Genomic DNA, 40,611 nt, shown 5'->3' on the forward strand with positions numbered 1-40,611 from the left:
GGTTCAAGTCCCGTTACTCACCCTCGAATAACCCGCGGAAACACGCGGAAGTTGGCGGAAGCGAAGGCCACGTGCCAACACTTCCGCCAACATCGGGCTCGAACCTCCAAGAAAGAGAGCCCGCATGGCATCCCTCCACCCCCGCCGACGCGCCAACGGCGACGTGTCTTGGCGTGTGCTGTTCCGCATCGGCGGCAAGCAAGCGCAAGAAACGTTCAACCACGAGAAGGGCGCGCTCGAGTTCATCGCCCTCGTCGACCGCGTCGGTGGTGACGCTGCACGCCGCACACTCGAAGCTCGCCGCGAGAACGCTGGCGTGCCAACACTCCGCGAGTGGACCGCCCGCTACCTCGACCCGACGTCCGGGCTCCTCACCGGCATCGAACCCGGCACGCGCCGCGACTATCAGCGCATCGCCGAACGCTCCTTCCTCCCCATCCTCGGAGACATGCCCGTCAACGCGATCGAGAAGCCAGACATCGGCAGGTGGATCGAATGGCAGGAGCGGCAGCCGTCCGGGCGCGTCAAGGGCGCGACGATGGCAGCGAAGACCGTCCGCAACTACCACGGGCTTCTCTCGTCGATCCTCACCGCAGCCGTCGAAGCGAAATACTCGGACTCGAACGCCGCGCACCGTACGCGGCTCTCTAAGGGCGGCAAACGTGAAGGCGTGTTCCTGTCCCGCCCAGAGTTCCAGACACTCCTAGAGCGCGTCCCAGACCGCTACAGAGGGTTCGTGCTATTCCTCGCCGGAACCGGTGTGCGCTGGGGTGAAGCGACCGCCCTCACATGGGGCGACATCAACCTGCACACCACTCCCCCGACCGTCCGCATCGACAAGGCGTGGAAGAAGACCGCCGGCGGGCCAGCCGTGCTCGGCATCCCCAAGTCGTCCAAGTCTCGACGTACCGTGTCCCTATGGCCCGAGCTCGTCGATGCGCTCGGCACACCTGGCCCAGCCAAGTCGCTCGTGTTCGCCGCCGACAAGGGCGGGAAGCTCTGGCCTGGACGGTTCCACGACTCGACGTGGCGGCCCACAGTGAAGGCCGCGAACGATGCCGGGATGGAGAAGACGCCCACGATCCACGACCTGCGACACACGCACGCGTCGTGGCTGATCGCTGCGGGCGCTCCCCTGCCGTTTGTGCAGGCACGGCTCGGTCACGAGAAGATCACGACGACCGTGGACACGTACGGGCACCTGCTACCCGACGCTCATGTGCAGATGTCGGCGATCATGCAGGACACGCTCGCGGGTGCGCTGTCGTCGCCGCTCGCTCTCGAGGCGTAGACGCACAAAGACAGCCCCTCACGCATCGTCGCGTGAGGGGCTGTCTCGTCTATCGTGTGCGCTTGGAGTAACGCGCGTGTGCTGATTGCCGGGTGACCCCGAGCGCGTCGGCGACCTGTTGCCAGGTCAGCCCGTCTGCCTCGCGGTTGTCGACGGCCCAGCCGATCTGTTCTTCGACGGCGGCGCGGAGTGCGGCGAGATCCTTGATGCGGTTGATGGCGGGTTGCTCGTCGGTGTCGCCGGCGTGCCACGCGAAGTCGCGAACGACCTGGTAGGCGTTGCTGTCGGCGCTCATGCGTGGGCCGGGATGAGTGCGTCGATGTAGGTGGTGATGGGGCGGGACTCGCCGCGGGGGCCGATGTCGTAGCGGGTGATGGTGGGGAAGGTGGTGGGGCTGCTCATGGTGTCAGTCTGTCCTGACAGGCGCGCCCTTGTCAAGCAATCCTGACGCGGCGTGTCGTGGCACTCCCCCGGCATAGAGTCACACGCATGCCCCACCTCACCCTCGGCCCCAGTGGCGTCACCTTCAGGCTGCCCGACGACTTCAATGCGGAGACGCTGAGGCAATCAGTGATGACCGCCCGACTCGTGCGTATCCCGATGCACGAGGACGAGGCGACGACTGAGCTGTGGCTGAATGCGGGTACTGCGCCGTGGTGGACGATCAGCGAGTAGGCCACACGTTAGGCCCGTATCGTGTGGCGTCGGCTGACTGGGTCACCACTTAGGGGCCGTGGTGGACGATCTCGGAGTAGACGTCTGTGGGAGGTGCCGTCACGTCATGCGTGATGGTGTGTGTCCGTCGTGTGGTTGGGTGCCGGCGCTGGTTGAGGGGCCGCTCGAGCCGAAGCCGGGGGATGATGGGGCGGGGATCCGCGGGTGGTGAGCGTCCCAGATGTAGCACATTTAGGCCACATATGGCCACATTCGCGGTAGACTAGGGGCACACGTAGGCCGGGAGGCACCGCATGAGCGAACCGATGAGCGCAGGCAAGTACGCCATGACGATGCATCTGAGCGAGGAGATGTGGCTCGACTCGCTCGCGATGAAGTACGGCGGCGACTTCGCGCGCAAGGTCAAGTCGCGCACCGAGACGCCACCGACCGAGGCGGAATGGGCGCTGTACCGGGAGGCCGTCGACCTGCTCAAGAAGCTCGAAGCGAACCCGTACTTCCAGGTTCACGGCTACGACTACGAACTGTTCGTCGAGGAGCCGCGCCCCACCGTGCACGTCGAGTACGCGGAGACGGAGGCTGAGTACGCCGCTCGTGTCCGCACCCTCAACACGGACGACTACGAGCCGCTGATGAGTCGTCTGCTGCGCCAGTCGATGTCGGCATTCGCGCGGGAGAGCGCGCGTTGAGCGAACCGATGGTCGACGGGCTGACCGATTCCCAGCGGGACTACTTCAGCATCCTCGAGAGCCTGGACCCCAGTCCCGAGATGCAGAAGTCGATCGAGCAGGCGAAGGCCGACCTCGCGTACCGCGCGCGCCGCGGCGAATACGAGCGGCTTGCGCGGGACAAGCCGCAACGCCGCCTCATGCGCCGGTTCCGTGCCTGGCTGGCACGCTAGCGTCTGTGGCCGCCGCTACGGTCGCCCTCATGGACATCCTTGACGCATACGCTCGTGCCCGTGACCTTGGCGGCGATGTCGCGGAGGCCGAACACAAGGGCGAACCGTTGCCGATCCCGCGTGCCCCGTCCGCAGATGAGCTGTGGCGCGCCGTGATGGGTGATGTGTCGCGTGCCGACTACCCGACGAACACGTTGAGGCAGATCCGGGCCGAGTTCGAACGCGGGTACTCGATGTACTGGTAGCCACATCCGGCTAGCTTTGTCCCATAAGTGGCACAAACACTACCCATATGGGCACAAGTGCGGTACGCTTGACACATGACCACCTCCCCAAGAGTCGACCTGAGCAGGGTCGCAGAGATCGCCTTCGCTTCCATAGCCGAAGGCAGAGGGCATGTCGCCGCTGTCCGCGACGAACTTGGCGTCTCTGGCTCGACGGCCACCCGCTACATCGCCGCCGCCCGGGCCGAGGGGCTGCTGCCGAGCAAGGAAGCCACGGCATCAGCGACACGGAACCCGAAGGCCGCGGCCGTTGCCGAAGCGCTGGGGGTCACCTACGAGGCGCTAGTGGCCGCGGTGATCGAGCACGCGGACAGCGACCTCCGTATCCTCGGAGCGCGCCACCGCCGGCAGGAGGACTGACATGACCGAGCCGATTAGTGACGAGCGACTTGCTGAGATCCGCCACTGGGTTGGTGAGCACCGAGTGTTCACCAGCGACGCCGAGGAACTGCTGGCCGAGGTGGACCGGCTCCGCGGTGCACTCGCTCGCGTGGAAGCGATTCACGAACGGGCCGAGGTATACGACGGCGAGTTGGGCTTCTGCAAGAAATGCGTGGATCTCGAAGGTGCCTGGTGGCCGTGCGCCACGATCCGCGCCGTAATCGGTGGAGAGAACTGACGTGGAAACACGAGTGAGCACAGCGCAGATCGATGAGGTCGCGTCGCGCATGGGACTGCCACCGCTGATCAGGCGTGCCGACCCGCCAGCCGGATTCCCCGGATTCGCGCCGGTCGAGGCGGCCGAGTGGACGAAGCCGTTCGTCTACCTGCACTCCGACGCGTACGACAGGGCCTGCGACTGCGGGGAACGGGAGTGGGAGATCGAACTTGCTCGCGGCTGGTACTGGGTGAGGCATCGCACCTTCTTCACGCAGGCCGAGGCACTGTCGGTCGCCGCCCGGCTCGGCCCTGACCACCCCGACATTTCCAGCGACCGACGCCATGCGCTGACGCCCAGGCACGGGCTATGAGCGAGCCGATGAGTGTCGGTGGCCTAGCAGAGAAGCTGGATGAGTCCGTCTTCAAGCACACCAGCACGAGCCTCGGAGACCTCGCCGCGCACCGTGTCGCGGCTGACCTGCAGAGCGTGCTGGCGGATGTGTGGGACGAGGGGCACGCCGCCGGATACTGGCGGAAGAACCCCTACCGACCCGAAGCCACCCCGTGACTCGATAGGCACAGGCTTTGCCTATCGTTGCGCCATAACGACGAAACCGCCCCACCGCTCTAGGCGATGGGGCGGTGCTTCGTTCAGTGCCGGTGCATGTGCTTCCAGACGCGTCCTGCTGCGTCTTCGATCGTGTCGGACAGCCAGTTCGACCCGATGATCGCGAGCGCCACCGTCACCTCGCAGATGCGATACCAGAGCGGGTCACGTCGGCGCACATCAGCGAGGAACTGATACGACGCCATTATCAGGTGCCTGCGGGCGGGTCGGGACGGTACGACGTCGGCTGCTGAGCCAGGCCCAGGAGCCAGCCGAACTTGGGACTGACGTAACGCTCGAGGAGCCGGAACAGCAGGTAGTACGCGCCAGTGAACGCGGCCGTGATGAGGATCGTGAGCGTCGCCTCGAACTCCGCATCGAGGGCGATGTTCGCGGTCGTCAGCCACGAGATGAGCGCGCCGGCCACGATGGGGACGAACGTGCGGGTGACGCTGGCGAAGAATGCGTCGAGTGCGGTCTTCATGGTGCCTCCTACGGCTGGGTGTCGAACAGGTCGGAGATGTCTTTCGGGCGCACCCGGAACAGGTAGCGCGGTTCCATGCCGAGCTGGTGGCGGAGTGAGAAGTAGAGGTTCCAGCACGCCCAAGCCATCGGCGTGTAGACGACGACCTCGGCAACCCACCGCCACTCTCCGAAGTGGATGAAGCCGGTGAGGATGAGGAGGGTGATCGTCGCTGCGAGGCCGCGGGCGAGGTACATGATCGCCCTGCCCGGGCGGGTCGACTTCCAGTCGGCGTTCGCCTGGTATGTCGCAGCGAACAGGACGACCGCGATGAGCGCGGACAGTCCGATGAGCTCGCCGACCCATGCTGTCCACGGCGCGATGGCGATGGTGAAGCCTCCCATCACGCCCTCCTCTGCGCCCACGCGTGGACGATCGCTTCCCCGAAGTGGTTACGGATCACGCGGCCCTCGATGTGGTCGTTCTCGCGCATGATGTGAGCGCGCTGCTCGACGGCCCGGTCGCGTGCGATCTCGGCGTCAGCGATCGCGTCGAGCGCGTCGGTGTCTGCCGGTGGCCGGCGGAACCAGTCACGTAGCCTCATGCCGTCCCTCCTTTGGAGGGGTCATCGAGTCGAGCGCGCGCTTCACGAGGTCCAAGGAGCGGATCAGTTCGGAGGTGTTCTTCTCGTGCTCCATGCGCGCCTCGTGCTCTTTCTCATGAGCGGCCCGCCAGTTGTCGCGGTCGATGCGTGCTTCGTCTAGCCGGAACTTGGGGACGATTCGGCCGGTGAGGATGAGTGCGACTGCGAGCCCGAGTAGTACTCGCTCCCAGTTCTCGCCGACTGCTGCGAGCGGTGCGAGCCATTCGGGCATGCGCGGCTCCTCTTAGTCGGCGGAGCGGCGGTGCGCTTCGTCGTTGACGGCTACGGCGATGCGTTGCACGTCGTCGTCGGACAGGGACTGCATGATGTCGGCGAGCGCGGATGCGAGTGCGCCTGCGTCGACCGTGCCGCCGCCTGTGCGTCCGTAGAGTCCCTGGACGAGCGAGAGGATCGCCTGGTCGTACGTGTACCCGTCCGACGTGACCTGGGATGCGCGGATCGCGCGCGCTAGTGCGAGCAGCTCTTCCTGCTCGTTCGAGTCGAGTGCCATGAGGAACTGCCTTCCTGTCGATCCGCTGTCACCGACCGCGACTGTGGGGTTGCCTGTCTGCCATGACGACGTGTTGCCGTCGATGTCGCGGGCGTCTTTGATGTGCGGCCACGGATCGGTTTCGATGTCGATGCGGGGCCAGTGGCGTTCGAGGTGGAGGTGTACGCCGGTGGTGTTGCCGGTTGCTCCGATGAGGCCGATCTGTTGGCCGTCGCGGACACGGTCGCCGCGCTTCACGTCCACGCGGGAGAGGTGCCCGTACCACCAGAGCGACCCGTCACTGTCGAGGCGGAGCATGACGTTGAGTCCTGCAGCGCCACCGCCGAGGTTGATGCCGGTGATGGTGCCCGCGCCGACCGCGTAGGCGGGGATGCGTGATCCCTTGACGATGGGCGTGAAGTCGACGCCACCGTGGAACGCCGGCGACCACCGCCCGTTGCCGAGGGGGATCGGTGTGCGCGGCCCGAACATGCCCGATTGGCGGGTGAGTTTACGGCTGACTGGATAGGCCATGTCCGCCTCCGATCCGTTGTTGCTGGTCGATGTATCGGGTGACGCAGTCGACGCACACGCACGGGCCAGGGAAGGTGCAGGTCATCGGCGGTGGACAGGGCAGTGAGGGTCGGGGACGGCGATCTCTCGCACGTCCCCAACCTCACGAATGCAATGACAGACCATCGCTAGACCGTCGCCCCCGCAGCGTCCTTCCACACCGACCCCGACGACCAGATCGGCTTACCCAACGTCGTGTCGAACCACTGAGCACCAGCCGGCACCGACGAGGCCACGGGCCGCTCCGCCGTCGTCCCAGCGCCCGTCCGCACCGTGTTCGGCTTCCCGATCACCAGATTGCGTCCGAAGTACTCGCGACGGCCGTGCTCCACCAGCTCCTTCGGCTGCCGGACGTGCAGGTTCGCGACACCAGCACCACCCCAGTTGTTGACCTGGTCCATGTAGTTGCCCTTGAGGACTTCGCCCCAGGAGTCGCCCGAGATGTCCCCGTCAATGGTCGTGCCGTTGCCGACGACGTACGCGGTCGGTGTCGTCGTGGATTCGACCGGGCAGATGTACTTGTTGCCCTGCGCGTTGAACGTCGCGTTGACCGAGCTCGAGAGGTTCACGAACCGGAAGTGCTCGTTGAGGTACACCATCGCGCCGAACAGGTTGATGGAGAAGCCGGTACGCCCGGACGCTTCGATGCCGATGCAGTTCGCGGACGCGGGCATCGACGACTCGAAGTAGGTGCCGAAGATGTTGAGGCCCTGGTTGTCGCCCACGCCGATCCCGACCGAGTACTTCTCGATCGACCCGCCGTAGATGTTCAGTGACCGTGCGGCACCCTGGATCGCCCTGCCCAGGACCGTCCCGTCGCTGTTGGACATGTTGAAGCGCGGCGTGACGAGGGAGATGTTGTAGCAGTTCGTGTTCCGCAGCCCGACCGCGCAATACGACCACTCGCAGTTGATGAACGTGGAGTAGTAGGCGCGCGTGAGGTGCACGGCGGTCGCCCACTGGTAGAAGCCGACGTTCTCGAAGCGGGGGTGGCTGCTCGACTCCGACGTGCCCGTCTGGACGCCCACGCACGTTCCGGTACTGAATCCCGGACCCCACACGAGCAGGTTGCGGAGGGTGACGTTCACGCCGAGCGCGAGCCCCACCTGCGCACCGGTGAGGCCGGTGAAGTTGAGGCGGACGCGGGGCGTGCCGCCCGTGCCCAGCATCTGCGTCGGCCCCTCGATCGTCTGGTGATCGAGGGTGGTGAGCGGGCCGAGCTTGTAGTTGCCGAGGCCGAACGCATCCCCGAGGGAGACGCGCCCGCCGACACCGGCCGCGTTGATCGCCGCCTGGAACGCGGCCGTATCGTCCGTGACGCCGTCGCCCTTCGCGCCGTACTGCTTCACGTTGACGCTGTTGGAACGGGCGGCGAGCTCCGCTGTGAGCGCGGTGCGTGCAGGCCCTGGGAGGGTGAGGTTCTGTGCGATTGCTTCGGCTGTGGGGACGCCGTTCGTGCCCGGAAGCCCCTGCGGCCCGCGCACGTTACCGACCGTCTTCGTCGTCGTCGCGGTCCCACTGTCGGTGCGGGTGATCTCGTCGAGCAGCAGGTTGTCGCCGACGACCCGCGGGTTGACGACGTCGTTGCCCTTGATGCCCTTCGGCCCCAGCAGCGATCCGAGCCGCTTGCGAACTCCAGCCATTACGCGCTCCATTCCACGAGCTCACCGTGCTCGACTGTTGTGCCATCGGGGGCGGTGTAGACGGGCAGTGGTGCGCCGCTGTCGGGGTCGAACGTGGGTTCTGTGTAGAGCCACAGCATCGTCGAGGCTGGGGGTGTCGGACCCTGCCATGCGAGTCCCCATGCCGTGTCGACTACGGCGATGTCGCCGATGCTCCCGCCGTCTGCGGGGACGAACACCTTGACGGTGAACGCGTCATGCCGGGTGTGACCCGTCGACCCGTAGCCGGTGGGGGTCAGGTAGTAGCCGGTGATGATGTAGTGGAAGCCGCGTTGCAGGACGTCGGTGGTGGGGATGACGTCGAACGTGAACGCGCCGGTGGTAGCGTCGGGCGTGACGGTTTGCGGTTCCTGCGATATTGCGGATCCGGTCAAAGTCGTCGCCGACGTCGAGGGGTGGATCTGTACCCGTGGTTGTGCGCCTGCGGGGACGGGTGCGCCCGAGATCGTGACGTAGTTACCAGTGACGAGCGCCACGTTGTACCCCCTTGGGTCTAGACAGGACGGCCCATAAGGGGCACAATATGGACACATCAGGCCATGAAAGACCCAGATCGGGCACAATCTGGCCACTAGTCGGGAGACACGGGACCATGAGGAAGTACGCGGCAGCCGCGCTAGTCGCAGCACTCGCGCTCACCGGATGCGCGAGCGCCAACGCCGCCAGCGTCTCCATCGCGAAAGCCAGCCCCGCCCCGACGCACTCGAACATCTACGAGGCCGTCTGGCAGAACTGGGACGGCACCGACCGGCCCGACGAACGCTGGATCGACACCGCCGCGATGCTCACCTGCAAACAGATCATCGGCGGCATCGACCCGCGCGTCGTCCGCGACCACGCACACAACAACGAGGTCGTCGTGGCCGCCGCGGAAGCCCACGTCTGCGAGATCGACCGCTAGGCGGAATCCTCGACGGGGGTCGTCGTGACCGCCTGATCCGTGTGCACCACCCGTAACAGGTACGGGCTGAGATTGAACGACAACGTCGTGTCCGGGTTCAGGCCCAGAGCTTCCGCCGCCGCGACGAACTGTGCAGTCGTGACCTGCATGACCATCCCCTATCAGCCACCCGGCATTTGCGGCGGGTGCGTTGTGTGGTTGTAGAACGCCGTACGCAGCGCGTAGAACTGCGACGTGAACGCCGACCACTCACTCGCAGTCGGCCCACCCGAACCCTCAAGCGCAGCAATCCGTGGCGCGTGGTTATCGACAGCGTTCTTCGCCGCCCAACCCACAGCAAGCGCCGACGTCGCATCCGACTGCGCCGAAGACGCGACACCCTCGACCGACGACATGCGCGGCCACAGGTTGTCCGTAGCCGACTTCGCAGCGTTCGCTACACCCTCGGTCGCGGCCATGCGCGGCTCGAGCCTGCCGACACGTCCCGTCACGTCGTCAATGCGGTTCGACGCGTACGCGAGCCGCTCCTCAGTACCCGCGAGCTTCGTGTCGACGTCCTCCTGCACCGTCACCCACGAGCCGCCGCTACGGATCAGAAGCCCCGACTTACCACCCGACACGCCAATGCCGGCGATCGGGTTCCCGGACCCATCCACAACCTCAAGCGTCCCCGCAGAGATCGACGAGTTAGCCAACCCGTTCGACGTCTCCAGGTCGTAGATGCGTCGCTTCAGGTCACGGATCTCCTGCATCGGATCAGCGAGGTTGTCGATCTTCACCGAACACCTACCCTCATCACCTCAGAAGGACCACCCGACACGGACGTCACATACTCGTCACGCCAACCAGCCGCGACCCGCTCATCCCCGTCATGCCAGATGCGCACCGTCGAACCAGGACGCAGCTCGTGAGGAGCCCACGAACCGTCCATGACCATGTCGAACGACCAAGCCGTAGTTGCCGTCCGGTGCGCCTTCAAGTGCGCCATCGCGAGCGAGTCAGCCTCCGACTGCACATCCACCTTCGTGAACGACACCGGAGCATCCATGTCCGGGATCGACGGGCCAGCAATACTGCCCGCCTTGCCCACAACCCGTCGATGACCCTGACCCGAACCGATCCCGAACACGCCCGTCAACTGCTTCGACCCATCGACGATCACCTTCAGCCCGTCAATGTACGAGCCCGTAGCGCGCGACTCGAACGTCGGCCCATCCAGACGCGGACTACCGATCTTCAGCCACCACTCGAGCTTCCCCGACGACGACCACACCGGATCGAAGTAGATGTCCGGGCCGCCGTCACGGTCCTGCACCTCACGCAGCAGATCCTCAACGAGCTTGAACTCGTTCCACGGCTCATGCTTCGACTGCGTACCCGCCTCGTCCGCGGGGAGGATGATCGGCAGGTGGAAACTGTCGCCGGGGATGGAGTGGAAGCCCGCCTTGACGATCGCGCGAGCGATACCCCGCCACGACTTCCCCGACACGTCGAACGCGAACCCCGCGTTGTACGTCGGGACCGAGAACGGGTAGCGGCGTGACGCCATCGCGCGCATCTCGATGGACGCGACCTTCGATACCCCGCTTGCCCCGTCCCACGTCTCCCGCTCGATGAGGCCCGCATACATCGCGAAGCCGTCGAGCGAGTGGACGATCGTCCGGTCACGCGGCCGCAGCAGGTCATCCCAGTCAGACTTCGTCAGGCCCGAACCGCGAACCACAACATCGCAGGTGCCCTGGCCGGCGGTGTTCGCGAGCGTCTGATACGGCCAATCCGCGACATCCACGTTCGTCAGTCGTGTACCGGACTTCGTATCGACGATCTGGTGCGTCCACTGCGGCATGACGCCTCCGATGTCTACTTGTATGTGTCGGGGATCTCGCCCGTGCACGTACCCGAACCAGTCCCGCCAAACGACCACGGCTGGGTAACACCGCCAGGCACCGACCATGTACGCGGGAACGACACACCGCCAACCAGCAGCGACCCATTCCGGTACACGCGACCCGTCGCGAAATCCACGACATCCGTGGACCCAGACGCGAGCGGCGAGTTGACCTGGAACGACGGCTTACCCGTCGCGAAGATCGAATAACCAGACGGCTGCGGACCCGACACGACGAACCGCGGATAAGCGGGAGTGTTGCCGTAGTGGTGCAGAGTCGCCGGCACATTCGCCGCGACCGGCCCAACCGTGTGCAAGTCACCGAACTTCACCGAATCCGGCACCCACAGCTCGACCTGATAGTCAGCCCACGGGAGCGCACCCTGCGGATCGAACCGAACCTTATCGACGTGAGCGTTCACCCACCGCGACTCCGGCCACGCAACCGTCGCCCTCTGCTCCAACGACTCGAGGCCCGACAGCGCATCGTTCATGTACTGCACGTCAGCGATCGACGACCCGTGATAGCGGCCACGGAACACGACCACACGATCCGTCGCATAACCCTTGATGCTGAACGAACCAGGCCCACCCTGACGCGCGATCGTCCCGCGCTTCACACCAGGCCCACCAGTCCAACCAGTGAGCGACGAGACAGTGAACCCGGTCGGGGAAGGAAGGTCGCCGCCATGAAACACGAAATCAGCGATCCGAATATGCACGCGACCCTCCCTCTCCCATTACCTGAGCGCCCAACCGAACGCCGCAGCAGCCTTATCCGCGAACGCCGCCTCCGACATGCCAGGAGCAGGACGCACATCAATCTGAACCTGAGCACCACCACCAGCCGGAGCCGGCGCGGCCACATTGATCACCGGACGGAACGACGGCGACTGCGACGGCATAGCCACACGACCACCCGACGCATACCCAGGGAACGCACCAACCCGCATCTGCTCAAGAATGTCCAGATACTTATCCGTCATCCGCGTCGGCATGATGTACTCGCCACCACCGAGGCCGACCACGGACCCGTTCGACAGGAAGCCCAGCCGGTCGTCATAGCCAGGCGCATAGCCGGGGATACGGCCACCATCCGCGAACCGGCCAATCTGGCCCGGACGGACGATCGTGCCCGAAGGCATCCCGTTCACATCCACATCGACGGCGAGCACGCGACGCTTCGTGATGAAAGCGAGGAGTGCCGCCTCAGCCGCCGCAGTGTTCAGCGTCACATCCGTCGACGCCTCAGCCGGGATGTCGACAATCGCATCTGTGTAGAGCCGCGCCTGGTCCTCGGCGAGCTTCATGCTGCCCGCGACACGCTCGATCTCTGCACGAGCACGGTCCTGGAACGCCGCGACCTCCTCGGCAGACTTGCCGTTGTTCGCCATCGCCTCAGCCGCAGCCTGCGCGTTCTCCGCAAGCGCCTGAAGCATCGCGTCAGCGTCACGTCCGGCCTGCTCGCCCAGGTCGAATCCGCCCGTCATGGCGTCGATCGCCGGGACAAGCGCGTCCTCGCCAGTCATCGCCTCAGCGATGTCGTCGATCGACTGCTCGAACGCAGACATCGCATCCTGCGCGCTGAAGAACAGATCCGTGATCGCCTTCGTCGCCTCGTACAAGCTGGCGGCTTCCTCGGTCGCCTCGCCAAACGCCGTAGCGACCGTCTCGACAGCCTCAGCCGCATCCTCAGCGGTGAGGCCCACGCCAGCCTGAGCATCACGCACCAGACCCAGGACCGACACGGACTCGCCAGCCTCATCCGAAGCCGCAGCCCACGCATCCCGAAGCTCAGGCATCGACTCGAGCAACACAGCCATCTGCTCGTCGTTGTAACCCAGCGTCTCACCGAAGTGAATGAACGCCTCAACCGCCGCGTTCAGGTCCGTCGCTGCGAGATCCCCGAGCCCCTCACCAACCTGCGTGATCCGCGAGTTGAAGTCCGAGAAGTACGCTTCCCAGTTCGACGGGTCGAACGATGCGAAGAAGTTCTCCGACAGGCGCGTGTTCTGCTCAAGCAGCGCGCCCGCGTTCCCCACATCGAACTCGAACCCATCGACCGTGTTAGCGAACCCCTCGTTAGCGAGACGCAGCAGGTCGATCGCGTTCGCGCCATCCTGAATCGCCGCAGAGAACTCCGACGCCTTAGGCCGCGTGTTCTCGAACGCGATACCCAACGCAACCAGCCCACCAATAGCGAGCCCAGCGACACCAGCGACACTCAGCGCCGTAAGCGCTCCAGACGCCACCCCAGCAGAGACGCCAAGCGTGCCAAGCGCGACACGGAACTCCGCGATCTTCGGGACAGCAAGGAGCGCCGCGCCACCAACCAGCCCCACCACGCCAACCAGAGCACCCAGCCCCAGCAGCGCCGACTGCGCCACAGGGTCCATGTCGCCCAGCATCTCGACGATCCCCGTCAGCGACTGCGTCATCCCCCGCAGAGGACCATCGCCCGCCGCACCCAGGTTGATCATCAACGTCTCGAACGCGCCACCAAGCTGCTCAATGTCGCCCTTCAGGTTGTCGAGACGGAGCGCGGCAGTCTCAGCCGCATACCCCTGCTCATCAACAGCCTCAGTCCACTCACGCACACCCTCAGCGCCCTGCTCATACAGGATCGCCGACGTACGAATAGCGTCCTGACCGAAAATCTGCGCGAGAGCCTGGTTCCGCTGCTCCTGCGTCAGATCCGCCAGCCGCTCCTGCAACTGGCCGGCCATGCCCTCAACACCGATGAAGTCGCCCTGCGCGTTGTAGAACGACAGGCCGAGCTCATCCATGAGCGCAGCGGACTCCTTGGTCGGGTTCGCGAGCCTCAGCAGCATCGACCGGAACGACGTACCAGCGTCCGAACCGATCAGACCAGCCGACGCGAACGCCGTCAAAGAGCCGACCGTCTCCTCAATCGACAGGCCCATCTGCGCCGCCACAAGACCCGACTGGTTCAGACCAGCCGCGAGATCCGCGACACCACCCTGCGCCTTACCAGCACCCGCAGCGAGCAGATCAGCGATGTGCGTGACATCAGACCCGGACTTCCCGAACTGAGTCATCGCCGACGCCGCGATCTCCGCAGCGTCAGCCACCTCAATCTCACCAGCCGCCGCCAGATCCAGCGCACCATCAAGCGCGCCACCCAGCACATCAGCCGTCGAAATACCAGCACGCGCCAGGTTCTCGATCGCCGCAGCAGACTCAGTCGCCGAGAACACCGTCCGCTGACCAGCCTCGAGCGCCGCATCCGACAGGAGCTGCATGTTCTCCGCAGACTCGTGCGTCGCCGCCTGCACACCAGACATCGCCGCATCGAACTGCGCGAACGCCGCAACAGCCGCCGTCACACCAGCCAGAGCCAGCACACCGACAGTCGTCGCCGCAGCACCCACCTGGTTGAACGCGTCACGCTGGGCCGCGAGCCCCTGCTCGACCGTCTGCGAAGCGTCGCGAGTCTTCCGCGCCGCCTCGTCGAGTCCCTGGATGTACTGCTTAGCGTCAGCGATCAGCTTGACGGAGACGGTACGGTCGGCCATCACGCCCCCTCAATGTCTAGATGTCGCGGGCAGGAACCTTCCGCGCGTGGAAGGCGATACCGGTCATGTCGGCCTTGTCGCCGCCGTTCTTGGCGCGCCAAGCGTTCTCGTGGCGTGCCTTAGCGATGTCGACGTAGTTGATGACCTCGTCGAACTCCCACCGGAAGTCCCCATCGGGGTTCTCGGCGGTGTCGTTGTACGCGTCCCAGCGCGGGACGCCGTTGTGCTCAATCGAGTTGTCAAGGTCGATCGCAGCCAGGGCGAGCGACCTCTGCCACTCATCCCATTCACATTCACGAGTGACGACGGAGGCGACCAGCAGCCCAGCATCGTCATACTCGTACGCGACCCGCTCGGTCGCCTCCCAGCCGGTAAACCGCTTATGAGAGACGCCAAGCCTGGTCGCCGCAGTTACTTCCCGGCGGAGTTGCTGGTCGCCGGCGAGCCTTTTACCAGGAGCCCAACAAACTGCTGACCCACAAGCTGATTCACACCAATCACGGCATAAATCAGCGTCTGGAAGTCACCGCCACCGATCTTCTCGAGGATCTTCCCCCACTGGCCCGCGTTGATGTCCTCGACCTTGTCGCCGCTGACCCGCTTGCCGTGAGTGATGAGCGCCTGCCGCGCCACAGCCTCAAGGTTGTAGCCCTGCGCCTCATCCTGACGATCACCCTTACGCGGCGGATTCTTGCTCTTGAGCGCCGCCCACTGCGTACCAGGCACCGCAAACACACGGATCGTCAGCATCCGCTCACGCAGCTCATCAGCGAGCGCGTCCAGCTTCTTCTTCGCGACAGCCGCCGGCGACTTCGCGCCCAGACGCCCATCAGCATCGTCCTTCGACATCGCCTGCTCAGCAAGCGCATTCCACTCAGCACGACGCGCCCCATCAAGGCAAATACGCACATCCTCGAACGCAGGCGTCGCCTCATCCAGCAGAGCATCAAGATCAGTCAATGTTGTCCCCTTGCAAACCGTGTTTATTTTGTTTACTTCGCCCCATTGGTGATGACCCTGGCCGGGGCGGGACAAACCCCGACCAGGGAGCCATAATCAGACGTCAGGCCGCGACCAGAACGTCCGTGTACTTGCGCTGCACAAACAGCGTCGTCGTCTTCGTCTGCTTGCCACCAGTCGCACGGTTCTTACGAGGCTCACCCACAACCGCCGAATACACGTCAACCTTCTGGTCAGCAGCGAAGTCCTCCTCAACCCGCACCGAATCGCGGATCACGTAGAACACCTCATCGCCCTCAACCAGCAGCGTGTCCAGCACCAGCTCGTCATCGCCGTAGAAGTACGTCACCTCAAGCGAGTGAGAGATCGTGCCAGGAGCCTCAGGAACATCACGCAGCGACAGGCGCGGGTCCGTGACCGTAGCCTGCGACGACGTCGCGTTCAGACCGTCCGTCGTGTGCTCATACGTGACATCAGTCGCCCCATTCAGAGCAGCCGCAGACGGTGCGGACGGGTCGGGAAGATCAGCCTTCGGGATCACGACGATCGCGAGGTTCTCATCCACATCAACGTTGCGGGGAATGTTGACAGTACGCGCCATAATCACGCGCCTCCTTCCGGGTTAGCCCCAGTCGGGGCGGTAGAGGCGGACCGGGCGGCCTGCTTCTTAGTCTTAGCGCCCTCTGCAGGGCCGAGGATGAAGTAGCCGTTCGGCCATGCATCCAGGAACTCGCGCGTGAACTCGCCCACCTTGCCGGTGTCGCGGTCACGCGCTCGGATCAGTTCAGCCATGTGGGCTGCTCCTTACGGGCCAGAAGCCCACTCGTAGTCATCGGCCAGGAAGTAGACGGCCGGCGGGACGGAAGAATCGAGCCGCATAGGATCGCCGCCCGTGTGCTTCACGGGCGACGACGAACGACCAGGGACCGGGATACGCGCACCGACCAGGCGGGTCGAAACCTTGTCCGCAAGCCACTGAGCCTCATCCGGCACCGAACCGATGCAGTGGATCGTGTGACGCGCGACAAGAGGACGCTGACGGCCAGCCATCCGATCAACCTCGTGATCCATCGACTGCGAGAACACCAGCACGTAACGGGGAGGTGCCTGGCCGTCGACAGCGCCATCGAAGACGATCGACGCGAGATCGGGCGCGTCTCGCAGGTAGGCGAGGAGCGCCTTCGTGTGTTCCCGAGACGACATCTACGGTCCCCGATCCTGAGTGTTTGTGTCCATTTGGGCTTCCGTTTCGTATCTACAAACGGTAGAATTGAGGTAACCTCAGGAGGCAATATGACCGAACCGATCCCCGCCGAGCGCCTGGCCGAGATGCGCGAACGGGCACGCCATGAGTCCGACGCAGACGTGCTCGCAGACGACGTGCCCGACCTGCTGGCCGAGGTTGAGCGGCTACGCGAGCAGGGTGAAGACCTCACGGCCACAGTTGCCACGGTCGAGCAGAAGCGCCGCGAGGGCATGGAGGGGTGGCGGAAGTGCGCTGCGGCCCTCCACGATGTCGAAGATGAGCGCGACCGCGCCGAGGCCGCGCTCGCCCGCTTAACCGACGACAGCATGGCCGACCATCTGACCGACGCGCTCGTGATGACGAGGCTGTCCGATCACGCGGGCACCGACATGCGGCTCATCAACGAGGCGGCAGGGAAGGTGCTCGCCGCGATCCGTGCCGTCGCCGCTGGCGGGGAGGCGCAGGCATGAGCGAGCCGATCGGGTGGTGGCTGCTTTATACGGTCGCGCTCAGCATCGCGGTGGTCGTCGCCGTGTACCTGCACCACCTGCACAGGGTTCGCCAAGACAATCGAGCTTGGCGCGAACGCATTGCGCCGTGGGTAGAGGACATGGAAGCCATGCAAGCTGACTGGGATGCGACCGCCTGCGACCTGAGCGTGGCGTGGGGTGACCTGTCACCATCCGAGCGACTTGACGCGAACCGTCGCGCTGTCGAGAACGAGATCCGCAAGGGCATCCCGGGCGAACCGCTCAGCAACCCGAACGCGTTCCGCCGTGGCCGTTGACCCCGAGAACGGCCCCATGCCGACCCGCCCCTTCCGCATCCCCGACCGCATCTACTTCGCAGCCAAAGAGCGGGCGGAAGAGGAAGGGACAACCCTGTCCTCCATCGTCCGCAACGCACTAGACGACTACGCGCACAAGCCGCGCGTCGAACAGCCCGAACCGATGACGCCAAAGCAGATGGCAGAGGAAGTCATGCGCGCAATCCGCGCAATCGGCTAGAGACCCGACTTCCTCAGCGCCTCGTCCACCGCGACACCGACCCAGAACTCGAACCGCGGCTCTTCCTTCTTCATCGCGTCATAGCCAGGGTGAAGAGCAGGGATATTCCGCATGCCCTCTTCCCACCAGCCAGCCATCGCACCCTGACGCCTAGCCAGATTGGGGCCGATCTCCGCTTGATAGCCGGTCCCGCCCCCACCGATACCCAACGCCTCTCGAGCGAGTGATGCGCCGGTAACGTTCAGGTCGTAGTCGATCGAGCCGCCGATCCACTTGAACGCCGACCCCTCATTGACCTTGCCGCCCAAGTTCTCGGCCCACGTGTCCTTAATCGCGAGCGCCGAATCCCCGACCGCCTTCTTGATCCCATCCCAAGCCTCAACCGGCGCGTTCGACAGGTCATGGGCGAGCTTCGTCAGGTCGCTGTCGGCCACGAGTCCACCTCCACAGAGAAGCGGCGGGCGGTGGAGTGCGTCTGCAAGTGCAGGTCAGTGATACGAACCTTCGTGCCGACCAGCGCGGGATCCTCACCCGCAGCCGTGCACTCGAGCACGTCATCGACCCGCAGGCCCGCAGACGCATCCCACGGCAGCCAGAGACGCAGGGCGGACACGATTGTCGTCTCGCCCTGCGTTTCCGCCCGCGGCGAGTCCACATCCAGGTCACGGAGGCGGCCAGGACCGTCGTAGACGACCTCCCCGGCCGGGGCCGTCCACTCGCCCGTCTCGTCGTCAAACACCGGCGCAGAGCCGCGCGTGCAACGCCACCGATCCACCATCAGCTTCTCAGCGAGGCGGCGACCGTTACGCAGAACGCGCATGCCAGCCTCCTAAGCCCAGGGGAAGTACACGTTCGGCGTGTCAGTCGGAACCCACACACCTGGCGCATGACGCTCGCCACGAGTCGTCGCGACCGTGTACAGGCCACCCGTCGTCGACCGCTTCAGGCCCGACAGCATCCGACGCTCAGAAGCCGTCAGATACGCGCCGGCCTCGTCGACCTTCCAGCCCTGATCGAAGTCATCAATCGAGCCGCGCGTCTGCGCCTCACGGTTCTCGTACACACGGGAAGCGCAGTACAGGGTGACCATGCGGGCCGCGTCAGGCACGGCCCCGTCAAGGACACCCGTCTCGGTCAGCCAGTCACGACCAACCTCGACCCGGACGAGCGAGGAAGCGAGCCGGAGACACAGCAGGGCGCGCTTCTCGTCAACCGTCCCGGCGGCGATAGGCTCACCGATCCAGTCGGCGAGGTCCGACACATCTGCTAGCGTCTCCGGCTCAGCCATCTCAGACCCCCGAAGCCGTGACCGACACAGCGCGGTTGGCGTCGAGCGTGGCGGCACCGTAGAAGGTGTCGACGATGCTCTGGTCCTCGAGCTGCAGCGGGTTGTAGTGCTGGATCCAACGGAGCGCGAAGCCATCCTCAGCGACGGTCGCCGACTTCGCGGCACCCTCCGGCTGACGCGACGGGCGCGTGACGTGAGCGAACGCGTCACGGTGGTACGCGATACCGAAGTCGTCAGCGAGCTCCGACGCGGCGATGATGTCGAAGCCAAACAGGCGACCGATGGTGGCGTTGCGGAGCGTCTCCGACGTGCCAGCCTCGTTCACCTTCTGGAGCTGCGACAGGCCCAGCAGGTGCGCCTCGATCTCAGCACCCACAGCGAACGTGCGACCATCGGCCGGCACCTTACGCGTGTTGAGCACCTGACGAGCCTTGATCAGCACCTGCAGGATGTTCGAGCCATCCGCCGCAACAGCCGGGATCGAAGCGTCCGTCGCGATAGCCGACATCTCAGTGATCAGCGGCGCGGCGAGCGCGTCAACGACCGACTCAGCCTGCGGGCGAAGAACCTGCTGCTCGAGCGACGTCAGCGTGAACGTAGCGAAGTCATCCGGCAGACGGAGCGCGTTGTAGACCTGGTTGTCGAGCGTGACCGGAATCCACGTCTGCTCCAGCTCGTTGAACTGGATCGCAGCGCGAGCGTCACGGTTGGCCTTGGTGTAGACCTTCGCCTCACCAGCCGAAACCGGCGCGAGCACGTTGACCGTCTGGCCACGACCGGCGACGAACTCCTGCGAGAAGTCCTGACGGACCGTACGAGGCAGGAGCGAACGGTGACGGAGCGCGGCGAGCGTCGAACGCGCCGCCTGCTCCGGGGTGTAAAGGGTGTTTGCCACGGTGGGCCTCCTAATAGAAATGGGGTAGTGAGCACCACCAGTGGCAGTGCGTTACTTGCGGAACATTCGCTCCGCGAGCTTGTCGAGATCGGCCTCTTCGACCGGGACTGTCGGGTCGCCACCGCCACGGAGCTGCTCACGCGGCTGCTGCGACGGAGGGCGCTTCGAAGTGACGAGCGTCAGCAGCTTGTCGGCGTCCTCGAGGAGCTCCTCTTCCGTCGAGCCGCGCAGGCGCTCAGCCAGCTCAGGAGGCAGGCTTGCCCTGATCGCGACCTTCAGTCGAAGGTTCTCCGCCTCGAGGTCAGTGACCCGCTTACCGGACTCGCCGGCGGCCTTCTCTGCCTCGTCGGCCTTCTTGGCCCGCTCGCGCAGATTGCGCGCCTCAGAGTTCAGCTTGCGGATCTTCTCCCGAGCCTGATCCGCGTCGAACACAGCGCCCTCCTGGGGCGCGGCCTCAACGCTCTCGTTCTGCTCGTCGGACTCGGATGCCTCCAGGGCGTCCAGCGTCTCTTCCACGTTCTGCTCAGTCATGGTTGGTGCCCTTCCTGGGGCGTGTGAGTTGCCCGCCCACCAGGGGCGGTTCCCCGCTTGACGCGGGAAGTCTTATCGGTAGCCCTGCTCGCGCAAACGATGCAGGATCGTGTCCTCGTCATGCCGGACACCGTCACGGGAGTACGGTGCACGCCGGACACCCTCAGTAGCGGTCGCCTCTTCAGCGGCCGCCTGGTAGTCGTCGATCCACCGCTGCTCCGTCTCGTTCGGCTGCCACTCGCCATAGACGAGCTCAGCCGAACAGCCGCACCGGTCGTGGTAACGGGATCCGTTAGTCGAGGACCGTGCCGACGACTCCGACCCGTACACAGGTCCGCGAGTCGCGAGCATCGCGCAGAACGCACACGGGCTGCCATCAGTGACACGACGCCACCCGACGACCGACCTGTCCGCGCGAGCAGTGAGGTCGACCAGCGACCGCCCGCCCTGCTGCACATGCCGCCGGTACGCGCCCGCCACCTTGTTACCCGCCTTACGGTGCGCCTCGACCGGGTCAAGACCGGCCTGCTGCTCGAGATACAGAGCAGCAGGGCCAGTCAAAGACAGCGACGTCACCACCCGCGCACGATCCACCACAGGACGGACGATCGGCCCCGTCACGCCCTCAGCCTCAGCCAGACGGTACGACGCGACGTAGTCGGCCGCGAGCTCCGCCGAAGCGTCGTGATACGCGACAGCACCGATCAACGAAGCGGCCAGCCACCGGTCACGAGTCGACTGAATCCGGACTGGGTCCAGTTCAGCCCACATCTCCCGCATGACCGCCTCAGCCTCAGAGGCAAGAGCGATCTGAGCGCGACGGTGAGCCTCCGTGAGCCGCCTACCCTGCGCTGTCAGAGCCACTGATCTGAGCCCTCAAAGCGGACGCGATCACCGTCTCCTCGGGCGGGTGCGCCTCACGCCACTTCAGCCAGACAGTCACATCCTCAGCCGAGACGCCAGGGATCCGATCCCACAGTTTCTCCGCCGGAACGCCAAGCTGCGACGCGATCTTGCCCAGCGCGTCAGCCGCCTGCGACAGCGACCGCGAACCGAGATCAGCCCACTGAATCGACAGAGTGAAGTCCGCAGCGTCCCGCTCACGCCCCTCGACATGCGAAGCCAGTCGAAGCGTCTGCGCGTGCGAGTCCCCGAACCCGAGCTTCCGCTCATTGGCCTTCAGGTCCAGGATCGACCGCGCCTCAGTGATCGCATCCGCGGACAGGTTGATCATCTTGCCCGTCAGCGAGTGCGCCGGCGTCTGCGAAACCGCAGCCAGAGCCTCAACATCCGACTCCCACGCCTTGATGAACCCGTCAAGGCTCGTCTCAGGCAGGCTCCCGAACGTGACGCCCTCACCGCCCACGAGGATGTCGTTCTGGCGCAGGATCAGCTTCTGCGCGTCCTGCTCCTCAGGCGTGCCAGGCTCGTCCAGGCCAGTGGCCGTCCGAACCTTCCACGAGTTGAAGTGCTGAGCGAGCATCCGGTCGAAGGACGTCTTGTTGATGCGCTTCGCCATGTCGATGAACGGCTCAACCTCGCCAGGCGTGCGCCCCTCAAGGTCGATCTGGTTCGAGTAGCGGATCGCCGGCGCAACACCGACACCATGCTCCTCATACGACACGTACTGCATGCGCGGACCCGACGTGCCCTGCGTCTCAACCAGCGTGTAGGCGGCCGTATCGTCGACGACCACGTAACGGTTCCCGATCTTGCGGACGTAGTACATCGGGTACTCGTCGACCACCGGATCCTGGTAGACCGCGTACATGTCGCGCGGCGAGTAGCCACGGATCACAGCACCCTGATCGCCAGGCATGACCGTCGTGTACGCGTACCCGTAGGCCAGCGCGGCACGGTGGATCGCACGCTGACGCGACTGCATCCGGTTCCGCAGCCACGGCTGCCAGATCGCAGACGTGTCCGTCACCTCAGACGAACGCACCAGCTCAGCGACAAGCTGCTGAGCGATCGTCGTAACCACCAGGCCCAGCCAAGGCGTCTCAGACAGGCCACGAAGCGCCTGCTGCTCGAGGCCCGCCTTCCGAGGAAGGTCGATGTGCTCAGGATCCCACCGGTACCACGCGTCGATCTTGTCGAGCCCGCTGCGCTCAGCGTTCAAGCCAGGGATCAGAAGATCATTGGCGAGCTCGACGACGCTGTTCTGCTTCATCACCACACCGAGCCGCCCTTCTTCGTCGTAGTCATCACGAGCCGTCGCACCATGCGAGCCCCAACCAGACCAACCGCAAGGTCGATCTTCTGCTTCGATTCGCGCGATTCCTTCGCGATGGACACAACGCCCTGCACCGGGTAACGGCGGGCATTCAGCAGGTGCCTGCGCATACGCGGGTCACCATCCCAAGTGAGATCCCCAGAGAGGATCTCCTCGCGCGTGAACGCGACCGCCTCCGCGAACTGCCGAGAACGATCACGGGCCGTCATGTCGAACATCACAGACGAACCCTTCCCGCCACGCGAACCCGAAGGCCACACCTTCAAGCGACGCCCATACTTCAGGTGCCACTTCTCGATCAGCGGATCCCAGTAACGTTCCATCGTCTCGTCGTCCAGCACATGCGACGGATCAGCGAAGAACCCAACCGGGCGGTACTTCGCGAACGCGTGGTCAACGGCCGCATCAATCTCCGTCCGAGGCGACGTCCAACCGTCCCCACGGCGGCCAGGAGGGCGCTGCCACATGCCCAGCGGGAACACATGCCCGTCAGACATGCGGCAACCGACCAGGACCGTCGCATCATCCGACTTCGAGCCGTCGAAGAACAACGTGATCTCTTCGCCATCATCAACCACCAGCTCACGGTCGATGAGCGGATCAATCTCCGCCGGCGACAGCCACGAATCCTCAGCCGCAACGATCTGGTTGTACCACTTGCGGCGAGACTCAGACACAGGGTTGGACGGTGACGCGATCGACTTCTTGATGCGCTCCGTGTTCAACCACACAGCATCCCCACGCACCGCCTCGAGCACCTCACCAGCCGCATCAAGCGACATCGGAGCGTCAGGCGGAGCCTCAAGCGAGTCGTACAGGACACCAAAGTCGATGATCTTCGGACGGTCCGACGCGTCCTCCGCGTCCGGGTCGCCCAGAGTGTCCTCAAACCCCTCACGCATCCGCTGCGCCACCGAATCCTGACCAGGCCGGTACGCGTTGCAGATGTCCAGCACACGCGCCGGATAGCCAACCTCAGCCTTCGCCGCGTTACCGTCGATGACACCAGCCATAGCGTGCCCGCCGTTAGTCTCGAGCCAGTTCTGCGTCTCGTTACGGATCACCTGCGACGGACGAGCACCCTCAAGCGCCATCGGGTTAGACGTGACCGCCTGCACCTGCCGCGAATCGCCCATCGCCCACAGGTTCTCCTTACCGATCTGGATACCGAACCGGGTCCGAGCCTCACGGCTAATCAGCGACGGGAACAGCTTGAACGTGTTACGCGTCTGGTCCAGCGACACCGCCGCGACCTGCACCCACGCCGCCTCATGGTCACGCCCCACAGGACGATCCCCATCCCAGCGATCGAACAGCGTCGGCGCGAGCATCGAACCGACCGAGACGGTAGCCGCGATCGGATCCTTACCCCAGCCCTTGAGCCGTTGCAGGACCGCAGAGTGCGACAGGAGCTCACCAGACGAGTCGACCGCGTAGTACCAGAGGAGGAAACGGGCCTGTTCCATCGTGAACTGCCACGGCTCCGAACGATTCCGAAGCCACAGCCCGCACCACGACAGGAACTCCCAGCCCAGCGTCGCCTCAGGGAGCGACCAGTCGCCGTCCCACTGCCATGTCGGCCCAACCCTCACAGGCTGCCAACGATGCGCGGGAGGCGTCACGCGGGCAAGCTCACGCCTATACCAAGCCTCGATCTCACGCAGTTCAGCGGAATGAGACAGGTGGACGGCCGGCGCTGCCTTCGGGACAGCCACCGCTACTTACCGTAAGCGGCCGCCCAGCGAGTCTGCGCCGCCTCCCGCTGCTGGTTCGCCTCGCCACCCGACTCGTCCGGAAGCTTCAAGCCACGCACCAGCGACGCGAGCGTCGAACGGTGCTGCCGAAGCTCGGAAATCAGCGGATGCGCCACAATCTGACCCATCGACCCCGACGTCGTCAACGGCTCACCAGCGAGCGCATCCTCAAGCCGAACGATCAGATCAGCCTCAGCACACGCCGCGCGAAGAACCTCAAGCTCGTCCGCGCGAAGCGTGTACGACTCGACCGTCTGCGACCAAAGGCGCGCGCCAGCCTCACCGAGACCGGACGGGACAGTTGACTTAGCCATCGGGTGTCCTCCTGGGACGCAGCGCGCCCACCAGGGGCGACTAAGTAAGCGAAGCGACGACGCCAGAGATGTCAGCGAGCCGAGCAGGTGCGCCACGGAACCGCTTGCCCGTGACCGCGATGTAACGACCGGCCGAGTAAACCTCCACCGTCGTACCGACCGACCGCAGGTTCCGGCCAGGCGCTTCCTCGAGCAGACCGAAGATGTGAATCCCAGTACCCGACTGCGACACCTCCATGAAGGTGCCAGCAGCAGCCGCGACAACCGGCTCAGCCCACGCCTCGAGGCTCCCATCTGGACGGATGCAGCCATCAAGGTCGATGCAGCCGATGCCCTCACCAAGAGCGAAGCCGAGGCCCAGCCCGACCGGAGAGGCCAAAGCCTCACCGTAGGAAGTCCAGGTCGCCGGATTGGTCGAGGAAGCGGACCGGCCGGCGCAAGTGACCGGGCGCTTCGTCGGCTTCTTGCCTCGGTTGACGAGCACCCACCGCATCCAGCGGTCGCGGGTCGTCATCTCGAGCGGCAGGCCGACACGCTTCTGCGCACGATGCCAGTACACGCGGCAAGCCGTCGTGCAGAACCGCGCGCCAGCACGAGCCAGCGACAGGCCCGCTCCACACTGCTCGCATCGACGATCGCTCATGCGACCAGTCTAGCGGGTGTTACGGATAAAGCCAGCAAGCCAGCGGAATCAGCGCGATCGGCTAAGAGTGGGTTCCCGCAGGAGGGCCGGAATCCGGGGCCAGTAGGGCGAGCCCACCGACGCTCCGAAACGCGCCCAGGGGGCCGCCCAGAGGCTCCCAGCACCCTCCAAAAAACACAGCTCGGTCGCACGCTGATCCGGAACTGCTATGCCCAGCGGCATACCGGCCGGGGAGGGGGAGGTGACCCCAGGGGGTCGGTCAGCCCTCGTCGCCGCCACTCTTCGGGGCACGCTTGGTCGGTGCCTTGACGGGCTCGGCGACTCCCGCTTCGATGAGCCGGTCCGCGATGGACTGGCTGACGTCGGTGGTGTCGCCCTGCTTGTGGCTGCCGGCGTTGCGGGTGAAGGTGATCTTGCTCATGGCTGGATCCTTCCGGGGTGTGTCTCGGGTGGGCGGAGTCTGAGTCGCGCCTTGTCGGTGTTGCGTTGGGCTGACTCGCGTGCGGTCTTGGCGCGGTGGCATGGGCCAGATAGCCACTGGAGGTTGGTGAGCCGGTGGTCGTCGCCTGGCCTGATGTGGTCGGCGTCTGTCCCGATGCCGTCGCACTTGATGTGGTGCACTGGCGCTTCACACTTGCCTGCTGCGCGCTTCTTGGTTTGCGCTCGGAGCTTGTACCAGTCATCGGGTAGCCGGTCGCGCCTGTCACTGGTGTGCCATGCCATCAGGCGGCACCAGTGAGCACGTCCGCGAGTGACCAGTCGAGCCGGTCGGACTTGCGTACGTTGCATCGTGCGCAAGCCGCTTGGACGTTCTCAGGCGTGTGCGATCCGCCCTTGGCGAGCGGGACGATGTGGTCGATGGTCGGCGACTTCGGATCCGGGTAGGTCGCTTCCATGTCGAGCGGGCACCAGCACAGCATGCACATGTGGCCGTCGCGCTTGAAGATGTCTTCGCGCTTGAAGGTGACTGCTCCGGCCGCGCCGCGCTTGAGTGCCTTGCGTCGCGCGTGCTGTGCCTTGCGCGCGTCGGTCCATCCGTCTGATGGCGCTGGCTTCCAGAGCCCGTTGGCCTTCATCCACTGGCGGTAGTGCATGGCGCACATGCCGCGGGAGTTGACCGAGCGGTCGCATCCGGCGTGCTTGCAGGGCGCGGGCTTCTTGGTGAAGCGGTGGCCTCTGTTCAGCTCGCGCTGGCGTTCGCGTGCGCACGGGTCGCAGAACTTCTTGATCGCGCCGACGCCGATGTAGCAGAAGGTGGAGGCGCATCGTCCGCAGGTCACGGGTGGGCGCTGCTTGCGCTCCTCGAGGGACTTGGCTCGCCATGTTGCGAGGCGCTGCTCTCGGGTGCGCGCGTATGTTTCGCGTGAGCGGCGGATGTCGCGTGCTTTGTAGCAGGTGTCGCTGCAGACCTTGCGGCTGCGGTGCTTGGGCGTGAACTCGTGGCCACATTCGGTACACGTGTGCATGTGGTTCCCCTGTCGGTGGGCATACGAAAAGCCCTCCGCGACGGGGATCAGTCCGTCCGAGGGCACTCGTCCCCGACAGGACGAGCGGTCTTGCTTGGCTAGTTGTTGCCTCGTTGTGCGCAGCAGTCGCAGCCGTGCGGACATGTCTCGAGGTCGACGTCACACATGGTCACTCCCAGTAGTCGCGCGAGCGAACGGCGGCGACGTCTTCGGGCTTGGTGCTGAATGCTCGGAGCCGGTGCGCCATCATCGCGGCCTGTGCCTTCTCGGCTGGGCTGTGGCGTTCTGCTCGCTCGCGGATCTTGGCGAGCTCGTCGCGAAGGCTGATCTTGTTGCCGATGCCGCTCATGGCTACTCCTTGCAGTGTTCGCGGGCGAGTGATGGGACGGCGCAGAGTGTGCCGCAGTAGTCGCATCGCCAGCGCGCGTACGTGTCAGTCGTCAAGCTCGTCGTCGTAATCGGCGAGCAGGTCGAGTGCGGTGGATGCGTCTGCGGTGTCGAGTAGGCCGCGGATGTGGTGGTGGAGCATGCCGGTGCGGTTGAGGGTTACGTATCCGCTGGTGCCGGGTTGGTCGTCGGGTGTGCGTGTGGTGGCGACGAGTACCCATTCGGTGACCCAGGCGTCGGCGTTGTGCTTCTTGAAGACGTCGTTGATGGCGTCGTCGAGGTCGTCCGCTTGGTCACGCATAGCCGGCCCTTCGCTAGAGGAACACCGCGTCTGACGTGTGCAGCGGGTCGTGGTTCCCGATGAGGAATGCCAAGAGGCCCGACCGGGCGTGGATGCCGGTCGTGTCTGTGAGCCACTTCGATCCGTCGTCGCAGGACGGGCACTGGTAGACGAAGGCTGAGCCGACGTCATATGCCGCGTAGTGATGGCGGTGAGCTGTGACCCACACCTTTGCCTCGTAGGCGCGGGGGTCGTAGCGGACTTGACCGCCGAGCCACTTGACGAACGACACTTCGCCGCTACCGGGGATCTTGTGCCCGTGGTTGAACCCGACCTTGACGCCGGCGACATCCGCGTAGACATTGAATTCGTCGTGGGGGATGGTGAAGGTGACGTGGGGGAGCTTGTCGGCGACGATCATCTGCAACGCTTCGGCGAGGAACGCTGACCCGTTGTCGCTGTCGGAGGTGATGGAGTCCTTAGCGCCACCCTGACGGCCGAACTGGGTGTGGTTGCAGAGGACGGTCACGAACTGGCCCTTGGGTGCGAGCGGGAACACTTGGCCCGCTACCCATGTCCACAGTTCGAGGACGCCCTTCATCTGCGCGCGCAGTCCGCCACGCATGACGGTGGCCGTCTGGTTGGCGTAGTTCCCTGCGATGCCTTCGAACGGGTCGCCGTTGTTGACGACGACGATCTCGTCGATGTTGACGCCTGCTGCACGCTGACGTGCGACGTAGGCGATGAACTTGGCGACACCGTTGCGGATGCGCTTGAGCGTGGCCTCGGGCGATCCCTTGCCGTACTGGATGTCCGAGAGGTTGAGGATCGCTGCGACGGGCGTGCTGGTCGTGACGGGGTGCGCCTGTGCGGGCGTGTCCCAGAGCATCGACGAGAGCCGCTGAATGTCGGCGGGTGTGATGGGGTTCTCGAGCTTGCGTGCGCCGGGGATGGGTGTGGCGGACATGCGGTTGGAGAACATGTCTTGCCCGTAGGCGATGGCGCGGATGGAAAGCTTGTAGTCGTCGGGGTCGTCGCCGGATGCCTGTATCCATGCACGCGCGTCGGCGAGGGTGACGGGACGGTCGCGGATGGCTTCGACTGTGCGGGTGCCGTCCGATGCTTCCTCGGTGGTGGTCGTGACGGTGGGGACGTGAGCTTCGAGCGCGAACCTGACGAGCCGGGCTGCGACCTTCGCGCGCGTCTCGCCGGTCGCGTACTTCGCTGCGAGGTATCCCGTGGTGAGGCCGGCGACCACGTCTGCTTTGAATCGGTCGTTGCGTGCGAGGTCTTCGGCTTGCATGGTCATGCGGGCTGTCCTTCCGGCCAAGGAAAAGGGGTGTGCGGCTCGACCAACGGGCCGGCGGGTCGAGCCGCACACGATTAGGGGGCAGTTGGTTACCGGGTGCCAGCCGGTCGACCTCGACCGTCAGAGACAGGAGGCCAATGCTTGTTCCCCGGACAGTTGCCGTGCTGGCTGTTGGTGTGTTGTGGAGCACGCAAGCCGGGGAAGTCGTGGAACGCGGAAGGCCCCGTCGTCTTGACCGGGGCCTTCTGGAAGTAGAGACACTTCTATCGCGTACTTCAGGGTAACACGGATTTGAGGAATCCTCAACATCTTGCCGAAGATTCTTCCAGCGTGTCGCGAGGTGGTCGCTAACCCACTCCGAGCGCCCTCAACTCGACGTAGTCAGCCTCCGCCCCAAGGTGACTGCCGAGCGCCCTCAGCAGATCGACGCCCTGCCATCGCTCCCCGCACGCGTGGCAGTCTGCGGCGAGATCCTTACCCGGCCAGTAGTAGGCGATGAGCGCGTGCATCTCCCCTTCTGGCGTGTAGACGCGCGACTCCCCGCAGCCGGGGCATGCGCCGATGATCTCCTTCTTGGTGGGCGGGTCGAGGAGCAGTTCGATGTCGGCCCGCCACTTCTCGACTCGGCCTGTCAGTCGGGAGTGCGCGATCTCGGTCATCGCGTTCGTGGCCCTGAGCGCGTCTCCCTCGATGCCGACGAGTCGCAACGTGTCGATCAGCTCGCGGTGAGGGTTGCGCCCCATGAGGTTGAGAGCCTCCTTCGCCTGCGAGTCGATCTTCTGCCACAGGTCAAATGCGGCGGAGTTGATGAGGTTCCGTTCCGCTGCGAGGGATCCGCCGGCCGTGCTGCGTCCACTGTTGGACCCGATCATGTCCGCGAGCATCAGGATCCGCGGCTTGTGCTCGATGACCTGATAACCCTGGCGGTCGTCGTCTGGTGGCAGGATCTCCGCCCACGGTTCAGTGAGCGCCTGGCACGCATCAACGAGAGCAGTCACGATGTCTCCTTCTCGAGCTTCTTGTTGGCGGCGTTCAGTTGTGTGCGGAGGCTGTCCGCGTAGTCGTACAGGGACCGGTCAGCGGACATGTACGGGAACCGGGCAAGGATCGCGTCGTATGCCTCGGTCACGATCTGGTGCACGTCCGAGTGCGTCCACGGGATGCGCGTCCCGTACGTGACGCACGGGGTGGACACGCACGCGCACAGGTCGTCGTGGGTTTCGGCATCGAGCTTCCGCTCAACCTCCTCGGCGATCTCGTCTCGCACGCTCATGCGGTCCCTCCTCGTCGTGTTGGTCCGTTCCCGTAGCGGCGTTGCAGGTCCGCGAGCGCATCCTTCTCCTCGGCCTGTTCCGCGTACTGCTGCGCCTCGTCCTGCGCAGACTCCGACTGAGCGGTCATCGCCTAGAAGGGAAGCTCAGAGTCGGGGTATGCCTGGCCGGGTGCGCCCCACACGTCCTGCTGCGGGGGCTGGAACGACTGCTGCTGGGCGGGTGCGGCGTACTGCTGCGACGGGCCGGCGCTGTTACCGCTCGTCTTCGTCACCTGCACGGTCGCCCGCTTGACGGACACCGCGAAGTCGGTCACCTCGAGCTCGGTCGACGACCGCTTCTGCCCGTCCTGCTCCCACTCGCGGGTGTAGAGCTTGCCAGTGACGGTCACCTGCGTGCCCTTCTCGAGCGACGACAGCGACCCCTGGATGCCAGCAGCAACGTCGCGCCACGCGCTGCAGCGGAGCCAAAGCTTCTTCCCGTCGACCCAAACATCGTCCTTCTTGTAACGCTCGGTGGATGCGACGGTGAACGATGCGAGCGTGCCGTTGCCGACCTGCTTGATCTCGGGGGTGTTGGTGATGCCGCCAGAGACGGTGATGGTTGCGGTCATGCGTGGTTCTCCTCGTAGTGGTTGATTGATGCGAGTGCGTCTGCCAGCTCGCGGTCGGTGTAGGCGCGCAGGGTCTTGATCCGGCGCGGGGTTGGGTGGAGTAGTGCGTCTTGGATGGTTTTGGCGGTGAGGCGGCGTGCGGGCGTCTCGCTGGACTCCTTGTAGACGCGCGTCTCGGCTAGGAGTCGCTGCTTGTCGTCCTGGTCGAACGACTTGAGGAACAGTTCGAAGCCGATGTCCGATTCGCGCCAGGTGTCGTCGGGTCCGTCCCAGCCTGTGCGGGCCGGCGTCTGCAGCCGGGTCATGCCGGGACCTCCACGTCGAACAGCGGGCTCTGGGCGGTTTGCTCAGCTGCTACCTGCTCACGCCGACGCACTACCCCGCCCATGACGCCGGTTCCAGGGAACAGGTCGTCTACGTCGTCGCCGGCCGTCCAGCCCATGAGGTCGAGCACCCAGCCGCAGAACCGTTCGGGCTTAGCCCCGGTCAGTCCCTTCCGCATGGTGATCGACTCGGCGAGGTGATCGCGGCCGACTGGTGCGCCCTCGGTTGACCTGTCGCGTCCGGGGACGAACAGCACGGGTTCCCAGGTGTAGGCGATCCGCACGTTCCGCTTGAACGCTGCGAACGGCTTGACCCATGAGGCGATGCGGGCGTTACGGGGGGCGAGGGGGAGGATGTCGTGCAGGTTCCCGGACGTCATGGACAGCGCCCATCCGTCGTAGCCGTCGAGCGTCGTGAACAGCCGCTCCCATGCTTCGATGTCGTCGTACTCACGGGTCGCGGCGGCGGCTGTGTCGTTGTAGAGGTTCCCGTGGCCGTAGTAGGGCGGGTCTGCATACGCGAGCCTCATGCCGCGGCCTTCCCGAGACGTGCGGCCGCTTCGATCGCTGCCGGGTCGCCAGCCTCAACGGCCAGGTAGTCGATGCCCGCGTCGAGGAGCGCCTGCCTGCGTGCCGCGAGATCCTTCCACGGTGCCTTGCGCGCCTCGGACTGCGCCGCCGCCACACGCTCGCGGACGTTCGCGGGCATCATCCACTTCGTCGACTCCCGGTAGTGAGCCTTGAGAGCCGCAACCGCATCCACGTAGTCGATGTCGTCGAGGAGTCCCGCCCACACCTGCACCGCTTCGGTCGTCACTGCCCGGTTGTCGAGCGTGGCGGCGATCGTGAGGAGCTGTGACGCTTCTGCCTGGTTCATGCTTCGATCTCCCAGATGGTGTCGGTGTGGGCGGCTTCGAGGTTGCGGAAGTGTTCGACGACGGCCATGTTCGCGGCCTGCCTGGCAGCGGCGCGTTCGTGGCCGGTGGACTGTGCCGTGACCGGTTGCGGCAGTGGGTCCGTCCACCGCTCCTGGTTGATCCACGTCTCGAGACCGGGGATGAACCGCGTCTCTGTGCCAGCCGCTGCGTAGGCGTCCCCGTAGCGGATGACGTCGGCGGTGAGCTGGTCGAGTCCGCGCTTCTTGACTGCTGCCCGGAACTTCGCGAGGGCGGGCTTCTTCTTGTCCTTCTTCGGCCAGTGCGACCATGCGGATTCGAATGCGATGGCGACGGTGTCGATTTCGACGGATACAACACCGTTAGGTGTTGTTGTCTCTGTCTCTGTCTCTGTCTCTGTCTCTGCAACACGAGTGGCTTCGGTTTCGCTAACCGACTGGGTTACCGACTCGGTTAGCGGTTTGCGTCCACCCTTGAGCCCGTTCGCCCGATTCTTCGCGGAACGGTCAGCAACTTCGGCCTTCGTCTCCTGCATGTCGGCGTAACCGTGCAGCAGGTAGTCGCCGTCCGGGAGTTCGATGAGCGACGGGTTCTCTGCGTCGTTGCTCAGCAACTCGCTAACCCACTCGGAACCCAGTCGGTTAGCGACTCGCTTAGCGATCCGCCCGTCCGTGAGGTACTTGCGCGAGTAGAGGATCATCTCGACGTGAGCGCGGAACGCTCCGTCTGAGAGGCCGGCGATCTTGGGGTGGTCGGCGTAGTCGAGGTCGAGTCGCGCGAATAGGCGAGTGTCCTTGCGGGGGCGCATCAGTCCTCTCCCCACATTCGGTATCTGCCGGGGAACAGGTCGCCGTCGCTCGCGTTGCAGGTGCCGCACTGGACGTTTGCGGACGGCCCGTAGTAGCTGCGCTCGATTGGGCTGGTGATGATGAACCGGAACTCGCGGACCTTGCGGCACCTGAAGCACCAGCGGTCGTCGCCATCCTTCTCGTTCTTCACTTCGACCATGCGTGGGCCGTAGCAGATTGAGATACCGGGGCCGACGTAGCAGCCGTGCGGCTGCGCGTCTACCGCCTCTGTGTCGGTCTGCGTTATGATGTCGGTAGCCAATTTCACATTCTCCCTAGTACGGATGTGGCTTTGGTCAGGCTCCGAGTTGAGTGTTGACGCACTCCTCGGGGCCGTTCCAATTCTACCGCAATTCGCTGAGCATCGCTCATCTTCGTTGTGGAATACGCGGTGGATAACCTGTTCACTCGTACTCCTCCACTTCGAATGGCGTGATGAGTGCGGCCCTGACGATCGCCGCGTATGGGACGCGTACCGGCGTGGTCCCGAACATGGGCATGACGTGTACGTGTCGCCGGCCATACGACGTGATCCGCTCCCAGCCGTAGCCGCGGTCAACATGGCTCGACTGGGCGATGTCGATTGCACGCTCGAGATCAGCGCGCGTAGTCATGCGCGCCTCACTTCCGGGTATGCGCAGGCGGGGTCGGTGCAGATGTTGTTGCGGATGGAGTCGATGCCGCAGCGGGGGCAGTAGGCGGCGCTCACTGGCCGGCCGCCTTCGTGAGCTCGGCCTTCTTCGCGTTGGTGGCTGCGAGGATGCGTGGGTCGTTGCTGCCCGCGTTCTCCCATGCGGTCTTGAGCGCGTCCATGCTGTCCGCGTTGGCGATGGCGTCGAGGTGGCGGGTGATGGCGGGGTCGACGTCAGGGAGCGGCTGGATCGTGACGGGTGCGCGCTTGCCTCGGGTGGTTGTGAGGCTGAGGGTGAGGGGCTTGTCGAGGTGCGAGAGGTGCGAGATGCGGATCCCACCCACGACGGCTCCACCGAATCGGACGGTCGGGTCGCCGTAGAGGGTCATGCGCCGGCCGACGTACTCGGACGCGTCAGAGCCCCATGCGGCCACCAGGACGCGGCGTGCGGTCTTCGACGGCTTGAACGGGCGTCCGGGGAACTCGTGCAGGTGGATCTCGACGGGCTGCTCGGCGGTACCGGCGCGAACCTCGGAGACACTGACGGTCTTCGGGCCCGAGATGTAATCGTCGAAATTCTGCTGGTCCGACTTGGGGGCGGTGGTGTTGCTGATGTCCATGTTCATGCTGCTTTCTGAGTTCGTGTGCGGATGCGGTCTTGCCATGCGCGGGCTTCGGCTTGTCGGCACGACTCGCAGACGCGCTCTCTGGCCCTGTAGTGGCGTTTCGCGGCGGCTGTGGTGCCGCAGGGCAGGGGTTCGGCCTTGTGCCCGTGTGCGGCGGCGTAGCTGTCGTTCCAGCGGAACCGCATCTCGTCTACGCAGTCGATGCACCTGCAGCCGTGGTGCTTGTAGCAGGTGGTCGAGTCAGCGTGCTTGTGGCTATCGGGACACGTCATGCGACATCTCCCGCGAGGTCGAACAGGCTCATCGGCGTGTTTGCGAGCCGCTTGGCGATCAGTTCGCAGTACGCCTCTTCGACTTCCACGCCGACCACGGGTCGGCCGAGGTTCCGTGCCGCGAGGAGCGTCGCTCCTGACCCCGCGAACGGGTCGGCCACTACTCCCACGGTGTGCTCGATGAGCTTCTCCATGAGGCCGACAGGCTTCGGCGTCGGGTGGTCCGGGCGGGTGTTCACGGGCGGCTTGTTCGCGCGGATTACTGCGCCTCCGCGCTTTCCAACGAACCCGCTACCGAGGATGTAGAACTCCTCGAACGATGACCCCCACGGCAGGCTCAGGTCGCCCATGCCCGGATCGTCACCCTTGTCCCAGATGCCCGTCTGTCGCACACCGGCTGGCTTCGCAACCCGCCACGTCCCGAAGACGATTGCAGGCCGGTCCTTACCCCAGAGCGCCAACGCCTTGTCTCGCGCCTGCAGGTCACCGTCGCCAGCGATGGCGCGCTCGGGTCGCCCCTTCACCCACCCCGACGAGTAGGCCATGCCATACGGTGGGTCCGTGACGAGCGACTCCGCCGCGAGCCACTCCGTGTGCTCCGAGAGGCAGTCGCCGTGGTAGAGCGTCACAAGTTCGTCCTGGTAGTAGATGCTCACTGCTGTCCCTCGCTGGTCTTGGCTTGGTTTCGGCGGCGAGCCCACTCGCGCGAGGAAGTTGTCTTGCACGCGCGGCAGCTCCTCGTCTGGCGTCCGTCACGGTTCGTGTAGACGTAGGTGTTGCTGGGCGTGTACTCGTGGCCCCGCGGGCATGCGGTGCGCGTAGCGGCGGCATGCGTGCGGTTCCGCACCGAGTCGAGGGAGTTCGCGCTAGGAGTGGCCCACCGCAGGTTCTCGAGCCGGTTGTCGTATGGGTCGTCGTTCCAGTGGCAGCCGAACATCCCGTCCGGGCGCGGGCCGACGAATGCCTCGAGGACGAGGTGGTGCACGCGCACGACTCGGCTCTTGCCCTCGAACTGCACACGCACACGCAGGCATCCGTTGCTGTTCTGCCAGAGACGTAGCATCCGGCCCGGGATGCGGTGTCCTCGCGTGTTGAGGTGGTCGATGGAGCGGACGCGCCCGAGGTTGGATACCTCGTGGTTGGGGTAGCCCGGAACCGCGAGCCACTGTTCGGTTGCCATTAGATGCTCACCTCGACGTCCTCGATCAACCAGTTCGGCGCGTCGATGTATTGGATGTCTTCGAGGCGGGTGGGCCAGGTGTCGGTGTCGAGGCATTCGCGGAGGGTGCGGCGTGCGTCGCGGGCGGAGTCGATGCCGATGTGGCTGTAGAGGTCGTCGAGCTGGTGGACGGCGACGAAGTGGGGGGCCGCCTTCTCGACGACGACGAACCTGAACCCGATGTCGTCGCGGGCCGTCTCGAGGCGGAGCGCGTCGAGGTAGTGGCCGGACTGGATGTGATAGCCGTACGTGCTGATCGACTTGCCGAACTCGCGGGCGGTCGCCTTGGTGCCGGTCGTCTTCAGGTCCACGGCGATGGGGTCGGCCGTGTCGAGCCCGGGCAGGTAGTCGAACCGTGCCCGCATCTCGATGGCCGTTTCATCGCACGTGGCGAACACGGATGCCTCGGGGTTGCCGGGCTGCTCGAACAGTCGGCGTGCCTCGGGGTGTGCGAGGACTGCCTCACTCATCGCATCGACCTGCAGAGCGTCCTTCCGCAGCAGTGGCGTGGTGCCGTCTGCGCGTGCCTGGTCGCGTGCTTCCTTCGCGGCCTTCGTCAAGTAGTTGTCGAAGTCGAGGACGGTGGTTGCCATGCCGACGCCGAGCACCTTCGCGTGTACGGCGTGCCCGATGTCGAACGCGTCCGACGTGCGTGCGGGCTGCGTGAGTGCCCACTTGTAGCGGGCCGGCGACTCGAGGATCTGGCGTGCCTGCGTCGAGGACAGCGCGTGGTGCTGGTGGTACAGGAACTCGTCGTAGATCAGTTCGATGCTCACAGGGGGCCTTCCTTTGCCGCGTACCACAAGTCGTCGTTGATGAGCTCGTAGCCGTCGTCGTAGTCGTATTCGTCGGGCAGCACGTACGAGCACTCAGGGCACTCGTCGGCGGGGATCTGGTCACACATCGGGCATCTCCCCGTCGTTGGCTGTCTGGATGTGAATGTCGACTCCGGGGAGCTGCGGTTCGCCGTCCCAGCGGAGGTTGTCGGGGTGGATGTATGCCTTGGAGGCGGAGATCTTGACGATGGTTGAGTCGTCGCGTACTGCGCCGGATGAGGTGAGCGCATCGCCCACCGCCCTGATCAACTTGTCGAGGTCGGGGCGTGTGCTCGGGATAGTGCGTCGCGTCTTGGGGTGCGACTTGGGGCGGGGCATCCAGAAGGTGAGGCCTAGTCGGACTGCGTCGGGCGCGGTCCAGTCGTGTTCGGTCATGGCTGCGAGTGCGCCTTGTCGGACGTCTTCGCGCCAGGGCTTGACGTTCTTGGAGGACTCGACCATCTGGACGGATGTGGAGCCTGCGCGGGAGAAGCCGCGCTTGGATCCTTGGGGTGCGGCGGTGCCGGCGACGAAGAACCTCACTTGGCGTCCACCTCGATTGCTTCTTGTGCCTCGTATGCGTGGTCGGTGAGGACGCGCATGGCTTCGGCGGTGTCGGCTGCGTGGATGTCGCGGAACTCGCAGCGGAGGGTTTCGAGTGCGGCGTTGAGGTCGGCGTACTGCTTGTCGGACAGGTGGGTGCCGATGCGCTTCTCGACGTCGATGACGACGGGGCCACCGTCTGCGAGGACGTGGAGGGCGGACTGCCTAGCGGCGATCGTGGCTGCCGTGAACGGGTGCATGGCGGTCATTCGGTCACTCCCAGCTCGCGTAGTCCGGTGGGGATGTCTTTGCGTGCGACGGGTCTGCCGCCGCGCCACCAGTCGCCCTTGGGTGTCTGCATGTAGATGGAGGCGAGTCCGCGGATAGTTTCGCCTTCGATGTAGTAGGCGGGGTTGGTGTTGGGGGGCTTGGGGAGGTCGAGGCGCGGGAGGTAGATAATCTGCGCGTCAGACATTGCGCACCGCCTCGAACACGTCGGGGTAGGCGCTGCTGATCTCGACGGCAGTGCAGGTGTGGCCGAGGCTCCGGTAACGCTCGTGCACCTCGCGGATGCCAGCGTCACGGCCGCGCTTCTCGGCTTCCTCGACCTCAGTGACCGGGACGAGACGGACGAGATCGGCGGGCACGTCGGAGTCGGGTACATCGCCGTTGACCCACAGGTCGTGCCATCCGGTAGGGCTGGTGGCGTAGATATCGCAGTTGACGAGGTTCCCGCTCGCCCTGTCGATCTCGGTCTGACTTGCGTAGACACCGGGCTCGGTCGGCAGCGTCCGCTCAGGCACGGCACGCTCGACGATGTAGCCCGTGTCACTGAACGCGGTGAACGGTACGTACCCGAACGAAGCGGCAACCCCGTAGCCGTTCATGGAGACCTGCGCGTGGATGGTGTCGCCGTCTTCGCGGGTCAGGCGAACCGTGTCGGCGGGCTTGAGGTCGGAGAAGAGCGCGGCTTCCCATTTGGTGTCTGTGTTCATTGGATGTATCCGTTCTCGATGAGGCCGGCGAGCATGAAGCCGCCGAGGATGATGAGGACCGCGATGGGCGGCCAGAATCGGGTTTCGCGTCGCTGCTTGAGTCGGGTAGCGCGGTCGTGTTCGCGTTGCAGGTCGGCGGCGTACTCACACGCCTCCCAACCAGTCACTTGATGCCCGCCTGACGCTTGGCGCGGTCGTACGCGCGGACCAGCCAGGCGGGCCAGTCGTCAGCGAAGATCGCCTCGGACTGCGAGCCGCCACCGGACAGGCGCTTGACTTCGGCGAACCGAGAGTCGGGCACGATGTGGACGGTTTCGAACTCGAAGTCGTCGGTCCGCGTGTTCCAGTCGGTGAGGGCAGCGGTCCAGCGCATCGCCCCGAAGTCGAACTCGAAGACTGCTTCCGGCTCGATGCTCATGCGAATACCTCGTCGTCGAATGCGGCTTCGAACCGGGCGGCCATCTCGACGACCGCGGCATCGAAACGGGCAGCGGACTCCTCAGCGAACGAGCTCACGAGTCGACCCCCATCAGGTCGGGGCGGTCGTAGCCGTAGTGGAGGAGGTGGTTCTCCTGCGCGTCCTCGTACTCGCGGCGCTTCATGTCCACATAGGCGGCAGAAGCGGCCTCGTCGAGTGCACGCTCAACCTCGACCATCACGTCGACGGTCGAGTAGCCGTCCGGGAACGCGACCCGCTGCGCCTCACCGCGGCTCATCGCCGACCACACAGGGAGTCCTCGTAGCCGGCCATGCGGCCAGCCCAGAACGCGATACCGACCGAGAGCACGTTGCCGACCAAGACGGCGATCGTGACCCACAACGCGCTCACCGTGCCACCTGCTCGAGTTGGTCCGCGATGTCACGGAGCATGCCGGCGAGAGCATCGGAGGTGCCGTCAGTGGTGGCGGAGTAGATGCCTGCCCGGTCGATGGTGATGAGCGAGTACGTCTCACCCATCGGACGCTTCGGGCCGTAGATGGCGCTCATGCGTAGACCCCGATGGATGCGATGTGAACGGTGTGCTCGCGGATCGCTTCGGGCCGGGTGGGCTGCGGGTCGGACTCGAACTCGCCGCATGCGCACTTCGACTGGAAGCCGCCCATGTTGGGGAAGTGGAGGACGTACATCGAGTGCGCGTTCACGACGTCACCAGCTTCCACATGGTTGCGGCGCGTCCGGTGGGGGAGCCGTGGGGGACGACACCAGCGGCCTCGACGTGCTGCTTCGTGACGAGCTGGGCGCGTGCGGTGCGGATGCGCTGCTCGGTGAAGGGGATGCCGCCCTTGTTCGCGGCGCGGGTGAGGTGGATGCGGTAGATGGTGCTGTCGGTGACGCCGCCACCGAGGGCGAGGATCGCGAGGACTTCGCGCTCGGATGCCTCACGGGCGGGCTGGTTCTCGCCAGCCAACACGGAGGTCAGCGGGTCGGTGTTCCGCGCCACAGGGGCGTCGGATACGATCAAGTTGGACATCGGGTGTTCTCCTAGTTGTCTCGCCCCTCCGGCCGCTGCAACGGCTTGGAGGGGCATCTGTCTTCTAGTGCTTGCGCTTGGCGCGCTTGGACTGCGCGGGCTGTGCCCACGAGTCGGTGGACGGCTTGAGTGCCGCCGTGACTTCGGCGAGGTCGAAGCGCCAGAGGCGTCCGATGCGCATGCCGGGGATCTCGTCGGCGTTGGCCTTGATGCGGATCGTTTCGGCGGTGACGCCGAGGTGTTCGGCGAGTTGCTCGGCGGTGAGGGCGGTCATGCTGCGCTCTTGAAGCGGGTCGGCAGTAGGTCGGCGGGCGCGATGTTGAGCGCGGTGGCGATGCGGCCGATCTCGGTGACGGTGAAGTCGGCGTGGCCGGCGATCTTGCGCCGGAACGTCGTTGCGGGGATGCCCGCGGCTTCTGCTGTTCCCTTGATCGACCACTCGCCTGCGGTCATCGCGGCGACGACTCGTCCTGCGACGGTGTCGTGGTTGGTAGTCATGTGACGACCATAGGTCGCCATTTGGCGACCCTGCAAGTTTGCGTCGGCGTGTCGCAATCTTGGGGTGGCGCTGAGGTAGGGGGCCAATCCGAAGCGCGCGCCTAGGTTGGGGTCGTCAAAGCGGCGCTAAAGTCCACGTATGGCAACCGAGGGATTTGCGGCCAGGGTCGCAGCAGAGCTTCGAGCGGAGCGCGCTCGCACCCGGATCACGTTCGCTGAGCTGGCCGAGTCTGCGGGGCTGTCGAAGACCGCGGTGATGCACTACCTCAACGCGAGGCGCGCGATCCCGCTCCCCGCGTTCTTCGAGTTGTGCTCAGCGCTGGGCGTTTCCCCTACGGTCATCTTCGAGCGCGCGGAGGAAGGCTCGCAGAAGCACTGAGGGTCGCATGCCGCAGAGATGTGCGGTGCGGGCCGCGTGCGTGACCGTATAAGCCTGTCCGTCTTCGGAGGGCGTGTCGGGCTGTGCGTACTGCGTCGTTGCGTCCATCGTTGGTCACCTCTGTGTCGGGGTACGTCCGCTAACGGTAGTCGTAGCCACTGACGGCGCGCGGCGTCTCCCAGGTGTCGATCAGGTAACGCCGCGTCATCTGGTGTTGGCGCGCCAACATTTCGCGGCGTGTCGCGCCCCTTTCGAGGGGTAACCGCTAGTGGTCAGGTGGGCTAATATTCCGCGTCATCTAGCGGAAAACGGCCCAATGTGTCACACTGGAAGTCACTGGTTCAAGTCCCGTTACTCACCC

General features: G+C 65.2%; 72 protein-coding genes and 1 pseudogene. 14 read left to right on the forward strand and 59 right to left on the reverse strand.

Annotated features, from left to right (window positions below):
• The first annotated feature begins 124 nt into the window (after positions 1 to 124).
• Positions 125 to 1,291 (forward strand): tyrosine-type recombinase/integrase, encoded by a 1,167-nt coding sequence (locus ACLQ21_RS15320; protein ID WP_425664833.1) that lies wholly within the window; start codon positions 125 to 127, stop codon positions 1,289 to 1,291.
• 49 nt (positions 1,292 to 1,340) lie between these two features.
• Here ACLQ21_RS15320 and ACLQ21_RS15325 read toward each other — a convergent pair whose 3' ends face one another.
• The gene (locus ACLQ21_RS15325) at positions 1,341 to 1,586 is read right to left on the reverse strand and encodes a hypothetical protein (protein WP_425664834.1); all 246 of its coding nucleotides are present in this window, start codon (positions 1,584 to 1,586) and stop codon (positions 1,341 to 1,343) included.
• A 194-nt stretch (positions 1,587 to 1,780) separates the two neighbouring features.
• On the opposite strand from ACLQ21_RS15325, the gene ACLQ21_RS15330 reads away from it, so the two are divergent.
• The 8 genes from ACLQ21_RS15330 to ACLQ21_RS15365 all read left to right on the forward strand — a co-directional run bounded on the left by ACLQ21_RS15330 (position 1,781) and on the right by ACLQ21_RS15365 (position 4,319).
• Positions 1,781 to 1,966, forward strand: coding sequence for a hypothetical protein (locus ACLQ21_RS15330; protein WP_425664835.1), 186 nt, complete (start codon positions 1,781 to 1,783; stop codon positions 1,964 to 1,966).
• Between the two features lie 293 nt (positions 1,967 to 2,259).
• The gene (locus ACLQ21_RS15335; RefSeq protein WP_425664836.1) at positions 2,260 to 2,655 is read left to right on the forward strand and encodes a hypothetical protein; all 396 of its coding nucleotides are present in this window, start codon (positions 2,260 to 2,262) and stop codon (positions 2,653 to 2,655) included.
• 8 nt (positions 2,656 to 2,663) lie between these two features.
• Positions 2,664 to 2,867 carry a hypothetical protein gene (locus ACLQ21_RS15340; protein WP_425664837.1) on the forward strand — a complete coding sequence of 68 codons (204 nt, stop codon included), beginning with the start codon at positions 2,664 to 2,666 and terminating at the stop codon, positions 2,865 to 2,867.
• Between the two features lie 29 nt (positions 2,868 to 2,896).
• Entirely contained in the window at positions 2,897 to 3,112 is a 216-nt protein-coding gene (locus tag ACLQ21_RS15345; RefSeq protein WP_425664838.1) for a hypothetical protein, read from the forward strand.
• A 75-nt stretch (positions 3,113 to 3,187) separates the two neighbouring features.
• Entirely contained in the window at positions 3,188 to 3,511 is a 324-nt protein-coding gene (locus tag ACLQ21_RS15350; protein ID WP_425664839.1) for a hypothetical protein, read from the forward strand.
• Between the two features lies 1 nt (position 3,512).
• Positions 3,513 to 3,770 (forward strand): hypothetical protein, encoded by a 258-nt coding sequence (locus ACLQ21_RS15355; RefSeq protein WP_425664840.1) that lies wholly within the window; start codon positions 3,513 to 3,515, stop codon positions 3,768 to 3,770.
• A 13-nt stretch (positions 3,771 to 3,783) separates the two neighbouring features.
• Positions 3,784 to 4,122 (forward strand): hypothetical protein, encoded by a 339-nt coding sequence (locus ACLQ21_RS15360; protein ID WP_425664841.1) that lies wholly within the window; start codon positions 3,784 to 3,786, stop codon positions 4,120 to 4,122.
• An 8-nt stretch (positions 4,123 to 4,130) separates the two neighbouring features.
• Positions 4,131 to 4,319 (forward strand): hypothetical protein, encoded by a 189-nt coding sequence (locus tag ACLQ21_RS15365; protein WP_425664842.1) that lies wholly within the window; start codon positions 4,131 to 4,133, stop codon positions 4,317 to 4,319.
• Positions 4,320 to 4,402: 83 nt separating this feature from the next.
• Here the strand turns inward: ACLQ21_RS15365 and ACLQ21_RS15370 are convergent, their stop codons facing one another.
• The 8 genes from ACLQ21_RS15370 to ACLQ21_RS15405 form a co-directional block, all read right to left on the reverse strand.
• Positions 4,403 to 4,564, reverse strand: coding sequence for a hypothetical protein (locus tag ACLQ21_RS15370; protein WP_425664843.1), 162 nt, complete (start codon positions 4,562 to 4,564; stop codon positions 4,403 to 4,405).
• A 2-nt stretch (positions 4,565 to 4,566) separates the two neighbouring features.
• Positions 4,567 to 4,842 carry a hypothetical protein gene (locus tag ACLQ21_RS15375; RefSeq protein WP_425664844.1) on the reverse strand — a complete coding sequence of 92 codons (276 nt, stop codon included), beginning with the start codon at positions 4,840 to 4,842 and terminating at the stop codon, positions 4,567 to 4,569.
• An 8-nt stretch (positions 4,843 to 4,850) separates the two neighbouring features.
• Positions 4,851 to 5,225 carry a putative phage holin gene (locus tag ACLQ21_RS15380; protein ID WP_425664845.1) on the reverse strand — a complete coding sequence of 125 codons (375 nt, stop codon included), beginning with the start codon at positions 5,223 to 5,225 and terminating at the stop codon, positions 4,851 to 4,853.
• Positions 5,225 to 5,425, reverse strand: coding sequence for a DUF7620 family protein (locus ACLQ21_RS15385; protein WP_425664846.1), 201 nt, complete (start codon positions 5,423 to 5,425; stop codon positions 5,225 to 5,227). The genes ACLQ21_RS15380 and ACLQ21_RS15385 overlap by 1 nt, the downstream gene beginning before the upstream one ends.
• Positions 5,412 to 5,696 carry a hypothetical protein gene (locus ACLQ21_RS15390; RefSeq protein WP_425664847.1) on the reverse strand — a complete coding sequence of 95 codons (285 nt, stop codon included), beginning with the start codon at positions 5,694 to 5,696 and terminating at the stop codon, positions 5,412 to 5,414. Before ACLQ21_RS15390 ends, ACLQ21_RS15385 begins: the two co-directional genes overlap by 14 nt.
• 12 nt (positions 5,697 to 5,708) lie before the next feature.
• Positions 5,709 to 6,488 carry a M23 family metallopeptidase gene (locus tag ACLQ21_RS15395; RefSeq protein WP_425664848.1) on the reverse strand — a complete coding sequence of 260 codons (780 nt, stop codon included), beginning with the start codon at positions 6,486 to 6,488 and terminating at the stop codon, positions 5,709 to 5,711.
• Positions 6,489 to 6,655: 167 nt separating this feature from the next.
• Positions 6,656 to 8,170, reverse strand: a complete 1,515-nt coding sequence (locus tag ACLQ21_RS15400; RefSeq protein ID WP_425664849.1) for a glycosyl hydrolase family 28-related protein — start codon at positions 8,168 to 8,170, stop codon at positions 6,656 to 6,658.
• A complete protein-coding gene (locus ACLQ21_RS15405) occupies positions 8,170 to 8,685 on the reverse strand; it encodes a hypothetical protein (protein ID WP_425664850.1) in 516 nt (171 codons plus the stop codon). Before ACLQ21_RS15405 ends, ACLQ21_RS15400 begins: the two co-directional genes overlap by 1 nt.
• Positions 8,686 to 8,801: 116 nt before the next feature.
• Between ACLQ21_RS15405 and ACLQ21_RS15410 the strand changes: the two genes are divergently transcribed.
• Complete coding sequence (locus ACLQ21_RS15410; protein ID WP_425664851.1) at positions 8,802 to 9,110, forward strand: hypothetical protein; 309 nt, start codon at positions 8,802 to 8,804, stop codon at positions 9,108 to 9,110.
• Here the strand turns inward: ACLQ21_RS15410 and ACLQ21_RS15415 are convergent.
• The 9 genes from ACLQ21_RS15415 to ACLQ21_RS15455 all read right to left on the reverse strand — a co-directional run bounded on the left by ACLQ21_RS15415 (position 9,107) and on the right by ACLQ21_RS15455 (position 16,697).
• Positions 9,107 to 9,259 carry a hypothetical protein gene (locus ACLQ21_RS15415; protein ID WP_425664852.1) on the reverse strand — a complete coding sequence of 51 codons (153 nt, stop codon included), beginning with the start codon at positions 9,257 to 9,259 and terminating at the stop codon, positions 9,107 to 9,109. The genes ACLQ21_RS15410 and ACLQ21_RS15415 overlap by 4 nt on opposite strands.
• Before the next feature lie 12 nt (positions 9,260 to 9,271).
• Complete coding sequence (locus tag ACLQ21_RS15420) at positions 9,272 to 9,889, reverse strand: hypothetical protein (protein WP_425664853.1); 618 nt, start codon at positions 9,887 to 9,889, stop codon at positions 9,272 to 9,274.
• The gene (locus ACLQ21_RS15425) at positions 9,886 to 10,956 is read right to left on the reverse strand and encodes a hypothetical protein (RefSeq protein ID WP_425664854.1); all 1,071 of its coding nucleotides are present in this window, start codon (positions 10,954 to 10,956) and stop codon (positions 9,886 to 9,888) included. The genes ACLQ21_RS15420 and ACLQ21_RS15425 overlap by 4 nt, the downstream gene beginning before the upstream one ends.
• 14 nt (positions 10,957 to 10,970) lie before the next feature.
• The gene (locus ACLQ21_RS15430; protein ID WP_425664855.1) at positions 10,971 to 11,720 is read right to left on the reverse strand and encodes a hypothetical protein; all 750 of its coding nucleotides are present in this window, start codon (positions 11,718 to 11,720) and stop codon (positions 10,971 to 10,973) included.
• An 18-nt stretch (positions 11,721 to 11,738) separates the two neighbouring features.
• Positions 11,739 to 14,534 carry a phage tail tape measure protein gene (locus ACLQ21_RS15435; RefSeq protein ID WP_425664856.1) on the reverse strand — a complete coding sequence of 932 codons (2,796 nt, stop codon included), beginning with the start codon at positions 14,532 to 14,534 and terminating at the stop codon, positions 11,739 to 11,741.
• Positions 14,535 to 14,945: 411 nt separating this feature from the next.
• Positions 14,946 to 15,494, reverse strand: coding sequence for a hypothetical protein (locus ACLQ21_RS15440; protein WP_425664857.1), 549 nt, complete (start codon positions 15,492 to 15,494; stop codon positions 14,946 to 14,948).
• Between the two features lie 103 nt (positions 15,495 to 15,597).
• Entirely contained in the window at positions 15,598 to 16,095 is a 498-nt protein-coding gene (locus ACLQ21_RS15445; RefSeq protein WP_425664858.1) for a hypothetical protein, read from the reverse strand.
• Positions 16,096 to 16,097: 2 nt separating this feature from the next.
• Positions 16,098 to 16,286, reverse strand: a complete 189-nt coding sequence (locus ACLQ21_RS15450) for a hypothetical protein (RefSeq protein WP_425664859.1) — start codon at positions 16,284 to 16,286, stop codon at positions 16,098 to 16,100.
• 12 nt (positions 16,287 to 16,298) lie between these two features.
• Positions 16,299 to 16,697 (reverse strand): hypothetical protein, encoded by a 399-nt coding sequence (locus ACLQ21_RS15455; protein ID WP_425664860.1) that lies wholly within the window; start codon positions 16,695 to 16,697, stop codon positions 16,299 to 16,301.
• Between the two features lie 90 nt (positions 16,698 to 16,787).
• On the opposite strand from ACLQ21_RS15455, the gene ACLQ21_RS15460 reads away from it, so the two are divergent.
• The 3 genes from ACLQ21_RS15460 to ACLQ21_RS15470 are packed head-to-tail and all read left to right on the forward strand — an operon-like array spanning position 16,788 to position 17,747.
• Entirely contained in the window at positions 16,788 to 17,210 is a 423-nt protein-coding gene (locus ACLQ21_RS15460) for a hypothetical protein (protein ID WP_425664861.1), read from the forward strand.
• Positions 17,207 to 17,527 (forward strand): hypothetical protein, encoded by a 321-nt coding sequence (locus tag ACLQ21_RS15465; protein ID WP_425664862.1) that lies wholly within the window; start codon positions 17,207 to 17,209, stop codon positions 17,525 to 17,527. Before ACLQ21_RS15460 ends, ACLQ21_RS15465 begins: the two co-directional genes overlap by 4 nt.
• A complete protein-coding gene (locus tag ACLQ21_RS15470; protein WP_425664863.1) occupies positions 17,517 to 17,747 on the forward strand; it encodes a hypothetical protein in 231 nt (76 codons plus the stop codon). Before ACLQ21_RS15465 ends, ACLQ21_RS15470 begins: the two co-directional genes overlap by 11 nt.
• Here the strand turns inward: ACLQ21_RS15470 and ACLQ21_RS15475 are convergent.
• From ACLQ21_RS15475 to ACLQ21_RS15675, 41 genes and pseudogenes are all read right to left on the reverse strand, one after another.
• Complete coding sequence (locus ACLQ21_RS15475) at positions 17,744 to 18,181, reverse strand: hypothetical protein (RefSeq protein ID WP_425664864.1); 438 nt, start codon at positions 18,179 to 18,181, stop codon at positions 17,744 to 17,746. The genes ACLQ21_RS15470 and ACLQ21_RS15475 overlap by 4 nt on opposite strands.
• Complete coding sequence (locus ACLQ21_RS15480; protein WP_425664865.1) at positions 18,163 to 18,567, reverse strand: DUF6093 family protein; 405 nt, start codon at positions 18,565 to 18,567, stop codon at positions 18,163 to 18,165. The genes ACLQ21_RS15475 and ACLQ21_RS15480 overlap by 19 nt, the downstream gene beginning before the upstream one ends.
• Before the next feature lie 9 nt (positions 18,568 to 18,576).
• A complete protein-coding gene (locus ACLQ21_RS15485) occupies positions 18,577 to 19,035 on the reverse strand; it encodes a hypothetical protein (RefSeq protein WP_425664866.1) in 459 nt (152 codons plus the stop codon).
• A 1-nt stretch (position 19,036) separates the two neighbouring features.
• Complete coding sequence (locus ACLQ21_RS15490; RefSeq protein ID WP_425664867.1) at positions 19,037 to 19,930, reverse strand: P22 phage major capsid protein family protein; 894 nt, start codon at positions 19,928 to 19,930, stop codon at positions 19,037 to 19,039.
• Positions 19,931 to 19,981: 51 nt separating this feature from the next.
• Entirely contained in the window at positions 19,982 to 20,461 is a 480-nt protein-coding gene (locus ACLQ21_RS15495) for a hypothetical protein (RefSeq protein ID WP_425664868.1), read from the reverse strand.
• A 72-nt stretch (positions 20,462 to 20,533) separates the two neighbouring features.
• On the reverse strand, positions 20,534 to 21,241 hold the full coding sequence (locus tag ACLQ21_RS15500; protein WP_425664869.1) for a hypothetical protein: 708 nt from the start codon (positions 21,239 to 21,241) through the stop codon (positions 20,534 to 20,536).
• A gap of 61 nt (positions 21,242 to 21,302) precedes the next feature.
• Positions 21,303 to 22,634: a phage portal protein gene (locus ACLQ21_RS15505; RefSeq protein WP_425664870.1), complete on the reverse strand. Its 1,332-nt coding sequence runs from the start codon at positions 22,632 to 22,634 to the stop codon at positions 21,303 to 21,305.
• Entirely contained in the window at positions 22,634 to 24,412 is a 1,779-nt protein-coding gene (locus ACLQ21_RS15510) for a terminase (protein ID WP_425664871.1), read from the reverse strand. Before ACLQ21_RS15510 ends, ACLQ21_RS15505 begins: the two co-directional genes overlap by 1 nt.
• 2 nt (positions 24,413 to 24,414) lie before the next feature.
• Positions 24,415 to 24,765 (reverse strand): hypothetical protein, encoded by a 351-nt coding sequence (locus tag ACLQ21_RS15515; protein ID WP_425664872.1) that lies wholly within the window; start codon positions 24,763 to 24,765, stop codon positions 24,415 to 24,417.
• A gap of 40 nt (positions 24,766 to 24,805) precedes the next feature.
• A complete protein-coding gene (locus ACLQ21_RS15520; protein ID WP_425664873.1) occupies positions 24,806 to 25,408 on the reverse strand; it encodes a hypothetical protein in 603 nt (200 codons plus the stop codon).
• A gap of 259 nt (positions 25,409 to 25,667) precedes the next feature.
• The gene (locus ACLQ21_RS15525; protein ID WP_425664874.1) at positions 25,668 to 25,829 is read right to left on the reverse strand and encodes a hypothetical protein; all 162 of its coding nucleotides are present in this window, start codon (positions 25,827 to 25,829) and stop codon (positions 25,668 to 25,670) included.
• Between the two features lie 301 nt (positions 25,830 to 26,130).
• The gene (locus ACLQ21_RS15530; RefSeq protein WP_425664875.1) at positions 26,131 to 26,874 is read right to left on the reverse strand and encodes an HNH endonuclease; all 744 of its coding nucleotides are present in this window, start codon (positions 26,872 to 26,874) and stop codon (positions 26,131 to 26,133) included.
• Between the two features lie 169 nt (positions 26,875 to 27,043).
• Positions 27,044 to 27,223, reverse strand: a complete 180-nt coding sequence (locus ACLQ21_RS15535) for a hypothetical protein (protein ID WP_425664876.1) — start codon at positions 27,221 to 27,223, stop codon at positions 27,044 to 27,046.
• An 84-nt stretch (positions 27,224 to 27,307) separates the two neighbouring features.
• Positions 27,308 to 27,562 (reverse strand): hypothetical protein, encoded by a 255-nt coding sequence (locus ACLQ21_RS15540; protein ID WP_425664877.1) that lies wholly within the window; start codon positions 27,560 to 27,562, stop codon positions 27,308 to 27,310.
• A 13-nt stretch (positions 27,563 to 27,575) separates the two neighbouring features.
• Positions 27,576 to 28,850: a hypothetical protein gene (locus ACLQ21_RS15545; protein ID WP_425664878.1), complete on the reverse strand. Its 1,275-nt coding sequence runs from the start codon at positions 28,848 to 28,850 to the stop codon at positions 27,576 to 27,578.
• Positions 28,851 to 29,197: 347 nt separating this feature from the next.
• Complete coding sequence (locus ACLQ21_RS15550; RefSeq protein ID WP_425664879.1) at positions 29,198 to 29,848, reverse strand: hypothetical protein; 651 nt, start codon at positions 29,846 to 29,848, stop codon at positions 29,198 to 29,200.
• Complete coding sequence (locus ACLQ21_RS15555) at positions 29,845 to 30,123, reverse strand: hypothetical protein (RefSeq protein WP_425664880.1); 279 nt, start codon at positions 30,121 to 30,123, stop codon at positions 29,845 to 29,847. The genes ACLQ21_RS15550 and ACLQ21_RS15555 overlap by 4 nt, the downstream gene beginning before the upstream one ends.
• Positions 30,124 to 30,254: 131 nt before the next feature.
• A complete protein-coding gene (ssb, locus tag ACLQ21_RS15560; RefSeq protein WP_425664881.1) occupies positions 30,255 to 30,734 on the reverse strand; it encodes a single-stranded DNA-binding protein in 480 nt (159 codons plus the stop codon).
• Complete coding sequence (locus tag ACLQ21_RS15565) at positions 30,731 to 31,039, reverse strand: hypothetical protein (RefSeq protein WP_425664882.1); 309 nt, start codon at positions 31,037 to 31,039, stop codon at positions 30,731 to 30,733. The genes ssb and ACLQ21_RS15565 overlap by 4 nt, the downstream gene beginning before the upstream one ends.
• The gene (locus ACLQ21_RS15570) at positions 31,036 to 31,587 is read right to left on the reverse strand and encodes a hypothetical protein (RefSeq protein ID WP_425664883.1); all 552 of its coding nucleotides are present in this window, start codon (positions 31,585 to 31,587) and stop codon (positions 31,036 to 31,038) included. The genes ACLQ21_RS15565 and ACLQ21_RS15570 overlap by 4 nt, the downstream gene beginning before the upstream one ends.
• Positions 31,584 to 31,934, reverse strand: coding sequence for a hypothetical protein (locus ACLQ21_RS15575; protein ID WP_425664884.1), 351 nt, complete (start codon positions 31,932 to 31,934; stop codon positions 31,584 to 31,586). Before ACLQ21_RS15575 ends, ACLQ21_RS15570 begins: the two co-directional genes overlap by 4 nt.
• Entirely contained in the window at positions 31,931 to 32,761 is an 831-nt protein-coding gene (locus ACLQ21_RS15580; protein ID WP_425664885.1) for a hypothetical protein, read from the reverse strand. Before ACLQ21_RS15580 ends, ACLQ21_RS15575 begins: the two co-directional genes overlap by 4 nt.
• On the reverse strand, positions 32,761 to 33,063 hold the full coding sequence (locus ACLQ21_RS15585; protein ID WP_425664886.1) for a hypothetical protein: 303 nt from the start codon (positions 33,061 to 33,063) through the stop codon (positions 32,761 to 32,763). The genes ACLQ21_RS15580 and ACLQ21_RS15585 overlap by 1 nt, the downstream gene beginning before the upstream one ends.
• A gap of 443 nt (positions 33,064 to 33,506) precedes the next feature.
• Entirely contained in the window at positions 33,507 to 34,052 is a 546-nt protein-coding gene (locus ACLQ21_RS15590) for a hypothetical protein (protein WP_425664887.1), read from the reverse strand.
• A 274-nt stretch (positions 34,053 to 34,326) separates the two neighbouring features.
• Positions 34,327 to 34,986 (reverse strand): DNA-methyltransferase, encoded by a 660-nt coding sequence (locus ACLQ21_RS15595; protein ID WP_425664888.1) that lies wholly within the window; start codon positions 34,984 to 34,986, stop codon positions 34,327 to 34,329.
• A complete protein-coding gene (locus ACLQ21_RS15600; RefSeq protein ID WP_425664904.1) occupies positions 34,983 to 35,354 on the reverse strand; it encodes an HNH endonuclease signature motif containing protein in 372 nt (123 codons plus the stop codon). The genes ACLQ21_RS15595 and ACLQ21_RS15600 overlap by 4 nt, the downstream gene beginning before the upstream one ends.
• Before the next feature lie 3 nt (positions 35,355 to 35,357).
• Positions 35,358 to 35,606: pseudogene (locus ACLQ21_RS15605) on the reverse strand (NUMOD4 domain-containing protein); the annotation flags it as partial.
• On the reverse strand, positions 35,510 to 36,325 hold the full coding sequence (locus tag ACLQ21_RS15610; protein ID WP_425664889.1) for a PD-(D/E)XK nuclease-like domain-containing protein: 816 nt from the start codon (positions 36,323 to 36,325) through the stop codon (positions 35,510 to 35,512). The pseudogene ACLQ21_RS15605 and the gene ACLQ21_RS15610, both read right to left, overlap by 97 nt.
• On the reverse strand, positions 36,322 to 36,453 hold the full coding sequence (locus tag ACLQ21_RS15615) for a hypothetical protein (protein ID WP_425664890.1): 132 nt from the start codon (positions 36,451 to 36,453) through the stop codon (positions 36,322 to 36,324). The genes ACLQ21_RS15610 and ACLQ21_RS15615 overlap by 4 nt, the downstream gene beginning before the upstream one ends.
• Positions 36,446 to 36,907, reverse strand: coding sequence for a RusA family crossover junction endodeoxyribonuclease (locus tag ACLQ21_RS15620; protein WP_425664891.1), 462 nt, complete (start codon positions 36,905 to 36,907; stop codon positions 36,446 to 36,448). The genes ACLQ21_RS15615 and ACLQ21_RS15620 overlap by 8 nt, the downstream gene beginning before the upstream one ends.
• Positions 36,904 to 37,176, reverse strand: a complete 273-nt coding sequence (locus ACLQ21_RS15625) for a hypothetical protein (RefSeq protein ID WP_425664892.1) — start codon at positions 37,174 to 37,176, stop codon at positions 36,904 to 36,906. The genes ACLQ21_RS15620 and ACLQ21_RS15625 overlap by 4 nt, the downstream gene beginning before the upstream one ends.
• Entirely contained in the window at positions 37,173 to 37,382 is a 210-nt protein-coding gene (locus ACLQ21_RS15630) for a hypothetical protein (protein WP_425664893.1), read from the reverse strand. Before ACLQ21_RS15630 ends, ACLQ21_RS15625 begins: the two co-directional genes overlap by 4 nt.
• Positions 37,375 to 37,902, reverse strand: a complete 528-nt coding sequence (locus tag ACLQ21_RS15635) for a hypothetical protein (RefSeq protein WP_425664894.1) — start codon at positions 37,900 to 37,902, stop codon at positions 37,375 to 37,377. The genes ACLQ21_RS15630 and ACLQ21_RS15635 overlap by 8 nt, the downstream gene beginning before the upstream one ends.
• Positions 37,899 to 38,069 (reverse strand): hypothetical protein, encoded by a 171-nt coding sequence (locus ACLQ21_RS15640; protein WP_425664895.1) that lies wholly within the window; start codon positions 38,067 to 38,069, stop codon positions 37,899 to 37,901. Before ACLQ21_RS15640 ends, ACLQ21_RS15635 begins: the two co-directional genes overlap by 4 nt.
• Positions 38,066 to 38,320, reverse strand: a complete 255-nt coding sequence (locus ACLQ21_RS15645; RefSeq protein WP_425664896.1) for a hypothetical protein — start codon at positions 38,318 to 38,320, stop codon at positions 38,066 to 38,068. The genes ACLQ21_RS15640 and ACLQ21_RS15645 overlap by 4 nt, the downstream gene beginning before the upstream one ends.
• Positions 38,321 to 38,414: 94 nt before the next feature.
• Positions 38,415 to 38,618 (reverse strand): hypothetical protein, encoded by a 204-nt coding sequence (locus ACLQ21_RS15650; protein WP_425664897.1) that lies wholly within the window; start codon positions 38,616 to 38,618, stop codon positions 38,415 to 38,417.
• A 109-nt stretch (positions 38,619 to 38,727) separates the two neighbouring features.
• Positions 38,728 to 38,889, reverse strand: coding sequence for a hypothetical protein (locus ACLQ21_RS15655; protein ID WP_425664898.1), 162 nt, complete (start codon positions 38,887 to 38,889; stop codon positions 38,728 to 38,730).
• On the reverse strand, positions 38,886 to 39,029 hold the full coding sequence (locus tag ACLQ21_RS15660) for a hypothetical protein (RefSeq protein WP_425664899.1): 144 nt from the start codon (positions 39,027 to 39,029) through the stop codon (positions 38,886 to 38,888). The genes ACLQ21_RS15655 and ACLQ21_RS15660 overlap by 4 nt, the downstream gene beginning before the upstream one ends.
• An 11-nt stretch (positions 39,030 to 39,040) precedes the next feature.
• On the reverse strand, positions 39,041 to 39,373 hold the full coding sequence (locus ACLQ21_RS15665) for a hypothetical protein (RefSeq protein WP_425664900.1): 333 nt from the start codon (positions 39,371 to 39,373) through the stop codon (positions 39,041 to 39,043).
• Between the two features lie 64 nt (positions 39,374 to 39,437).
• The gene (locus ACLQ21_RS15670; protein ID WP_425664901.1) at positions 39,438 to 39,647 is read right to left on the reverse strand and encodes a helix-turn-helix domain-containing protein; all 210 of its coding nucleotides are present in this window, start codon (positions 39,645 to 39,647) and stop codon (positions 39,438 to 39,440) included.
• A complete protein-coding gene (locus ACLQ21_RS15675; RefSeq protein WP_425664902.1) occupies positions 39,644 to 39,871 on the reverse strand; it encodes a helix-turn-helix domain-containing protein in 228 nt (75 codons plus the stop codon). The genes ACLQ21_RS15670 and ACLQ21_RS15675 overlap by 4 nt, the downstream gene beginning before the upstream one ends.
• Before the next feature lie 139 nt (positions 39,872 to 40,010).
• Between ACLQ21_RS15675 and ACLQ21_RS15680 the strand changes: the two genes are divergently transcribed.
• The gene (locus ACLQ21_RS15680) at positions 40,011 to 40,250 is read left to right on the forward strand and encodes a helix-turn-helix domain-containing protein (RefSeq protein ID WP_425664903.1); all 240 of its coding nucleotides are present in this window, start codon (positions 40,011 to 40,013) and stop codon (positions 40,248 to 40,250) included.
• Positions 40,251 to 40,611 lie beyond the last annotated feature (361 nt).

This window comes from Agrococcus sp. DT81.2, from assembly GCF_049844935.1.
Classification (GTDB): Bacteria; Actinomycetota; Actinomycetes; order Actinomycetales; family Microbacteriaceae; genus Agrococcus.

What these genes read in the sequence shown, in the direction of transcription:
- ACLQ21_RS15425 (WP_425664854.1), bottom strand. Translation starts at nt 10,956, where the DNA reads ATGCCGCAGTGGACGCACCAGATCGTCGATACGAAGTCCGGTACACGA.
- ACLQ21_RS15335 (WP_425664836.1), top strand. Translation starts at nt 2,260, where the DNA reads ATGAGCGAACCGATGAGCGCAGGCAAGTACGCCATGACGATGCATCTG.
- ACLQ21_RS15555 (WP_425664880.1), bottom strand. Translation starts at nt 30,123, where the DNA reads ATGAGCGTGCGAGACGAGATCGCCGAGGAGGTTGAGCGGAAGCTCGAT.
- ACLQ21_RS15385 (WP_425664846.1), bottom strand. Translation starts at nt 5,425, where the DNA reads ATGAGGCTACGTGACTGGTTCCGCCGGCCACCGGCAGACACCGACGCG.
- ACLQ21_RS15500 (WP_425664869.1), bottom strand. Translation starts at nt 21,241, where the DNA reads ATGCGGGAGATGTGGGCTGAACTGGACCCAGTCCGGATTCAGTCGACT.
- ACLQ21_RS15350 (WP_425664839.1), top strand. Translation starts at nt 3,188, where the DNA reads ATGACCACCTCCCCAAGAGTCGACCTGAGCAGGGTCGCAGAGATCGCC.
- ACLQ21_RS15465 (WP_425664862.1), top strand. Translation starts at nt 17,207, where the DNA reads ATGAGCGAGCCGATCGGGTGGTGGCTGCTTTATACGGTCGCGCTCAGC.
- ACLQ21_RS15460 (WP_425664861.1), top strand. Translation starts at nt 16,788, where the DNA reads ATGACCGAACCGATCCCCGCCGAGCGCCTGGCCGAGATGCGCGAACGG.
- ACLQ21_RS15665 (WP_425664900.1), bottom strand. Translation starts at nt 39,373, where the DNA reads ATGTCCAACTTGATCGTATCCGACGCCCCTGTGGCGCGGAACACCGAC.
- ACLQ21_RS15535 (WP_425664876.1), bottom strand. Translation starts at nt 27,223, where the DNA reads ATGAGCGGCATCGGCAACAAGATCAGCCTTCGCGACGAGCTCGCCAAG.
- ACLQ21_RS15540 (WP_425664877.1), bottom strand. Translation starts at nt 27,562, where the DNA reads ATGCGTGACCAAGCGGACGACCTCGACGACGCCATCAACGACGTCTTC.
- ACLQ21_RS15570 (WP_425664883.1), bottom strand. Translation starts at nt 31,587, where the DNA reads ATGAGGCTCGCGTATGCAGACCCGCCCTACTACGGCCACGGGAACCTC.
- ACLQ21_RS15330 (WP_425664835.1), top strand. Translation starts at nt 1,781, where the DNA reads ATGCCCCACCTCACCCTCGGCCCCAGTGGCGTCACCTTCAGGCTGCCC.
- ACLQ21_RS15660 (WP_425664899.1), bottom strand. Translation starts at nt 39,029, where the DNA reads ATGTACGTCCTCCACTTCCCCAACATGGGCGGCTTCCAGTCGAAGTGC.
- ACLQ21_RS15615 (WP_425664890.1), bottom strand. Translation starts at nt 36,453, where the DNA reads ATGTGTGACCAGATCCCCGCCGACGAGTGCCCTGAGTGCTCGTACGTG.
- ACLQ21_RS15520 (WP_425664873.1), bottom strand. Translation starts at nt 25,408, where the DNA reads ATGAGCGATCGTCGATGCGAGCAGTGTGGAGCGGGCCTGTCGCTGGCT.
- ACLQ21_RS15645 (WP_425664896.1), bottom strand. Translation starts at nt 38,320, where the DNA reads ATGAGCATCGAGCCGGAAGCAGTCTTCGAGTTCGACTTCGGGGCGATG.
- ACLQ21_RS15450 (WP_425664859.1), bottom strand. Translation starts at nt 16,286, where the DNA reads ATGGCTGAACTGATCCGAGCGCGTGACCGCGACACCGGCAAGGTGGGC.
- ACLQ21_RS15575 (WP_425664884.1), bottom strand. Translation starts at nt 31,934, where the DNA reads ATGAACCAGGCAGAAGCGTCACAGCTCCTCACGATCGCCGCCACGCTC.
- ACLQ21_RS15625 (WP_425664892.1), bottom strand. Translation starts at nt 37,176, where the DNA reads ATGACCGCCATGCACCCGTTCACGGCAGCCACGATCGCCGCTAGGCAG.
- ACLQ21_RS15675 (WP_425664902.1), bottom strand. Translation starts at nt 39,871, where the DNA reads ATGACTACCAACCACGACACCGTCGCAGGACGAGTCGTCGCCGCGATG.
- ACLQ21_RS15340 (WP_425664837.1), top strand. Translation starts at nt 2,664, where the DNA reads ATGGTCGACGGGCTGACCGATTCCCAGCGGGACTACTTCAGCATCCTC.
- ACLQ21_RS15395 (WP_425664848.1), bottom strand. Translation starts at nt 6,488, where the DNA reads ATGGCCTATCCAGTCAGCCGTAAACTCACCCGCCAATCGGGCATGTTC.
- ACLQ21_RS15375 (WP_425664844.1), bottom strand. Translation starts at nt 4,842, where the DNA reads ATGAAGACCGCACTCGACGCATTCTTCGCCAGCGTCACCCGCACGTTC.
- ACLQ21_RS15390 (WP_425664847.1), bottom strand. Translation starts at nt 5,696, where the DNA reads ATGCCCGAATGGCTCGCACCGCTCGCAGCAGTCGGCGAGAACTGGGAG.
- ACLQ21_RS15515 (WP_425664872.1), bottom strand. Translation starts at nt 24,765, where the DNA reads ATGGCTAAGTCAACTGTCCCGTCCGGTCTCGGTGAGGCTGGCGCGCGC.
- ACLQ21_RS15545 (WP_425664878.1), bottom strand. Translation starts at nt 28,850, where the DNA reads ATGACCATGCAAGCCGAAGACCTCGCACGCAACGACCGATTCAAAGCA.
- ACLQ21_RS15580 (WP_425664885.1), bottom strand. Translation starts at nt 32,761, where the DNA reads ATGCGCCCCCGCAAGGACACTCGCCTATTCGCGCGACTCGACCTCGAC.
- ACLQ21_RS15400 (WP_425664849.1), bottom strand. Translation starts at nt 8,170, where the DNA reads ATGGCTGGAGTTCGCAAGCGGCTCGGATCGCTGCTGGGGCCGAAGGGC.
- ACLQ21_RS15345 (WP_425664838.1), top strand. Translation starts at nt 2,897, where the DNA reads ATGGACATCCTTGACGCATACGCTCGTGCCCGTGACCTTGGCGGCGAT.
- ACLQ21_RS15455 (WP_425664860.1), bottom strand. Translation starts at nt 16,697, where the DNA reads ATGTCGTCTCGGGAACACACGAAGGCGCTCCTCGCCTACCTGCGAGAC.
- ACLQ21_RS15485 (WP_425664866.1), bottom strand. Translation starts at nt 19,035, where the DNA reads ATGGCTGAGCCGGAGACGCTAGCAGATGTGTCGGACCTCGCCGACTGG.
- ACLQ21_RS15380 (WP_425664845.1), bottom strand. Translation starts at nt 5,225, where the DNA reads ATGGGAGGCTTCACCATCGCCATCGCGCCGTGGACAGCATGGGTCGGC.
- ACLQ21_RS15355 (WP_425664840.1), top strand. Translation starts at nt 3,513, where the DNA reads ATGACCGAGCCGATTAGTGACGAGCGACTTGCTGAGATCCGCCACTGG.
- ACLQ21_RS15365 (WP_425664842.1), top strand. Translation starts at nt 4,131, where the DNA reads ATGAGTGTCGGTGGCCTAGCAGAGAAGCTGGATGAGTCCGTCTTCAAG.
- ACLQ21_RS15635 (WP_425664894.1), bottom strand. Translation starts at nt 37,902, where the DNA reads ATGAACACAGACACCAAATGGGAAGCCGCGCTCTTCTCCGACCTCAAG.
- ACLQ21_RS15630 (WP_425664893.1), bottom strand. Translation starts at nt 37,382, where the DNA reads ATGTCTGACGCGCAGATTATCTACCTCCCGCGCCTCGACCTCCCCAAG.
- ACLQ21_RS15370 (WP_425664843.1), bottom strand. Translation starts at nt 4,564, where the DNA reads ATGGCGTCGTATCAGTTCCTCGCTGATGTGCGCCGACGTGACCCGCTC.
- ACLQ21_RS15650 (WP_425664897.1), bottom strand. Translation starts at nt 38,618, where the DNA reads ATGAGCCGCGGTGAGGCGCAGCGGGTCGCGTTCCCGGACGGCTACTCG.
- ACLQ21_RS15325 (WP_425664834.1), bottom strand. Translation starts at nt 1,586, where the DNA reads ATGAGCGCCGACAGCAACGCCTACCAGGTCGTTCGCGACTTCGCGTGG.
- ACLQ21_RS15480 (WP_425664865.1), bottom strand. Translation starts at nt 18,567, where the DNA reads ATGCGCGTTCTGCGTAACGGTCGCCGCCTCGCTGAGAAGCTGATGGTG.
- ACLQ21_RS15655 (WP_425664898.1), bottom strand. Translation starts at nt 38,889, where the DNA reads ATGAGCGCCATCTACGGCCCGAAGCGTCCGATGGGTGAGACGTACTCG.
- ACLQ21_RS15670 (WP_425664901.1), bottom strand. Translation starts at nt 39,647, where the DNA reads ATGACCGCCCTCACCGCCGAGCAACTCGCCGAACACCTCGGCGTCACC.
- ACLQ21_RS15565 (WP_425664882.1), bottom strand. Translation starts at nt 31,039, where the DNA reads ATGACCCGGCTGCAGACGCCGGCCCGCACAGGCTGGGACGGACCCGAC.
- ACLQ21_RS15415 (WP_425664852.1), bottom strand. Translation starts at nt 9,259, where the DNA reads ATGCAGGTCACGACTGCACAGTTCGTCGCGGCGGCGGAAGCTCTGGGC.
- ACLQ21_RS15505 (WP_425664870.1), bottom strand. Translation starts at nt 22,634, where the DNA reads ATGAAGCAGAACAGCGTCGTCGAGCTCGCCAATGATCTTCTGATCCCT.
- ACLQ21_RS15445 (WP_425664858.1), bottom strand. Translation starts at nt 16,095, where the DNA reads ATGGCGCGTACTGTCAACATTCCCCGCAACGTTGATGTGGATGAGAAC.
- ACLQ21_RS15680 (WP_425664903.1), top strand. Translation starts at nt 40,011, where the DNA reads ATGGCAACCGAGGGATTTGCGGCCAGGGTCGCAGCAGAGCTTCGAGCG.
- ACLQ21_RS15410 (WP_425664851.1), top strand. Translation starts at nt 8,802, where the DNA reads ATGAGGAAGTACGCGGCAGCCGCGCTAGTCGCAGCACTCGCGCTCACC.
- ACLQ21_RS15525 (WP_425664874.1), bottom strand. Translation starts at nt 25,829, where the DNA reads ATGAGCAAGATCACCTTCACCCGCAACGCCGGCAGCCACAAGCAGGGC.
- ACLQ21_RS15320 (WP_425664833.1), top strand. Translation starts at nt 125, where the DNA reads ATGGCATCCCTCCACCCCCGCCGACGCGCCAACGGCGACGTGTCTTGG.
- ACLQ21_RS15495 (WP_425664868.1), bottom strand. Translation starts at nt 20,461, where the DNA reads ATGACTGAGCAGAACGTGGAAGAGACGCTGGACGCCCTGGAGGCATCC.
- ssb (WP_425664881.1), bottom strand. Translation starts at nt 30,734, where the DNA reads ATGACCGCAACCATCACCGTCTCTGGCGGCATCACCAACACCCCCGAG.
- ACLQ21_RS15590 (WP_425664887.1), bottom strand. Translation starts at nt 34,052, where the DNA reads ATGGACATCAGCAACACCACCGCCCCCAAGTCGGACCAGCAGAATTTC.
- ACLQ21_RS15530 (WP_425664875.1), bottom strand. Translation starts at nt 26,874, where the DNA reads ATGCACACGTGTACCGAATGTGGCCACGAGTTCACGCCCAAGCACCGC.
- ACLQ21_RS15435 (WP_425664856.1), bottom strand. Translation starts at nt 14,534, where the DNA reads ATGGCCGACCGTACCGTCTCCGTCAAGCTGATCGCTGACGCTAAGCAG.